Here is a 41,168-nt window from a genome sequence, read left to right on the forward strand (position 1 = left end):
CGCCAAGCGCACGTTCCAGGCGCTGCGCATCGAGGTCAACCACGAGCTGGACGCCTGGCAGGACGCACTACGGCGGGGGCCGGAGTCGGCGCCGTGGGCGCGCTCTCCGCGGCGGGCTGCGCCGTCGTCCGCGGGCCGGGGGTCGGAGCCGTCGAGGGCGGTGCCGACGGTGCCGACGGTGCCGACGGGGTGGACGCAGCCGGTGCGGCCGGCGTCTCGACGGGCTTGGCGCCCGGCTTCACATCGGTCGTCTCGGCCGGTGCGCTCTTCTTGGCTGCTGTCTTCTTCGCCGTCTTGGCTCCGGCGGGCTTCGCCGGAGGGTTCTCACGGATCTTGCGGACCACGGGCGGTTCGATGGTCGAGGATGCCGACCGCACGAACTCTCCCTGCTCCTTGAGGTGGGCGAGCAGCGTCTTGCTCTCGACCCCGAGCTCCTTCGCGAGCTCGTAAACCCGGACCTTAGCCACGTTTCTCCTTGTCCTGGCCCGGGCGGATAAGGCAGCGCGGGCCGTCGTTAGTGCTGGGGGGTGCTCATCGCTGAGTACTCATCGGGTGCTCATCAGCGTCAAACCCGCTTTCGGTTCCCTGTCGTTCCGCCGCCCCGGGAGGGACTGCGGTCGTGCTGTTCGTACCGGCACACCGTGCCGTTCACCACCCGGTCATGACGACCGGTTTTCAAACCACCGCCGCAACGGGCCGACGTCGAGGCCGGCCCCGACACGCAAGGCGCGACCGAACGCACGGCGGCGCACCGCAAGCTCGAGGCACTCCGTCTCCGGGTGGAGCCAGGCGCCACGGCCCGGAAGCCGGTGTCGCTCGTCCGGCAGCACCACGGTCGTCCCGTCGTCCACCACCCGCGCGACCACTCGCAACAGTGCCGACCGATCCTCGCGGCGACGGCACCCCACACACGTACGAACAGGAGCATGGGGAGACCGCTGACGTGCACGCCGCAGCGGATCGGTCGTCACTACTGTAACGCCTCACCGCCCCCGGGTGCGCCAGAGCCTGCTCCGGTGCCTCCGGCGGGACTCTCCTGCGGCGCCGTGTCCGGGCGGATGTCGATCCGCCAGCCGGTCAGCTTCGCGGCCAGCCGGGCGTTCTGTCCCTCCTTGCCGATGGCCAGCGAGAGCTGGTAGTCGGGCACCACGACTCGCGCCGAGCGCAGGGCCGGATCCACCACCTCGACCGACAGCACCCGGGAGGGCGAGAGGGCCGCCGCCACAAAGGTCTGTGGGTCCTCCGAGTAGTCGACGATGTCGATCTTCTCGCCCTGCAGCTCCGTCATGACGGCCCGGACCCGCGCTCCCATCGGCCCGATGCAGGCGCCCTTGGCATTCACGCCCGCCACCGTGGAGTGCACGGCGATCTTGGTGCGGTGTCCCGCCTCGCGGGCGAGCGCCGAGATCTTCACCGTGCCGTCGGCGATCTCCGGGACCTCGAGGGCGAACAGCTTGCGCACCAGACCCGGGTGGGTGCGGGACAGCCCGATCTGCGGGCCACGGGGCCCGCGCCGCACGCTGACCACGAAGCACCGCAGACGCTGGCCGTGGGCGTACTCCTCCCCCGGCACCTGCTCGGCGAGCGGCAGGACACCCTCGACCGTGCCGAAGTCGACCAGCACGTTGCGCGGGTCACTGCCCTGCTGGATGATCCCGGCGACGACGTCGCCCTCTCGGCCGGCGAAGTCGCCGAAGACCTGCTCGTCCTCGAGGTCGCGCAACCGCTGGACGATCACCTGCCGGGCCGTCGCGGCGGCCACCCGCCCGAAGCCCTTCGGCGTGTCGTCGTACTCCGGCCCCGGTTCGCCGCCCTCGACCGCAGGGTCCGGCTCCTCGCGGGCCCAGACCGTGACGTGTCCGGACGTGCGCTCGAGCTGGACCCGTGCCAGGCGCTGAGCGCCGTCGGTGCGGTGATAGGCCATCAGCAGGGCCTGCTCGATCGCGGGCACGATGACGTCCATCGGGATGTCCCGCTCCCGTTCCAGGGCCCGCAGTGCGGCCATGTCGATGTCCATCAGGCGTCCTCTCCCTTGGCGCCCCTGCCGAACTCGACCTGGACCTGGGCGCGTGAGATGTCGGCATACGGCAGCCGCACGGTGCGGGCCGGTGTCTTCTTGGTGGCGGGGGTTTCGAGGGCGACGTCGGCGTCCGTCGCGGTGGTGAGGCGCCCGGTGACCTCCCCGTCGGAGGTGGTGGCGCGCACCAGGCGCCCGACGTTGCGCCGGAAGTGGCGTGGCTCGGTCAGCGGTCGATCGACTCCCGGCGAGCTGACCTCGAGGACGTAGGGGGCGGGCCCCATCACGTCAGACTCATCCAGCGCCGTGCTGATCAGCCGGGTGGCGTCGGCGACCTCGTCGAGGTTCAACGGGTCGACCGGGGTGGTGGCGTCGGGCAGGGCGAGGGTCGCGAGGTCACGGTCGACGAGGACCCGCACCAGGCGGCGTCGCCCTGCCGGGGTCACGGTGACGTCCTCGACGGCAAGGCCGAGGTCGGTCACCGCCGACTGGGCCTCCTCGCGGATCTGACGGGACTGCGCCGTGCTGCTCATCCGCCGCCTCCGTTTCCAGCTCTTCTCGAATGCATGCACCGGCCGCGCACCCGACCTGTGCGCAAGACGGCATGCGGCGCACACCGGTGCGCGCCGTGATCGGCCACTGTATCCACGTCGGGCCCGATCCGCACACCCGCGGCGACGTGCGATGATCGCCGCGTGTCGGGGAGCAACCGGGTGCCGGGTGGCTGGTCGCGCCGCGGTGTTCTGGTCGCCGGCGGGCTGGGGGTCCTGGGCGCGCTCACCGGATGCGGGGTGCACCTCGAGGACGACGCGCCGCGGATCCCGTTCGTCCCGACCCGCCAGCCCATCGCCGACGAGGCGGCGCTGCTGCGGGCCCGGTCCCGTGCCCAGGAGCTGCGGGAAGACGCCGAGGCCGCCGACGGACCACCCACCGGGCTGCCGGCCCGGCTGGCCGGTCTGCACACCGAACAGGCCAGCACCATGACCGCGCTGCTGCAGGGTCTCGGGGTGCCACTGCCCCGTCATCCCACCACCCCTTCGTCGGGTGTTCCGTCCCCCCGCCATTCCACGAGCGCCGTCCAGGCACGCCCTTCCAAGGGCTCCACGAAGCGCAGGGCGCGGGTGTCGGTCCTGCAGGCACTGGCGCGCGCGGAGCGTCGAGACGCCACCGCGCAGGCGCTCGCACGGCTCTCCGACGTGAGCCCGACGAACGTCGCCCTGCTGGCCTCGCTCGCCGCCCAGCACCACGCGGCAGCACGGCTGCTCGGTGCCGAACCGCACCGGCCGCGCCTCGCCGGTCCCTCCCGCGACCTCGCGGCGCGGCTGCTCGACTCCGCGCGCGCCGCGGTCTACGGCTTCGAGGTCATCACCGCGCGGACACCGATCGATGGGCGGAAGGCTCCGGCGGCGACGCTGCAGGCGCTGCAGTCGCTGACGGACACCCTCGAGCGGCTGGCCGGCCGGTCCGCGTCGACACCGCCCATGGCCTACCGGCTCCCGATCCGGCCGCACGACGCGGCCACCCGCACGACGCTGGCCCGGCACGTCCTCGCCGGGCTGTCCAGCAGCACGGCCGGCCTCCTCCCGGGGGCGGCCGGCGACGCTGACGCCCTGACCGGACTGGTGCTGGTGCTGTCGGACTCGGTGGTGCTGGGCCGCGACTGGGGAGTGCCGCTGACCCCCTTCCCCGGCCTGCAGCAGCCGTGAGCTCACCCCACGGAGCCAGCCCACTCCGATACTTCGCGGGAAGCCCCCGTGGCTGAGCTGGTCATTCCCGACGCCTTCCGCCGCCTCGTGAACAACCACGAGCCGGAGGGCGGCGTCGAGGGCGCCGACTGGTTGCGCGAGCTGCCCGGCCTGATCCGCGACTGCCTCGACCAGTGGGGTCTCGAGGTGGTGGGCAGGGCCATGCACGGTATGGCGGCCCTCGTGTTGCCGGTGCACCGCGCCCGCGCTGCCGAGAGGAACCAGGCGGGCGGGGCCGAGGCCGTGCTCAAGATCGTCTGGCCGCACCCGGAGGCCGCCGGGGAGCACCTGGCGTTGCGCCGCTGGGACGGGCACGGTGCGGTGCGGCTCCTGGCCGCGGACCCCTCCCGGTGGGCCCTGCTGCTCGAGCGGCTCGACCCGACCCGCACCCTCCTGGACGAGCCGATCGACGAAGCCTGCACCGTCATCGGGCAGCTGCTGGGGCAGCTCGACGGACCGGCGCTGCCCCGCTCCCTGCGTCTGTCGGACCTGGCCTGCCGGTGGGCCTCGGAGCTGGACGACCTGGCCAGCCGGCCCTCGGGGGCACCGGTCCCACCCCGCTTTCTACGCCAGGCGAGCGGCCTCGCCCTCGACCTCGCCGCGTCGGACCTCGTCGACGCCCGGCTGGTCCATGCCGACCTGCACTACGAGAACGTCCTGGCCGGGGCGGAGCGTCAGCGCTGGCTCGCCATCGACCCCCAGCCTCTGGCGGCCGAACCGGCATACGCGGTGGCTCCGGCGCTGTGGAACCGGTGGGACGAGGCGGTGGCGACCGGCGACGTCAGACGCGCGCTGCGCCGCCGCCTGGAGCTCGTCTGCGACGCCGCGGGGATCGACCCGGAGCGCGCCCGCGCGTGGTCGATCGTGCGGGAAGCGGTCAACGCGATGTGGGAGGCCGCCCGCCCCGGGGAGAGCTCGGCGGCGGAGCTGTCCGCCAAGGTCGTCGCCCTCAAGGCCCTGCAAGCGAACTGAGCCTCCCTGCCCCGCGGGTCTCTGTCGTGCTCTGGTCGCCCACAACGACGCTCCTGCAACGAAGAGCCGCACGGGGGTCACTCGGCAGAGGGCTCGGGAGAGAGCGGGTGACGCAGGGCCAAGGCGGACAGCACGACCAGTGCACCGCAGGCGGCCATGGCGCCGCCCACCCCGACGGCGACGGCGAGCGCACCGGCCAGTGGCGGGCTCAGGCCCTGACCGCCCATCATCCCGGTCGAGGCGAGCCCGAAGGCCTGACCGCGCCGACCCTCCGGAAGGCTGTCGACGAAGATCCGCTGGATGCCGGTGCCGTAGCCGCAGCACAGGCCGGACGTCACGAGCAGCGCTCCAGCCACCGGCAGGTTGGGCCCCAGGGCGAAGACCAGCAACGGCAGTCCGAGCGCGATGGCCAGGGGGAGCGCCAGCCGCTCCCGGGTGCGGGGCCGGCAGAACCGGCCGAGCACCAGGGCACCGACGAGCATGCCGACCGGCAGGGAGGCGAGCAGGACGCCGGCGCCGGTCGCCGCCTCGCCGCGCGACCCGACATACGACACGATCAACGACTCGGCCCCGGTCACGAACCACGCGGGCACCCACTGGGCGAGCAGCAGACCGCGGACCCGCCCGTCGGCGAGCAGCTCCCCGTTGCCACGCAAGGAGCTGCGCAGGACACCGAGCTGCTCCGCGCTCGCCGGCAGGCGTCCGACGTGCCGCAGGCCCGACCCGGCGACCACCCCGGCGACAAGGAGCGAACCGCCGGCGACGAGCAGCAGGTCGGGTGCGGCGACGACGGCGAGCACCGCGCCGCCGAGCCCGAGACCCACGATCTGCGTGCCCGACCCGATCATCGACAGCATCGAGCGACCCAGGACGTAGCGATCGCCCTCGAGCAGCTGCGGCAGCAGGCCCCCCGAGGCGGCCGTGAAGACCGGCGCGACGGTCGCCGCGACTCCGACGAGCACCAGCATGGCCGCGACGGGCAGGCCCGGGGCCAGTCCGATGGCGATCCCCGGGGCGGCGCGCACCACGAGTCCCCAGGCGATCACGAGGTGCGGCGAGAACCGGTCGGCGAGTGAAGTCAGCAGGGCCCCACCGAAGACCTGCGGCCCGAAACCGACACCGAAGGTCACGGCGCTGAGCAGCGGAGAGCTGGTGCGGGCGTAGACCAGGACGGCGAGGCCGAGGATCTCGAACTGGAACCCGAGCACGTAGAGGAACACCGTGCCGAACAGCACCCGGACCGGCCGAGCCACGAGCACGGACCGGTAGGAGGTCCGTGCGCTCCGGTCGGTGGTGGTTCCCATGGGCGCACGGTGCACCCAGGGTGGTCGGTCGCACTATTCTTTCGTCAGACGACGAAAGGTGCCGCGGTGCTGCGCATCAGGGTCACCGGGGAGGACCTGGCCAGGAGCCGGTTCGCGATCTCGCCGCTGTGGGAGCTGGTCAAGGCGCTGCGCCTGCTGGCGACACCCACACGTCGGGACCCGGCCACTGACCCGTGGGTGGCACGCGCCCGGCAGCGGTTCGAGCAGGTCAGCGGCAACGTGGGCGTGCAGGCCGTGCTGGCCCTGCAGCCGCCGGGCTACGGGGCCGATTTCCTCTCGCCCGTCCCTCGGGGGGTGGCAGACACCATCGACGACCTGCTGGATGCGGTGCGCTCCTGCCCCACGGCACAGGCCCGCGCCGAGATCAGCACCGCCATGGCGCATCGACGCGCCAGCGAACAGGTGCGGGAGGTGCTCGCGCGCGATGACGTCACCGTGCTGCTCGCCGACGCCCTCGCCGGGTGCTGGGACACGGTGCTCGCCCCCGACTGGCCGTTGCTGCGTGCCGTCCTGGAGCGAGACGTCGTCCACCGGGCTGAGCGGCTCGTCTCGAGGGGGTGGGCGTCGGCCCTCGACGACCTGCATGCGCGGGTGCGCTGGGCCCACGGTCTGATCCGGGTCGACCGGTGGCGTGACCAGGACGTGGACCTCGACGGTCGCGGGCTGCTGTTCGTGCCGTCGGTCTTCGTCTGGCCGGGTCTCGCGGTGACCCTGGACCCGCCCTGGCCCCCGGCGCTCGTCTACCCGGCCCGGGGAGTGGGCGCCCTGTGGCGCAGCCCCGACGAGGGCGGTCCTGCCGGTCCCCCCGACGCCCTGGCGCAGCTGCTCGGTCGCACCAGAGCCGCGGTGCTGACCGCCCTCGACCAGCCCGCGAGCACCACCCAGCTGGCTCGGGTGCTCCGACAGAGCATCGGTGGTGTCGGTGACCACCTCGCGGTGCTGGGCCGCGCGGGACTCGTGGACCGTGCGCGGTCCGGCCGCTCGGTGCTCTACCACCGCAGCCCGGCGGGCGAGGCGCTGGTGGCGGCCCCGGGGGCCGCGGACCCGCTGCACGCCCGGTGACGCCACGGCATACGTGCTGTCGGGGGGCTGTCGCGGGTCAACGCCGCGCTGCGGCGTGCTTGACCTTCGCGGCCGCCACGATCATCTCGACACAGGTGTCGAGGTCGACGCGACCGGTGTTGACCACGAGGTCGTACTGGTCGAGCTCTCGCGGATCCCACTCGTAGAGGTCGAGCGACATCTGCGCCCGGACCTGGTCCTCACGCTTCTGACGCTTGGCCGCGCGGGCCTCCTCGATGCCACTGCGGGCGGCGGCACGCCGGACCCGCACGTCGACCGGCCCGTCGAGGCGGACATGGAGGGCACCGGGGTGGTCGGCGAGGATCAGGGCACCGTTGCGCCCCATGATCACGCCACCGGCCCTGGCCTCCCGAAGCACCATGTCGGTGTTCTGGGTGACGAGGTCGTGCTGGTCACGCTGCAGCGTGACGACGTCTCCGCCCTCGTAGCTGCTGTGCGCGGTCCCCATCGCGGTGAAGACCCGGGTGACCAGGCTCTCCTTCTCGCGCGCGCTCTCGGCGGCCTCGATCTGGTCCGAGGAGAAGGCCTGATCGTGGAACGGCACGTGGAGCTGCTCCGCGACGCGCGGTCCGACGTAGTCCGCCCCCGCGCCGTAGGACTCGAACAGCATGATGACCATCTTCGTTGTGGTCGCCGTGTCCTCGTCACGGTCGAGCCGAGGCGAACCGTCGTACTCCCCCTACGTCCTGCGCCGGCCGGTGTCGGCCGCTCTTGGCCAAAGCGACCATCCGGAGGCGGTTCGCCGATAGACTGGTCGGCAGCGTCATCGTCCTCACCCCACTCGAGTTGCCCAGGCACCCGCCGGGGCGCCTGGGGGGTCTTTGCGCGGGCGGGCGACTCCGGAGCGGCCAATGCACAAACCGGCGATCCTCACGGTCGACGACGACCCCATGGTGTCCGCGGCCATCACGCGTGACCTTCGTGCGCGCTACGGCGCGGACTACCAGGTGTTGCAGGCCTCCTCGGGTCCGGAGGCCCTGGCGCTGTTGTCCCGGCTGGCCTTGCGCGACCAGCCGGTCGCCATGATCGCGGCCGACCAGCGGATGCCGCAGATGACCGGCATCGAGATGCTCGGCCAGGCGCGCAGCTCTGCCCCGGACGCGAAGTTCCTCCTGCTGACGGCCTACGCCGACACCGACGTCGCGATCAAGGCGATCAACGACATCGGGCTGGACTACTACCTGCTCAAGCCGTGGGATCCACCGGGTGAGCGGCTCTACCCGGCGACCGATGACGTCCTGTCCGACTGGGCCAGGCAGCACCCCGACCGCACGGCAGAGGTGCGGGTGGTCGGGCACCGCTGGTCCGACCGCACCCACGAGATCAAGACCTTCCTCGCGCGCAACCACGTGCCCTACCACTGGTATGACGTCGAGGACCACGGCGACGCCCAACGCCTGAGCGAATTTGCGCGGGCCGCTCCGGAGGACCTGCCCCTCGTCCTCATCCCGGACCACGACGCGCTGCGGGCCCCCACGACGGTCGACCTGGCCGGAGCGCTCGGCCTGAGCACCAAGGCACAGCAACCGCTGTATGACGTGTGCATCGTCGGCGGCGGACCCGCGGGACTCGCGGCCGCGGTCTACGCGGCGTCGGAGGGCCTCACCACGGTCATCGTCGAGCGTGAGGCCCCAGGCGGCCAGGCCGGCCAGAGCGCAGCCATCGAGAACTACCTGGGGTTCCCGAAGGGCCTCACCGGCTCCGACCTCGCCCAGCGCGCGGTCTCCCAGGCCTCCCGGTTCGGAGCCGAGATGGTGCTGGCGCGCGACGTGGTTGGCTTCGAGGCTCGCGGGCCAGCGCGAGCCGTCCTGCTGGACCAGTCGGGAGAGATCGAGGCGAAGGCGCTGATCGTGGCCACCGGGGTCTCCTACCGACGGCTACCCGCACCCGGGATGGAGGAGCTCACCGGCCGGGGCGTCTACTACGGCGTCGACGCCAGCGAGGCGAGCCAGTGCCGCGGCGAGGAGGTCTACCTGGTGGGAGGCGCCAACTCGGCCGGGCAGGCGGCGCTGAACCTGTCGCGCTTCGCGAAACGGGTGGTCATGCTGGTGCGGGCCGCCGACCTGGGCGCCACCATGTCGCGCTACCTCGTGGAACGGATCTGGGCGGCGCCGAACATCGAGGTACGGATGCGCACCGAGGTGTCGGCGGCGCAGGGCGACGGGCACCTCGAGTCGCTCACCCTGTCCGATCGAGACACCGGAGTGGCCGAGGAGGCCCCGGCGAGCTGGTTGTTCGTCTTCATCGGCGCCGCGCCCCGCACCGAGTGGCTGGGCTCGGAGGTGGTGCGTGACGACCACGGATTCGTGGTCACGGGTCACGACCTGGTCGCCCCGGAACGCGCCCAGCTGTGGCCGCTGCCGCGGCCCCCCTTCGCGCTCGAGACGAGCGTCCCCGGCGTCTTCGCGGCGGGCGACGTGCGGCTGGACTCGATGAAGCGGGTGGCGTCCGCGGTGGGCGAGGGAGCCATGGCGGTCTACAACGTGCACCGCTACCTGGCCACCACATGATCCGCCTCGCCGAGCTCCGCTCGATCAGCCTGTTCGACGGCCTCTCCGACGTGCAGCTCGCGGAGCTGTTGGCCGCCGGGACGGAGGTGCCGTTCGAGCCGGGTGACGAGCTGTTCCAGGAGGGGGGGCACGCCGACTTCTGGTGGGTGGTCGTCGACGGGGCGCTCGACCTCTACCGCCGGGTCGGCCGGGAGGAGGCTCTCGTCGGGAAGATGGACGTGCCGGGACGGTGGTCCGGCGGCTTCCGCGCCTGGGACGACCAGGCGGTCTACCTCGCGACCGGACGGGCCGTCATACCGGGACGGTTGCTGCGCGTTCCCGCCGAGTCCCTGCGAGAGCGGTTCAACGCGTGGTTCCCCTTCGGGGTGCACCTGGTGGCCGGCCTCTACGGCACGGCCCGCCGGATCGAGTCCACCGTGCGGCAGCGACAGTCGCTCATCACCCTGGGGACGCTGGCGGCCGGCCTCGCGCACGAGATCAACAACCCGGCGGCCGCCGCCACCCGTGCCGTCAGCAGCCTGGAGGAGACCGCTGGGACGTTGCTCGAGTGCCTGGGCCAGTTGGCCCGCGGCCAGATCAGTGCCACCCAGTTCACCGAGCTGGACAACCTGCGCCGGGAGATCGAGAAGCCTCCGGCCACGGTCGACCGGCTCGAGCTCGCGGACAAGGAGGAGGAGCTGGGCTCGTGGATGGCCGGGCACCAGGTCGACCGTCCGTGGGAGCTCGCGGCGTCCCTCACCGCGGCTGGGGCCGACCGAGCCTGGTGCGAACGCGCCCAGGAGGCGCTCGGGGAGTCCTCGCTGGAGCCCGGGCTGCGCTGGGTGTCGAGCGCGCTGTCGATGACCGCCCTGCTCGGGGAGATGAAGGAGTCGACCCGCCGGGTGTCGGAGCTGGTCGCCGCCGTCCGGTCCTACTCGCAGATGGATCGCGCGTCCCGTCAGACCGTCGACGTCACCGAGGGCCTCGACAGCACGATCGTCATGCTGGGGCACAAGATCGGTGACAGCATCACCGTGGTCAAGGACTATGCCGTCGACCTGCCCCACATCGACGCGTTCCCCGGGGAGCTCAACCAGGTCTGGACCAACCTCATCGACAACGCGGTCGATGCGATGGAGGGCGCCGGCACGCTTCGCATCTCGGCCCGGGCCAACGGGCATGGCGTCATCGTCGAGATCGGCGACACCGGGCCGCCGATGCCACCCGACGTGGTGGCGAGGGCCTTCGAGGCGTTCTACACCACCAAGGACGTGGGCCAGGGCACCGGCCTCGGTCTCGACATCGCTCGCCGCATCGTCGTGGAGCGTCACGGGGGCTCGATCACCATCGACACCGGGCCGGCGGAGACGGTCATGCGGGTGCGGCTGCCGGCCGGACGCTAGGCCGCGGCCCGAACCGACCCCTTCCTCCTCCGTGCCAGCCGATGGAGGATGCGCCTACGGTGGGATCGTGACCAATCGACTTGCTGCCGCAACCTCTCCCTACCTCCTGCAGCACGCCGACAACCCCGTGGCGTGGCAGGAGTGGGACGAGGCGGCCTTCGCGGAGGCGCGGGAACGTGACGTCCCCGTGCTCTTGTCGGTCGGGTATGCCGCGTGCCACTGGTGCCACGTCATGGCCCACGAGTCCTTCGAGGACGCCACCGTCGCCGAGGCGATGAACCGGGGCTTCGTGCCGGTCAAGGTCGACCGGGAGGAACGACCGGACATCGACGCGATCTACATGCAGGCGACCACCGCCATGACCGGTGGCGGCGGCTGGCCGATGACCTGCTTCCTCACCCCCACCGGACAGCCGTTCTTCTGCGGCACCTACTACGCGAGACCACAGTTCCTGCAGCTGCTCGCCGCCGTCACCGACGCGTGGACCCAGCGACAGGACGAGGTCCTCGCAAGCGGCGCGCGCATCGCGGAGACCCTGCGGCAGGCCGTCACACCGGGGTCACCGCAGACCCTGGGCCCGACTGAGCTGGAGCGGGCCGAGGAGCAGCTTGCGGCCGGGTTTGACTCTCGACACGGCGGATTCGGGCATGCGCCGAAGTTTCCCCCGTCCATGGTGCTGGAGTTCCTGCTCCGCCACCACGCCCGCACAGGGTCACCGCGTGCGCTGGACATGGTGGACTCGACCTGTGAGGGCATGGCGAGGGGCGGGCTCTACGACCAGCTGGCCGGTGGGTTCGCCCGCTACTCCGTCGACGCGGGCTGGGTCGTGCCGCACTTCGAGAAGATGCTCTACGACAACGCGCTGCTGCTGCGGGTCTACCTCCACCTCTACCGCTCGACGGGTTCGGCACTGGCGCGACGAGTCGTCCGCGAGACCGCACAGTTCCTGCTGCGGGACCTGCGCACGCCCGAGGGCGGCTTCGCCTCGTCCCTCGACGCAGACACCGAGGGGGTCGAGGGGCTGACCTACGCCTGGTCGCCCGCCCAGCTGACCGACGTGCTCGGGGAGGAGGACGGCCGCCGAGCCGCCGAGCTGCTGGGCGTGACCGAGGCAGGCACCTTCGAACGTGGTCTGTCCACCCTGCAGCTGCGCGCCGACCCGGACGACGCGGACTGGTGGAGCGCCATCCGTGAGCGGCTACGGCTGGCTCGCGGGCAGCGACCTCAGCCGACCACGGACGACAAGGTGGTCACCGCCTGGAACGGCTTGACCATCGCCGCACTGGCGGAGGCCGGTGCCCTGCTCGAAGAGCACGACTGGGTGCGCGCTGCCGTCGACTGCGCCGAGTTCCTGCTCAGCGTCCATCAGGTCGACGGACGATGGCGCCGGTCGTCGCGGGGCGGGTCCGCGGGCCACGCGGCCGGTGTGGCCGACGACCACGGCGACCTGGCCGAGGGGCTGCTCGCGCTGCACCAGGCGACTTTCGACTCGCGGTGGCTGGTGGCCGCCGGCGGAGTGCTCGACACGGCGCTGGAGCACTTCCGCGACGGGTCGGGAGCCTTCCACGACACCGCGGACGACGCCGAGGAGCTGTTCACCCGACCGGCGAGCCAGGGAGACAACGCCGAACCCTGCGGCACCTCCGCGCTGGCTGGGGCCCTGCTCACCTACTCCGCGCTGACCGGGTCGACGCGTCACCGTGAGGCGGCGGACGACGCGATCGCGGCGGGCGGCGCCGTGGCGTCCCGGGATCCCCGGTTTGCCGGTTGGACACTCGCCGCGGCCGAGGCCGCGGCGACCGGCCCCCTGCAGGTGGCGATCTCCGGCACCGACGACCGCGCCGCAGACCTGCTGTCGGTCGCGCGCGTCAGTGGCTCTCCGGGCCTCGTCCTGGCGCTGGGCCGGCCCGACGAGCCCGGGCTTCCTCTCCTCGAGGGACGGCCCATGGTGGGCGAGTGCGGCACGGCATACGTGTGCCGGGGGTTCGTCTGTGACGCACCGGTGACCGACGTGGAGCAGCTGCAGCTGGCACTGAGCCGGACCACCTGAGCGGAGCAACCGGACCTGCCCTCGCAGCAGCCCGGCTCACCAGCGATCGACGATGTCCAGGACCTCGCCGAGCCGCTCGGCAACCGCGTCGGGGGTTGCGTCGACCGCGACACGCTGTTCCTCCGGCAGGTCCGAGTGGGGGATCCAGATGGCGCGCATCCCCACCTGCTGGGGGCCGTGGACGTCCTCGAAGAGGCGATCGCCGACGTAGACCGACTCCCGGGGCGGGATGCCCACCGCGTCGCACACGGCGCGAAAGGCCTCGGGATGCGGCTTCACATGGTCGATCTCGGAGGAGTAGACGTCGCCGTCGATGAGGTCCAGCACGCCGTCGCGTTCGAAGATCTCGCGGTGGTAGTCGCGGCTCCAGATGGTGTTGGACAGGACGCCGACACGAATTCCCCTGTCGTGCAACGCGGTCCACAGCGGGCGCACGTCGGGATCGGTGAAGGTGTGCGGCTCCCAGAACCTGCGGTAGGCCGCGAGCGCCAAGTGGTGCCGGTCGTGGGCCGGATCGATGCCCGCGGCATCGAGGACGCTCTCCAGCGTGGCGCTGGAGTGGGTCTCGCGACCGCCCCGCCACGCCGCCGACTCCACCTCGAGGATCTGCGCGGCCAGCCGCTCGGCCGCCGCGACGTCCTCCTCGGCAACGTCCGGCGAGTCGACCGGGACGCCGTGGACCTCTCGGGCGAAGACCCGCCACTGCTCGGGCAGATCGACCTCGTGCCACGGTGTCAGGGTGCCGCCCCAGTCGAAGATCACCGCACGCACGGGTGCGGACGCGCGGGTCCCCCGGACCGTCTCGGCTGACATCAGGACCCGTTCACCTCGGTGACCACCGCGTCGATGATGGCCTCGACCGGGACCTCGCGTCGGTCCCCCGAGCGCCGGTCCTTGATCTCGACGACACCGCTGGCGAGGCCCTTGCCGACGACCACGATGGTCGGCACCCCGATCAGCTCGGAGTCCTTGAACTTCACGCCGGGTGACACCTTCGGCCGGTCGTCGTAGATCACGTCGATGCCCTGCTCCACCAACGACCTCACGATCTCGTCGGCCTTGACGAAGACGGCGGGGTCCTTGCCCGTGGCCACCACGTGGACATCGGCCGGCGCCACCTCGCGGGGCCAGGCCAGGCCGAGCTCGTCGTGGTTGTCCTCGGCGACGACGCCGACGGCGCGCGTCACACCGACGCCGTAGGAGCCCATCGTCACCGTGACGAGCTTGCCGTGCTCGTCGAGGACCTTGAGCCCCAGGGCCTCGGCGTACTTCGTGCCGAGCTGGAAGATGTGGCCCATCTCGATGCCGCGCGCGAGGGTCAGGGTGCCGTTGCCGTCCGGTGAGATGTCGCCGTCGCGGATCTCCGCCGCCTGGATGGTGCCGTCGGCGGTGAAGTCGCGGCCGTGGACCAGGTCGAGCACGTGCTTGCCGTGCTCGTCGGCACCGGTGACCCACGCCGAGCCGTCGGCGATCGAGGGGTCGAGGAGATACCTGATGCCGCTGGCCCGCGACTCGCCGAGGACGCCCGGTCCGATGTATCCCTTGGCCAGCGCCGGGTTGGCCGCGAAGTCCTTCTCCTCGAACGGCTCCACCGTGGCCGGCGCGACCTTGACCTCGAGCCGCTTCGGGTCGACCTCGCGGTCGCCGGGCAGGCCGATCGCGAGGGGTTCGCGCGTTCCGTCCGGCTGGACGAGCATCACGATGACGTTCTTCAGCGTGTCGGCACTCGTCCATGAACGGCCGTCTACCCGTGGGTGATTCGCGTTCAGTGCCGCTACCAGCGTGTCGATGGTGGGTGTGTCGGGAGTGTCTTCCACGTGTGCCGGGCCGACAGTGACCTGCACCGGTTTGGCCTGCGGCACCTCCACCGCCTCCACGTTGGCGGCGTAACCGTGCTCGTCCCGGACGAAGGTGTCCTCGCCGTTGGCGTTGATCGCGAGGAACTCCTCCGACGCCGAGCCGCCCATGGCGCCGGAGTCGGCGTGCACGATGACGTACTCGAAGCCAAGTCGGTTGAAGATGCGGACATAGGCCTCGCGGTGCGCGTCATACGCCTTCTGCAGGCCGGCCTGGTCGACATCGAAGGAGTAGGAGTCCTTCATGATGAACTCGCGCCCGCGCAGGATGCCGGCACGGGGCCGCGCCTCGTCGCGGTACTTCTGCTGGATCTGGTAGAGCGCCAGCGGCAGGTCCTTGTACGAGGAGTAGAGGTCCTTGACGGCGAGGCAGAACATCTCCTCGTGGGTGGGACCGAGGAGCAGGTCGGAATCCTTGCGGTCCTTGAGCCGGAACAGGTTCGGGCCGTATTCGGTCCAGCGGCCAGTGGCCTCGTAGGGCTCCCGCGGCAACAGCGCCGGGAAACGCACCTCCTGGCTCCCGATCCGGTCCATCTCCTCCCGGATGATGCCCTCGACCTTGGCCAGCACCCGCATGCCGAGGGGCAGCCAGCTGTAGATGCCCGGCGCCACGCGGCGGATGTAACCGGCCCGCACCAGGAGCCGGTGGCCTGGCAGCTCGGCGTCGACCGGGTCCTCGCGCAGGGTTCGCAGGAACAGGGTCGACATGCGCAGGGCTGTCGCGGTCACGGGCTCTCCTTCGTCGGACGTCCGGGTGGGCACCGGACCCCCCGAGGATAACTGTCGCCCGGTGACCGGATCACCCGCATTCCCTCCGCCTCCGGCAAGCCATCCGGCGAGCCGGGTGGCACGGCACGACGGGAATCGCTCCCGGGCCGGTGTGCCGGGTCAACCGCCGCTCAGCGACGGGTCGCCTTGAGGGCGGCATGGATCAACGGCGCCTGCAGCGGGAGCCCACCGAAGGCCATGAGCTTGCGGGAGGTTCGGCGGCTGCGCCTTGGGCACGATCGGCTCGAAGGTCGGTGGACGAAGGAGGTGGAGGGCACCGGACCCGGCGAGGAGGGTGAGCAGCACCTTCAGATCTGTGGGGAGCGACGGCATACCGTCGATCCAAGCGGACGACACACCGGCGTCCCGCTCGGGTCGGTGTCAGGTCACAACAGGACGGTCGCGAACCGGCCCTTGTGCACGAACCCCACCCGTCGGTAGGTGGCACGCGCGGCAGCGTTGTAGTTGTTGACGTAGAGCGTGACCTCGCGCGCGATCTCGTCCTGCACCTGCTGCACGACCGCTGCCATCGCGGGGACCGCGAGGCCGCGGCCCCGGTGGCTGGGCGCCACCCAGACGCCCTGGATCTGCGCGACACCCTGGCCGACCGAGCCGACGTCCGCCTTGAAGATGACCCGCCCATCCTCGGTGCGCACGAAGGTGTGCCCACGGGCGATCAGGGACGAGACGCCTGCACGGTAGGGCGCGTCCGAGCCGGAGTAGGGCGGGTAGCCGATCTCCTCGGTGAACATCGCGGCCGCGGCAGGGACGACGGCGTCGACCTCCTCGGCCCGGGCGCGCCGGACGAGGCGGTCCAACGGCACCCCCAGGTCACGGGGGTGGCGGTCGATGGACAGCATCGGCTGGTCGTCACGGACCGCGATGGCACGCCCCCAGTAGCGGGAGAGCCGCTGCCACAACGGCAGCACCGCCTCAGCCGGACCGAACAGCGAGGAGCACTCGCGTCGGCGCCGGCGCAGCCGACCGGTGAACGCCGACAACGACTCCTCGTCGACCGCGACCGGCACCACGTTGGCCGACACCCAGCACAACGAGCGCAGTCCGCCACCGTCAGCGAAGCCCAGCAGCTCGCCCTGATGGCTCCCGAGAGCCCCCTCGAGGATCCGTGCCGACACGAAGACGTTGGCCGCCGGATCGGTCGCACACACCGCCAGGGCCTCGTCGCGGTCGGCCACCGTGAGCGCACGGACCGGGCTGTGGGTGCGCAGCATGGCCCCAGCCTGCCTTGCCGAGGCCTGCTGTGTCGACGCCTCGGACATTCTCGTGTGTCGATCGTTGCCGCCACCGTGCCTCAGTCGGCGGGCGAGCCTGCGACAGCCCGGGAGCCGGGTCGCCCACGGGCACATGCGGGGCGGTGGCATACCCTCCCCGGATGGGAGTCGCGCTCGGGCTGCTGGCGGCGATCGCCTACGGCACGTCCGACTTCATTGGCGGCCTGGGCGGTCGCCGCTCCAGCGTCGGTGCCCTCGCCATCTGGTCCCAGTTGATGAGCCTGCTATCGGCGCTGGTGGCCGTGCTCCTGCTACGGCACGGTGGGCCGGACCCCTCGGCGCTGGCCTGGGGCGCGGTCAGTGGCCTCGGAGCAGGCATCGGCACGGTGGCGCTCTACCGGGGCCTGGCGGAGGCCCGGATGGGAGTCGTCTCACCGCTGTCCGCGGTGATCGCCGCCCTGCTCCCGGCGCTGGTCGGGATCGCCAGCGGGGACCGGCCCTCGACCCTGGCGCTCGTCGGCATGGCGGCAGCGCTTCCGGCCATCGTGCTGGTCTCCTGGCACGGTGAGGCGCAGGACGCCGGACGCAGCAACGGCATCGGCTACGGCTTGGTGGCGGGGCTCGGGTTCGGCTCGCTGTTCGCGGCCCTCGGCCAGGCCGGGACCGGCTCGGGGGCCTGGCCGCTCGTGCCGGGGCAGCTGGTGGCCATGGCGGTGATCCTCCCGGTGGGCCTGAGCTGGGCTCCGCGGCCGGTGCCGTGGCGTCCGGCCGCCCGATTCGGGCTTCTGGCGGGCGGGCTCGGCGGCTGCGCCAACCTGATCTTCCTCACAGCGACCGGCGCCGGCCAGCTCGCCGTCGTCGCCGTGCTGACCTCGCTCTACCCGGCCATCACGGTGCTGCTGGCGCGTGCCGTGCTCGACGAGCGGTGGCGCCGCGTGCAGATCCTCGGATTGGTGGCCTCCGCCGCAGCGGTCGTGTTGATCACGGTCGGCTGAGCCACCGGTCGCACGTATGCCGGGTCGCTGCCTCTCGTGGTCGGGCGGCGGTCAGCCGACGGTCACCGTGGGGCTCGCGGCGCCGGCCCCCTCCGCCTCGTCACCGGACTCGCCCATCTCCTCGGCGATCCGCATCGCCTCCTCGATGAGGGTCTCCACGATCTGCGACTCGGGGACGGTCTTGATGACCTCGCCCTTGACGAAGATCTGCCCCTTGCCGTTGCCGGAGGCGACGCCGAGGTCGGCCTCCCGGGCCTCCCCCGGACCGTTGACGACGCAGCCCATGACGGCGACCCGCAGCGGCACCTCGAGACCCTCGAGGCCGGCCGTCACCTCGTCGGCGAGCGTGTAGACGTCGACCTGCGCACGCCCGCAGGAGGGGCAGGAGACGATCTCGAGCTTGCGGGGCCGCAGACCGAGGGACTGCAGGATCTGCGTGCCGACCTTGACCTCCTCCACGGGGGGCGCGGACAGGGACACCCGGATCGTGTCGCCGATGCCCCTCGACAGCAGCGCGCCGAAGGCGGTCGCCGACTTGATCGTGCCCTGGAAGGCGGGGCCGGCCTCGGTGACGCCCAGGTGCAGGGGCCAGTCACCGCGCTCGGCCAGCAGCTCATAGGCCCGCACCATGACCACCGGGTCGTTGTGCTTGACCGAGATCTTGAAGTCGTGGAAGTCGTGCTCCTCGAAGAGGCTGGCCTCCCAGACCGCGGACTCGACCAGGGCCTCGGCCGTCGGCTTGCCGTACTTCTCCAGCAGCCGCTTGTCGAGCGATCCGGCGTTGACCCCGATGCGCAGCGAGACCCCGGCGTCCCCCGCCGCCTGGGCGATCTGCTTGACCTGGTCGTCGAACTTGCGGATGTTGCCGGGGTTGACCCGCACCGCGGCGCAGCCGGCGTCGATGGCCGCGTAGACGTACTTGGGCTGGAAGTGGATGTCCGCGATCACCGGGATCTGCGACTTGTGCGCGATCGCCTGAAGGGCCTCCGCGTCGTCGGCGCTCGGCACGGCCACCCGCACGATGTCGCATCCGGCGGCGGTCAGCTCGGCGATCTGCTGCAGCGTGGAGTTGATGTCGGTCGTCGGTGTCGTGCACATCGACTGCACGGAGATCGGTGCGTCCCCCCCGACCTCGACCTTGCCGACCCGGATCTTGCGCGACCGGCGACGGGGCGCCAGGACGGGCGGGGGCGCGGACGGCATACCGAGAGAAACACTCATGCAGCCAGTATCTCGCACGATCCGGCTCGGCACGAACGCAGCACGGTCACCCGGCCACCCGGACAGGGTTGACCAGGTCGGCATAGATCAGCAGCGCTGACATGACGATGAGCACCGTCGACATGGCGTAGGCGACCGGAAGCGCCTTGGCGACGTCGACGTAACCGGGATCGGGCTTGCGCCGCAGCCGCGCCCACCCGCGCTTGATGGCCTCCCAGATCGCGCCCGCGACGTGGCCCCCGTCGAGGGGCAGCAGCGGGATCAGGTTGAAGACGAACAGGGCGAGGTTGAGCGAGGCGACGAGGCTGACCAGGAAGGCGAACTTGGCACCGATGGTGTCCAGGGCGCCGCCCGCACCGCCCTCGGTGACCTCGCCCGCGATCCGGCCGACGCCCACCACGGAGATCGGGCCATTGGGATCACGCTGGTCGGAGGAGAATGCCGCCTGGGCGACGCCGACCATCTTCTGCGGGATGTGCACGAAGACGCTGGCGGTCTGGGACAGCCCGTCCCAGACGAAGCCGGGTGCCTCCGACACCGGGCCGGGGACGTTCTCGACCGATCCCGTGGCGCCGAGGAAGCCGACCGATGCCGTGACCGGGTTGCCCTGCGCGTCGACGATCGGCTTGCCGTCGGCGGTGTAGGTGGGCATGTCGCGGACCACGGGCGTCACGGTCACCGGCCGCCGCGTGCCATCGCGCTCGACCACCAGGTGCAACGGGGTGCCGCCGCTGGACTTGATCGCCTTGGTGGTCTCGCTCCACGTCGACACGGGGTTGCCGTTGATCCGCACGACGGTGTCGCCCGGCTGCAGACCGGCCTTCTTCGCCGGTGACTCGAGCGCCGGTCCGCAGGTCTTGTCCTGCGCCACCGTGGTCATGTCGTGCGGTGCGCAGGGGGAGATGGCACTCAGCGTGGGAGTGCCGGTCGGCAGACCGTAGAGCGTGAAGATGCCGGCGAGCAGGACCGCGGCGATGACCAGGTTGGTCACGGTGCCGCTCGCCATGACGATGACCTTCTTCCACACCGGCAGCTTGTAGAAGACGCGGTCCTCGTCGCCGGGCTCGATCTCCTCCATCGCCTCGGCCCGTGCCTGGTCGGCCAGCTGGCTGAACCGTCCGGTGGAGGAGGCGCGCAGCTGCCGCTCGTCTTCGCCCGGCTTGGGTGGGAACATGCCGATCATCCGGACGTACCCGCCAAGGGGGATCGCCTTGATGCCGCACTCGGTCTCACCGATCCGGCGGGACCACAGGGTCGGGCCGAATCCGACCATGTACTGCTTGACCTTGACGCCGAACAGCTTGGCCGGCAGCAGGTGCCCGAGCTCGTGCAGGGCGATGGACAGGCCGACGCCGATCGCGACGACGAGCACGCCGAGCAGGTACATCAGCACGAACGCGTCCCCCGTCCTGCGCCCGGCGCGGCGCTTCGTGGCTCCAGGCCCAGCGCCTGCCGAGCCCGCTCGCGGGCCCACGCGTCGGCCGCCAGCACCGTCTCAACGTCCAACGTGTCCGAATGGTTCACGCCGGGGCAGCTGCCCTCTCCGGCCCCTTGGACGACCCTCGCGACCGTGTCGACGATGTCGGTGAACCGGATCCGCCCGTCGTGGAAGGCCAGGACGCAGACCTCGTTGGCCGCGTTGAAGACCGCCGGGAAGGTGGCGCCCGCCGCGCCGACCTGACGCGCCAGCGCCACCGACGGGAAGGCCTCGGTGTCGAGCGGGTAGAACTCCCAGGTGGCCGCGGAGGTCCAGTCGCAACCGGCGGCCGCGTCGGGCAGCCGCTCGGGCCAGGCCAGGCCGAGGGCGATGGGCAGCCGCATGTCGGGTGGAGACGCCTGGACCAACGTGGCGCCGTCCACGAACTCGACCATCGAGTGGACGATCGACTGGGGGTGGACCACCACCTCGATCCGCTCGAACGGCAGGTCGAACAGCAGGTGCGCCTCGATCACCTCGAGTCCCTTGTTGACCAGGGTCGCCGAGTTGGTCGTGACCATCAGGCCCATGTCCCAGGTCGGGTGCGCGAGCGCCTGCTGAGGCGTCACCTCGGCCAGCTCCGCCCGCGTGCGACCGCGGAACGGGCCGCCGCTCGCGGTGACGACCAGCCGGCGCACCTCCTGCTCGGTGCCGCCCCGCAGGCACTGCGCAATTGCGCTGTGTTCGCTGTCGACCGGCACGATCTGACCCGGTTTGGCCGCCGCCTTGACCAGCGGTCCGCCGACGATGAGCGACTCCTTGTTGGCCAGTGCCAGGGTGCTGCCGGCCTCCAGCGCGGCCAGGGTGGGTCGCAGGCCGATCGAGCCGGTGATGCCGTTGAGGACGACGTCGGCGCCGGAGCCGGCCACCTGGGTGCTCGCGTCCGGACCGACCAGCAGCTCCGGCTCGTATGCCGGGTCGCCGGCGTGCGTCGCCGCCTGCCGGATCGCGGTGCGCAGCTGCTCGGCGTCGCCGGACGCCACTGCGACGGCCTCCACGGCGAGCGCCACCGCCTGCTCGGCGAGCAGGTCCAGGTGGGCGCCGCCGGCGCTCAGCGCGGTGACCCGGAACCGGTCCGGGTTGCGGGTGATCACGTCGATCGCCTGGGTGCCGATCGAGCCGGTCGAGCCGAGGATGACGACGCTGCGCTGGGTGTCCACGGCTCCATTGTCGATCACGGCGCGCCGGAGACCGGAGCACGGTCGCCGGACCCGGTTGTCCCGGCGATCAAGATAAGGGTAGCCTCCCCTTACTTCCCGACACCTCGACCTCACAGGGAGCCACGTGCCGTCGAAACTCGCCACCGCCACGGTGCCGGCCTACCGCGACTTCGATGCCACGGTCGCCGCCGTGGCCGTCCTCAGCCCGCACTTCGTCCGGGTGACGTTCACCGGCCACGACCTCGAGCGGTTCGGCGACACGTGCCTCGACCAGCGGATCAAGGTGGTGCTGCCGCTGCGTGATGCTGGCGGCACCGATCCGTTCGCCGACCTGCCCCGGGGCGAGGACTGGTATGCCGCGTGGCGTGCCCTGCCCCGCGAGCGGCAGAACCCCTTCCGCACCTACACCGTGCGTGCGGTGCGTCCCGGTCGTCGCGAGGTCGACGTCGACTTCGTCCGGCACGGCGACGGCGGCCCCGCCTCGGCCTGGGCCGCTCGGGTCGAGGTGGGCCACCGGTGCGTCCTCATCGGTCCGGACCGGCGCGGCGACTCGGCACTCGTCGGGGTCGAGTGGCGGCCGGGAGCCGCGACGGAGGTCCTGCTGGCGGGCGATGAGACGGCAGTGCCCGCGATCGGCTCCATCCTCGAGTCCCTGCCGGCCGACACCCGCGGTCAGGCCTTCCTCGAGGTCCCGACAGCCGAGGACGTGCTCCCGCTCGAGGCGCCGGACGGCATCGAGGTCAGGTGGCTCCCCCGCGTAGCTGGCGTGGACGCCGCCGCCTCGCCGCACGGTGCCCGGCTCGCGCAGGTGCTGAGGTCCGAGCTCACGGTCGGGCCGGCGCACCCTGGCGTGGCGGACCCGGAGCCGGTCGACGTCGACGGGGAGCCGCTGTGGGAGACGCCGGTGGAGGAGCCCGAAGGAGCAGCATTCGCCTGGCTCGCCGGGGAAGCCACGGTGATCCGCAGCCTGCGCCGCCACCTCGTCCGAGACCGCGGCTGGGACCGCCGCAACGTCGCCTTCATGGGCTATTGGCGCCTTGGTCGCGCCGAGGTCTGAACCGCAGCACCCGATACACGCCATTCCCGACACACCGCGCCGCCGGCCGGTAGTGCTCCCCCGAAAGGAAACCCATGTCCCTGTTCATCCGAGAGGGCGGTCGGCGCTCCAGCGTCGCGATCACGGGCCTCGCACTGGCGCTGGTCGCCCTCACCGCCTGCGGCTCGGTGAAGGACGCCCGCGATGCGGCCGCCCCCGCCGATGGCGCGAAACCGACCGCCACCACGGGCAACGCCGACGCCGGACCCTTCCCCGTGAGGATCAAGAGCGCGCTCGGGACCGCGGAGATCCCTGAACGGCCGGAGCGGGTCGTGACATTGGGCCAGGGGTCGACCGAGACCGCGATCGCGCTCGGCGTCATCCCGGTCGGGATCGAGAAGTACCCCTGGGGCAGCGACAAGTCCGGCTACCTGCCGTGGGTGCACGAGGCGGTGACCAAGGCGGGAGGCAAGCTGCCCGAGCAGTTCACCGGCGGCACCGAGCTGGACATCGAGGCTGTCCTGAGGCTGCACCCGGACGTCATCCTGGCGCCCTGGTCCGGCATCACCCAGGAGCAGTTCGACCTGCTGGGCGACATCGCACCGACGGTCGCCTACCCCGACAAGGCGTGGAGCACCAACTGGGACCAGCAGATCCGGACCATCGGCACGGCACTGGGCAAGGAGCAGGGGGCGACGCAGCAGATCGCCAAGATCAACGAGCGTTTCTCGCAGGTCCGCGCAGCACACCCCGAGTTCGCGAAGCACACCTTCGCCTACATCTACAACACCGGCCCCGGCACGCTCGGCGTCTTCCTGCCCGATGAGCAGCGGGTGGCGATGCTGCGCAAGATGGGTCTGCAGGTCGACCCGGTCGTGAACACCCTGCCCGAGTCGGAGGGCACCGACTCCTCCGTGCTCGGCCTGGAGAACGCCGACAAGCTGAAGAACGCGGACCTTCTGTTCACGTTCTACATGGACGTCAAGTCCCGCAAGCAGATCGAGTCCCAGCCGCTCTATGCGGGCATCCCTGCCATCAAGCGCGGCAGCCTGGTCACGAGCAACGACCGGCCGTTCGTCACAGCCTCCTCGATGATCAACCCGTTGACCGTCCCCTGGTCGATCGAGCGCTACGTCCCCATGATCAGCAAGGCGCTGCGCACCGTTGAGCGGTGACCTGCTCCTGCGGGCCCGCACCGGGTCCGCAGGACGGCAGACACGGCAACGCTCGCCCAGCCCGGGGGCGTTGCCGCTGGCGGCGTGCCTCGGGCTGCTCGGACTGGCGGTCCTGGCGAGCCTGGCCCTCGGCAGCAAGGCGGTCTCGCTGCCCGACGTCCTCGATGCCCTGCGGGGACAAGGCGATCCCTACCTGCGCAGCGTCGTCGACAGCCGCGTCCCGCGCACGGCCATCGGCATCCTGGCCGGGGCCTGCCTGGCGGTGTCGGGCGTGATCATGCAGGGCATCACCCGCAACCCGCTCGGCGATCCCGGGCTGCTCGGGGTCAACGTCGGTGCCGCCGCGAGCGTGGTCACCGCGTCCGCCTTCCTCGGCGTCGGCGGGGGCGCGAGCACGGTGTGGGTGGCCCTGGCCGGTGCCTTCCTCGCCATGCTGCTCGTCCACGTCGTCGGGTCCGGCCGCCACGGCGCGGCCCCGGTGCGGCTCGTCCTCGCGGGAGCGGTCCTGACTGCGGTGCTGAGCGCCTACGTCCAGGCGGTCACCCTGAGCCTCCCGGCGGTCTTCGACAACTACCGGTTCTGGGTGGTCGGCTCGCTCGCCGGCGCCAACGCCGACACGTCGCTGCAGGTCCTGCCGTTCGTGGTTGCCGGGCTGGTGGTGGCGGCAGTGCTCGCCGGGCCGCTCAATGTGCTCGCCCTGGGTGACGCCACCGCCACGGCCCTCGGCGCCCACCCCTCGCGCACCCGCCTCGCGGGAGTCGTCGCCGCCACGCTGCTCTGCGCCGCCTCGACCGCCGCGGTGGGGCCGATCGCCTTCGTCGGCCTGGCCGTGCCGCACATCGTGCGCTCGGTCGCGGGCAGCGACCACCGCTGGCAGCTGCCGCTCAGTCTGCTGCTCGGTCCGGCCCTGCTGCTGGCCGCGGACGTCGTCGGCCGGGTCGTCATCCGGCCGCAGGAGCTGATGGTCGGCGTCGTCACGGCCTTCATCGGAGCACCGGTGCTGCTGGTCGTGGTCCGGCGGATGCGGATGGCCACCTGATGTCGGCCACCGCGCCACGTCTGCTCCGCCTGGGCAACGCGGTAGCCGTGCCGGTCACGAGGCGGGGGATGACCTATGCCTGGTCCGTCACCGCCGTGGTGACGGTCCTCGCGGTCGCCACCCTCTCCCTCGGCGACCTGGGCGTGCCGCTGGACCACCTCCCCCGGGCCCTGACCGGTGGGGCGGACGGCGCCGAGGCGTTCGTCCTGGAGCGGCTGCGGGGACCACGACTGGTCGTGGCGGTCACCGCCGGGGCGGCGTTGGCCGTCTCGGGATCGCTCTTCCAGACCGTGACCCGCAACCCGCTGGCCAGTCCGGATGTCATCGGCCTCACGGCGGGGGCGGGTGCGGGGGCCACCGCGGCGAGCCTGTTCTGGTCCGGCGCGGTCCCGGTGCCGGTCGGAGCCGTGGCCGGGGCCGTGTCCGCGGCGATGCTGGTCCACCTCTCGACCGGTCGCGGGTTCTCCTCACCGAGCCACGTGATCATCGCCGGGATCGGCGTGGCCGCCATGGCGCTGGCCCTGATCCAGTACGTCGTGCTCGTCGGGATGCGCGACCAGTCCGCCGCCCTGGCCGGCTACCTGGCGGGAAGCCTGTCGGCCCGTTCGTGGCAGCACGCGGCGCTGGTCGGGGCGGCCCTGCTCCTGCTGCTTCCCGCAGCAGCGCTGATGGGCCAGCGCCTGCGGCTGATCGAGATGGGAGACGAGCTCGCCGACGCCCTCGGCGGCGAGGCCCACCGCACCCGGTTCTGGTCACTCGTCGTGGCGATCGCCCTGGCGGCGGCAGCCGTCGCGGTGGCCGGTCCGATCTCCTTCGTCTCGCTCACCGCGCCCCAGGTCGCCAAACGGATCACGCGCGCCCCGGGTGCCGCGGTGTTCAGCACCGCCCTCACCGGATCGCTCATCCTCGTGGTCGCCGACCTGGCGGGACAGCAGGCGCCGGTGGTCCGGGACCTCCCGGTCGGCATCCTGACCGCCGGAGTCGGCGGTCTCTACCTCGGTTTCCTGCTCGTGCGGGAGTGGAAGAAGGGAACGTTGTGAACAGTGGTCTGGAGGCGCGCGACCTCACGCTCTGCTACGACGACCGCGTCGTGTGTCACGAGCTGTCGCTGCAGATCCCCGACGACCGCTTCACCGCCATCATCGGACCCAATGGCTGCGGCAAGTCGACGCTGCTCAAGGCTCTCGCGCGGACCCTGAGGCCGTCCTCCGGGCAGGTGCTGCTGGACGACCGGCCCATCGGCGCCCGAGGGAGCAGGGAGGTCGCCCGCCGGGTGGCACTGCTGCCGCAGAACCCGGTGGTGCCGGACGCCATCCGGGTCCGCGACCTGGTCGCGCGGGGACGTTATCCCTACCACTCGCTGTGGCGCCAGTGGAGCCCGGGCGACCGGGCAGCGATCGACGAGGCCGTCGAGCTGACCGGGGTCGGCGACCTGTTGGAGCGACCGGTCGCGGAGCTGTCGGGGGGCCAGCGCCAGCGCGTCTGGCTCGCGATGGTGCTGGCACAGCAGACCCGGACGCTGCTGCTCGACGAACCCACGACGTTCCTCGACATCGCCCACCAGTTCGACCTGCTCGAGCTGTTCGCCCGGCTGCAGCGAGACGGCCGGACGGTGGTCGCGGTGCTGCACGACCTGGGCCAGGCGGCCCGGTTCGCCGACCACCTCGTCCTGATGAAGGGCGGGGCCGTCGTGGCCGAGGGTGAGCCCGAGGAGGTGCTCACCCCCGACCTGCTGGCCGACGTCTTCGGGTTGCGTTCCGTGGTGGTGCCGGATCCGCTCACCCGCACCCCGATGGTGGTGCCGGTGCCGTCGAGCGTTCCCGTCGGCACCGCGTGAGGCCCTGGTCTAGCCCGGCGTCATCGCCTCCTCGACGGCGAGCGCCCGGTTGACGAGGCCCTCCGCCTCGACCACCAGTGCCTCGACCAGCCGGCCCACCTGCGTGGGCTCCACCGGCTCGAGAATGACCGCCCCGCCCGCACCGAACTGGTTGCGGCTGAGCCAACTGCCCGCATGGCCGAGGAAGAAGCCCAGGAGCTCGCCCGGCCCCTCATCGAGCAGGTGACGGACCGTGGCGTCGATGTTGACGGACGCCTGCTCGAGGACGGCCGGCACCGCGGGTGGTTCGTCGTCCGGCCCCGGTCCCTGCTCACCCGCCCAGCCCGAGGTCAGCGCGACCGGTTCGCCCGAGCCGGCGACCGCGCCGTCCGGCACGAGGAACTCCTGGAGACAGGCCCGCAGCCGATCCCGCTCCAGCCAGCCGAATCGGTGCAGCCCACCCTCGAGGACGTCCTCGACGAGGACGAACCGGTCGACCACGTGGGCATACCGCAGCACACACTCGTCGTCGACGGTGCGCTGCAGACACAGCAGCACCGGAGCGCCGTCGCGGATGTCGGCCAAAAAGGCCAGTCCTGCGGCCATCTCCACCTCCGGCCGGCCGTCCTCCCGCGGCTCGCGCGTCGGTGGCGCTGCCACGATCACCCCCCGAGCGAGCAGGGACCGGTATGCCGTGTGCAGGACCGTCGTTCGCTCGTCGTCGGGCACCTGGTCGAGGTAGGGGCTGGCCACGAGGCCCTCGAGGTTGCCGAAGAGCACGGCCGTCTCCTCGTCGGTCAGCTCGATCAGCGTCTCGGGCGCAGCGGAACCGGCCTCACCGCCGCGCGCTGCACCGCTGCCGTCGGCACCGGTGTGCGGGCTCTCCTCGGCGTCGGTCATCCGCCGGCTCCGAAGGAGGCCCGGCAGACCAGCGGATAGACAGGTTTGAGCAATGGCGATGGGGCCCAGCTCGGCCAGAAGCGCGCGCCCGGACACGTCTCCCGGTCCTTCCAGAACTCCGTCAACCGGTCCACCGGCCCTGGACGGACCGCCACGGGTCCCAAGGTCTTCGGGACGCCGCTCAGCTCCTGCCGCCAACGAGCGCCGGACTCCCCAGCTCGACGCAGGGCCCCGAGTGCATCGGGGCTGATGGTGGCGACCCCCTGGAGCAGGACTCCGCTCTTGCGCACGCCCGCCTTCCACACCTCCTGGTGCAGGTGCGCGAACGACCTGGCCAGCGACACCCCTCGTCGGAACGCGGCCACCTGCGTTCGGACGATCTGCTCACCCACCCGCCTCGCGGCCCGGTACGTCTTCACCGCGGCGGAACGGAGCTGCGCCCTGTGGTCATGGGCCCAGTTGCCGGCCTTCCACGCGTTGTGGGCGAGCAGGATGCCTCCGACCGTGAGTCCCACCGGTGGGTAGGCGACGATCGGCGTCACTCCGACGATCGCCGCTCCAGCCGCCAGCCCACCCAGCACGCGCGTCGTGGTGCCGCGCCAGCCCGTGTAGCCGGCCCCGGTGGCCGCGTCGCTCACTCCGCGGTAGAAGGTCAGGGCAGGCGTCAGCTTGGCCAGCAGCCTGGCGGCCCGGGACAACCGACGGGCCGGGCCCGCGAGGTGCGAGAACGGACCGTGGGTGATCTTCCTCAGCTGCTCCCCAGCACCCCTCAGGTGCCGGACCTGACGCCACAGGTCGCGGACCTCCAGCGCCTGTCGAGCCCCGGCCAGGTGCCGCAGGAAGGAGGCGTAGGTGTCAACCTGCCGGATGACCTTGACCGCCTTGCCGATGGCCCGCGCCGGAGCCGTGGCGTCGTCCACCCACGACAGGATGTCCGGAACGAGGCGGGACCTGTCGAGGACAGAGCGGAATCGCCGCGCCGCCGCGACCTGCTCGTGCACCACGTCCTCCCCCGCACTGGTGAGGGCGCGCACCAGAGCCGCCGCCACCGCGACCGGATCGGGATCGCGCCGGCCGGTGCCTGAACCCCTTCCCTCGGGCACGCACCGGGCGACCCGCAAGTCCTGTTCTGCCGCGTCCCGTCGGCGAGCGAGCTCGCCGGCTCGGCGCTGCGCCGAGTCCAGTTCGGAGGCATACCGCTGCGTGGCAGCGGCGATCTCGGACAGTCCGTCCCCGGCTGCGCCGAGTGCGCGCACCGCCCGTCCCGACGCCGCCACGAAGCGCACCGACGCGGTGCCCTGCCAGGCAGAGTCCGTCCTCCGCGCGTGACGCCGAACGGTCCGGGCCGCCTCATGCAGGTGCGCAGAGCGGTCGGAGAGCGTGCGGGCCGAGACCCGCAACGCCTGGGGATCGCCGGCGACCGCGGTCACTCCCGCCCTCTTCCGAGAACTCCGGCGACCTCTGCCTCGGCGAACCGGTATCCGCGGGCAGCAGCGACCGCCGCGACGCCGAGCCCGGACGTGCCCGCGCCGAGCCCGTCCAGATCATGGCCCCAGCGCCGGGACGCGGCCGTCGCGGACTGCGCGACGGCCGCGTCGCCCCCCGCCCCCGCCACGGACGTCAGCGCCCTGGCCACTTCTGCGGCCACCCGTGCGACATGGCTGCCCACTGCCTGCACGCCGTTCCCACCGGCACGAACTTCGGCCGGGTCGACCGCCCACCTGCTCACGGTGATCCCCTTTCGACGCGGCCAACCTAGGCCGATCACGCGTCTCCCCGCTGGGGTTGTCCACAGGCGATCGTCCTACGCCGCCCAGCGCAATATTCACGGCCTGAAAGGTGATAAATTGGGCGGCAGAGTCGCCACACCGTGCAACCAGGAGAAGCCCGCCCCATGTCCGCAGCACTACAGGCCGTGTTGGTCGGCCTCCTCGTCCTCGCCGCGTCCGTCTGGATCGGCGGCTTCGTCATGCTCATGGTGGTCAGCCGGGCCTCCCGCGCTTCCCTGGAGGAGGCGCCACGGGTTGCGCTCTTCCGCCAGGTGGGCCGCACCTTCCTGCCGATCGCCATCGTCGCCATGGTCGTGGCCCTGATCACCGGCGGCGTGCTGCTCGGCGCCAGGACCTGGGACGGTCTCGCGACCGCGTTGGTGATCCTCGTCGCAGCGGTGATCGTGGCGACAGGCCTGGGGGTGCGGCAGGCCCGGGCCATGACGAAGCTGCGTCGGCAGGCCCTCGTCGGCGAGGGCGCGCTCGCCACCCGGGTCGAGACCGGCGCTCGCCACGCCACAGCCTTGCGCACCGTGATCGGTCTGCTCGTCCTTGCTCTTTACGTGGTCGCCGTGGTGACCGCAACCCACTGACTCCGCTTCCCGGCACCGCGCGCCACGCCTTACGAGCCTTCGTTTGCTCGGTTCAGTAGTTGTATCCGCCCGCACCGCTTCCGGTGGCCGGGCTCGACGCGCCGGCCGGCCGCACGGCGTGCCAGGTGAACCGCCTGCCGCCGAAGCTGTCCTTCGCCCCGTCACCGGCCACCTGCCCCGCGCCCTTGTCGAACGCGAAGGAGTAGACGGGTATGCCGTCGTAGGTCACCTGGTGTCGGCCGTCCGGTCGGTCGACCGTGCCGAGGGTGCCGGTCACGCCCGCCCCGGCCTTCGGCCGGCCGGTCACCACCAGCGGCATCCAGACCTTGAGGCAGGAGCCGGTGCACCGCAGTGCGCCGGCCGACTCACGGTTTGCCTCGTAGAGCGTGAGCCCCTGGTCGTCGACCAGCACGCCTCCCTTGACCGACACCGTCGACGCGGTGGGTGCGTTCGCCGCGGGGCTTCCCATCGAGGTGTTCGCCGCCCCTGTCGCACCTGCGCCGTTCGTGCCACACGCCGCTGCGCCGAGCACGAGCGCGCCGCCCACCATCACCTGCCAGATCCTTTGACTCCGCAACGGATCCACCTCCTTCGACACCGTGGACACGAACGCGGGCGAAGTCCGGTTCACGCCGATCGCCGAACCGCCGATCACCGGTGCACGGGGGTCCACCCGGCCCGTCAATCCCTGACATCCGTCATGGCCGAATCGGGACAAAAACGTGTGTGCCCAGCAGGCGCCCTCGCCTACGCTTGCCGACAAGCCAACTGACTCGGGAGAACACGCATGACCACGATCGCAGCACGCGCGACCGCCCTCACGAAGGTCTACGGAAAGGGCGACGCGGAGGTTCGAGCACTCGACGGCGTCTCGCTGGAGATCGGCTCCGGCGAGTTCACTGCCGTGATGGGCCCGTCCGGCTCCGGCAAGTCCACCCTGATGCACTGCCTGGCCGCGCTCGACACGGTCAGCTCCGGGGAGATCCACATCGGCGACACGAACATCGCGGGTCTCTCTGACAAGAAGCTGACCGAGCTGCGCCGTGACGACATCGGTTTCGTCTTCCAGTCGTTCAACCTGGTGCCGACGCTCAGCGCGCAGGAGAACATCCTGCTGCCGCTGTCGATCGCCGGACGCCAGCCGGAAGCAGAGTGGTTCGACACCGTGATCGAGGCGGTCGGCCTGCGCGACCGGTTGGGCCACCGGCCGAGTGAGATGTCGGGTGGACAGCAGCAGCGGGTCGCCTGCGCCCGGGCCCTGATGAGCCGGCCCTCGATCGTCTTCGCGGACGAGCCCACGGGCAACCTCGACTCCACCTCGGGTGCCGAGGTGCTCGGCTTCCTGCAACGTAGCGTGCGTGACTTCGGGCAGACGATCGTGATGGTGACGCACGACCCGGTCGCGGCGTCATACACCGACCGCGTCGTGTTCCTCGCCGACGGCAGGCTGGTGGACGAGCTCCACGCACCGACCGCCGACTCGGTGCTGGAACGCATGTCCCAGATCCAGCTGCGGCACAACCGACAGGGCCCCGTCGAGTTCCAGGACGCGGCGCTCGCGGGCGAGCCGGAGTCCTGAACCGTGCTCAAAGTCACGTGGCGCAACCTCTTTGCGCGCAAAATCCGTCTGGTCCTCAGTGGTTTCGCCATCGTCATCGGCGTCGCGTTCGTCGCCGGCTCGCTGGTCTTCACCGACACGATGTCCAAGAGTTTCGACGACATCATCAAGGGAGGGACCTCCGACGTCACCGTCCGTCCCGCGGGGCAGGACAACTGGAGCGGTGACAGTGCACTGATCGACACCCGGGCCATCCCTGCCCGGACGTTGCAGTCCCTCGAGTCGGTGCCCGGTGCGGCCCGTGTGGACGGCACGGTCAGCAGCCAGAGCCTCTTCGTCATCGGCACCAACGGCAAGGTGGTGGGGGGCACCGGCGCCCCCACGCTGAGCTTCAACTACAACGACGCACCCTCGATCACCGGAAAGCCATCGGTGCTCATCTCACAGGGGCACGCACCACACGGCGCGCACCAGGTGGCGCTCGACCCCACCACCGTCGACAAGGCGGGATACGCGCTCGGGGACACGGTGCAGATGATCAGCTCCGGCGACCGACCGCACGTCACGGCGAAGCTCGTCGGCATCGGCCAGTTCGGAGGCGGAGGTCTCGCCGGGGCGTCCCTCGTGCTCTTCGACACCCACACCGCCCAGCAGCTCTTCTTCGGTGGCCGCGACGTCTATTCATCCGTGGCGTTGACCGCCCAGGACGGAGTGAGCCAGCAGCAGCTGGCCCACGAAGCCTCAGAGAAGCTGCCGTCCGGACTGGAGGCCGTGACCGGTGACGTGGTCGCAAAGGAGACCCAGGACCAGATCGCCACGGTGCTGAACTTCCTGAACATCTTCCTGCTCGTCTTTGCCGCGATCGCCCTCGTCGTGGGCACCTTCCTGATCATCAACACCTTCTCGATCCTCGTGGCACAGCGCAGCCGCGAGCTGGCCCTCCTACGCGCACTCGGTGCTGCCCGTCGGCAGGTCACCCGGTCTGTGCTCCTGGAGGCCCTGGTCGTCGGTTTCATCGGCTCGACCCTCGGCCTGCTGGGTGGATTCGGGCTGGCCGCAGCTCTCAAGGCCGTGTTCGCGACCTTCGGGCTCGACCTGTCCGCGACAGCGCTGGTGTTCTCGGCGCGCACGGTCGTCGTCTCCTACCTGGTCGGCCTGCTCGTCACGATGTTCGCCGCCTACCTGCCTGCGCGCCGCGCGGCCAGCATCGCCCCCGTCGCGGCGATGCGTGACGACATCGCCCTGCCCGAGTCGTCGATCCGCCGTCGGTTGGTGGTCGCCGGTGTGCTCGGCGTCATCGGGATCGGCCTGATGGCAGGCGGCCTCGCCGGCAGCGGGGGCAGCGGCGCCGCGCTCGTGGGAGTGGGCGTCTTCGCCATACTGATCAGCGTCGCGCTGATGAGCCCGGTGCTGGGCAGGCCCGTGCTGCGCGCTCTGGGCGTGGTCTACCGGCGTGCCTACGGGACCGTCGGCAGTCTCGCCACCGAGAACTCCCTGCGCAACCCCCGGCGCACGGCCGCCACGGCCTCCGCACTCATGATCGGGATGGCGCTCGTCACCACGATGTCCGTGCTCGGTGCGTCGGTCAACAAGTCCATCGACGTCAGCGTCAAGAAGGAGTTCACCGCCGACTACCTGGTGTCCAACGCGATCGGCCAGCCGTTCTCGACCAAGATCGCCGAGCAGGTGCGTGACACCGACGGCGTCGCCAAGGTGGCGCAGCTGCAGTGGCTGTCGGCCAAGGTCGATGGTCAGTCGCTCAATCTCACCGCCTCGGACCCCGGTGAGCTCCGGTCGATCTTCGATGTGCCGGCCCGCAGCGGAACGATGGACGTGCGGGACGGGCAGATCGCCCTCTCGGGGGATGCCGCGAAGAAGTTGCACGCCGGGGTCGGCGACACCATCTCCATGGCGTTCCCGACCGGCACCCAGAAGGCACAGGTCGTCGGCGTGTTCACCTCCTCGAACGTGTTGGGCAGCTCCCTGGTCCCGTTCTCCACCGTCGAGCGGGCCAGGTTGCCACGTTTCGACAGCTCCGTCGCGGTGAACGCCGACTCACCAGCCGACGTCGCCGCTGTCGGCAACCGGCTCGACGCCCTGACGCAGGATGTCCCGACCGTGACGGTCCAGTCGCAGCAGGAGTTCTCCGACGCCCAGCGTGCTGGCGTCGACCAGCTGCTCTACCTGATCTACGCCCTCCTCGGGCTGGCCATCATCATCGCCGTGCTGGGCATCATCAACACGTTGGCGCTGAGCGTGATCGAGCGCACGCGAGAAGTTGGCCTGCTGCGGGCCGTCGGCCTCAGCCGGCGTCAGCTGCGTCGCATGGTGCGGTTGGAGTCGATCGCGATCGCCGTCCTGGGCGCGGTGCTCGGAGTCGTGATGGGGCTGGTCTTCGGCGTCGTCCTGCAACGAGCCGTCGCCGATCAAGGCATCACCGAACTCGCCGTTCCCGGGCTGCAACTGGTGGTCTTCATCGTGCTTGCCGCCGTGGTGGGCGTCCTGGCCGCGGTGCTGCCGGCCCGGCGGGCCGCCAAGCTCAACGTCCTGCGAGCCATCACCACCGAGTAGCACCGGCCGCAGTGATACTGCCGCAGCTCCTCCGCGGCAGGGTCGCTTCCCTGCATCATCGCCGCTGGTCGTTGCTGCCGCCGAGCGACTCAGGACCCGGGGATCGGCCGGTTCGCGAGCAGGGGCTGTGCAGGGTCCCACCGGGTGCCGTCGCGCTCGTCCTGACGCCTGCGCGCGATCGCCGAGAGTGCTTCGAGCACCACGCGGTTGGCCAGCGCAGCCGTGATGTCGGCGTGGTCGTAGGGAGGGCTCACCTCCACGACGTCCATACCGACCACGGGCAGCTCCAGGCAGATCCGGCGGACCGAGTCGAGCAGCTGGCGGGCGGAGAAACCGCCCGGCTCCGGCGTGCCGGTCCCGGGGGCGTGGCCCGGGTCGCAGACGTCGATGTCGACCGACAGGAAGACGCCCTCGCACTCGTCGGTCGCGATCTCGAACACCTCGGTGAGGCACGCCTCGAGCCCCCGGTGGCCGATCTCTGTCATCTCGTAGGACCGCATCCGCTGCCCGGCCATCCAGCCCAGAGTCTCCGGCTCGGGCCAGTAGCCACGCAGTCCGATCTGCAGGAAACGGTCGCCGCGCAACGCCCCGGACTCGATCAGGCGACGCATCGGCTGACCGTGCCCCCACAGGGAGCCGAACGTGATGTCGCCGGTGTCGGCGTGGGCATCAAAGTGGATCATCGAGATCCGGCCGTGGCCCAGCACGTTGGCCACGCCCTTGGCGTCGGGGAAGGCGATGGAGTGGTCACCCCCGAGCACCACCGGGATCGCGCCCGCCCGGGTCACCCGCTCGATCACCGCCTCGAGGGCGGGCAGCGCCACCTCGATGTCGCCGGGGGTCATCTCCACGTCGCCCGCATCGACGACGCGCAGGTCCTGCAACGCGTCCGTGCGCAGCGCCAGACTCGGTCGCGAGCCGTCGTGGGGCAGGTAGTCGGTCCCCCGGATGGCCATCGGCCCGAAGCGCGTCCCCGGGCGGTGTGAGGTGCCCCCGTCGAACGGTGCACCGACGATCACGACGTCCGCATCGGCATACGACTCGGGGTCCTCGAGGTCGCAGCGTGGAACCCCCAGGAAGGTGAAGTCCGGCCCGAACTGCTGCCCGTAGCGACTCATCGGCTCGTCCCTGCTCTCATTGGAAGGGGTGCTCTCTGACCACGATCGACCCTACTGGGTGGTCACCGCCCCCGGCGCGAAGCCTGACCCCCCACCCGGGAGGAGTCAGGAGTCGAAGCCGAGGCCGAGGCGGTCGAGGGTACGCAACCAGACGTCGCGCCGTCCCTCGTGTGCATCGGCGCGCGCGATGCTGCGACGAGTGAGCTGGATCCCGGCCCATCGCACCGGTTCCGGCGGCCACGGCACCGGTTTGCGACGCACCATCGCGAGGCCGGTCCGTTCGTTGTCACGGCCGGCCAGCAGGTCCAGGGAGACCTGGGCCCCGAACCGCGTCGCCCCGACTCCCAGCCCGGTGTAGCCGAGCACGGAGGCCACTTTGCCGCCGCAGGCCCGGTGCCACGAGGCGCTGAACCGGGTTGAGGTGTCGATCGCCCCGCCCCACGTGTGTCCGATGCGCACCCCCTCGAGCGCAGGGAAGGTCTCGACGAGGTGCCTGTAGAGCATCCGTTCGGTCTCGGGGCGGCGCTCCCGGCGCGGCGACAGGTCGGAGCGGAAGTAGTAGAGCGCGTCGTAGCCGCCGAAGACCAGCCGGTCGTCGGCGGTCAACCGGTAGTAGTGGAACTGGTTGCCGGCGTCGCCGACGCCCTCCCGGCCCTCCCAGCCCAGCGACGAACGCTGCTGCGCGCTCAGCGGTTCCGTGGCGATCAGGTGATCCCACACGGGCACGACGAAGGCCCGGTGGCGGCGCACCGGCGACGGGAAGACATTGGTGCCGAGGACGGCCTGGCGTGCGCGCACCGTCCCGTGCGGCGTCGCCAGCTCCACCCGGTCGCCGGCATCGCGCACGCCGGTCACGCGGGTGCCCTCGTGCAGGGACGCCCCCCGCTCTTCGACGGCTGCCGCCAGTCCCCACGCCAGCCGGGCGGGGTGCACCATGGCGACGCCCCTGCCGTCGAACAAGCCCCCGCGGTAGGTCGGTGAGCTCACCCGGGCACGGGTCTCCTCGGGCCCGAGGAGCTCGGGTTGCTCGCCGAGTCGGCGCAGGGCCTCCGCGTCCTCACGCAGTCCCTGCAGCTGCCAGTCGGCCACGGCGACGTCGAGTTCGCCCGTCCGCTCGAAATCGCAGTCGATCCCGAGCTCGTCGACCGCCTGCGCGATGGCGTCGAGGTTCTCCAGGCCGAGTCGGTGCAGCAACGGCATCTCGTCGGGCCAGCGGGCCATTCCGTTGCCGACGCCGTGGGTCAGGCTGGCGGCACAGAACCCACCGTTGCGTCCGGTCGCTGCTGCCCCGATCCGTCCCGCCTCGAGCAGCACCACCGAACGGTGGGGTTCCTCGTCGAGGGCGAGCAGCGCGGTCCACAGACCGGTGAAGCCACCACCGACCACCGCGAGGTCGGCGGTCGTGTCCCCGATGAGCGGGGGACGCGCTGCCGGCCGCGCCGGGTCGTCCAACCACAACGGGGTCGACGACGCACCGTCGAGCTCACTCATCGCGTCACGCGGCCGACCGGCGACGGCGTGCGCCGATAACCTGCCCGACCGCGACGGCGATCAGTGCGACAAGGAACATGATCGTCCCGATCACGTTGATCTGCACGGGAGTTCCACGCTGGGCCGCGCCCCAGATGTACATCGGGAAGGTCACGTCGGAGCCGGCGTTGAAGTTGGTGATGATGTAGTCGTCGAAGGACAGCGAGAAGGCAAGCAGCGCGCCGGCCGCGATGCCCGGCGCCACCAGCGGCAGAGTCACCCGCAGGAAGGTCTGCCGCTCGTTGGAGTAGAGGTCGGCCGCCGCCTCCTCCAGGTTGGGGTCGAGGCCCGCTACCCGTGCCTTCACGGTGACGATCACAAACGACACGCAGAACATCACGTGCGCGATGATGATCGTCCACGCGCCGAGCGGGAACCGCAGCCCGATGAAGAGGGTCAGCAGGCTGGAGCCCATGACGACCTCGGGGGTGGCCATCGGCATGAAGATCAGCAGGTTGATCAACGCGCGGCCCCGGAACCGGTGCCGGGTCAGCGCGAAGGCCGCGAGCGTCCCGAGGATGGTGGCCAGGATCGTGGCGGTGACCCCGATCTTGAGGCTGAGCCCCAGGGCCGAGCACATCCCCGGTGCCCCGCAGGGATGCAGCCACGCGTCGAGCGAGAACGCCGACCACGAGTAGTTGAACCGGCCCGTGGGGTTGTTGAACGAGAAGATCACCACGATGAGGTTGGGCAGCAGCAGGTAGATGAACGCCAGCGTGCCGAGCACCACGATGATGTTGCGGCGCAGCCAGGCCAGGGGGCCACGCTGCGAACGGCCCGTCGTCCGCATCCGGGTCGGGGCGGCGGGGGAACGCGTCGAGACGGACATCAGACCAGCTCCTCGGTGCCGGATCTCCGGACGTAGGTCATGACGATGGCGAGGATGATGATGAGCAGGATGAACGACATCGTCGCCGCCTGCGGATAGTCGAGCACGCGCAGGAACTGCCCGTCGATGACCTGGCCGATCATGGTCGAGCGGGTGTTGCCCAGCAGCACCGAGTTGATGTAGTCGCCGGCCGCCGGGATGAAGGTCAGCAGGGTGCCGGCCACGACGCCCGGCATCGACAGCGGCAGGGTGACTCGCCGGAACGCGGTGAAGGGCCGGGAGTAGAGGTCGCCGGCGGCCTCGAGCAGCCGGTGGTCGAGCCGGTCGAGGCTGGCGTAGAGCGGAAGCACCATGAACGGCAGGAAGTTGTAGGTCAGCCCCGCGATCACGGCAAACGGTGTCGCGAGCAGCGTGTCCTTGTCGGTGAGGTGCAGCCACTGCAGCAGGTCGGTCAGGTGGGTCTGCTGGAAGAACCACACGACCGGCCCACCGCTGGACAGGATCGTCTTCCACGCCAGCGTGCGGATCAGGAAGCTGGTGAAGAAGGGGGCGATGACCAGCACGAGCAGGATGTTCTTCCAGCGCCCGGACTTGTGCGCGATCATGTAGGCGAGCGGGTAGCCGATCAGCAGCGCCGCGATGGTCGCCAGCGCCGCGAAGCCGATCGACCGCGCGTAGTGCGGCCAGTAACCCCGCAGCGTCTCCCAGTAGATGCTGAAGTTCCACGTCAGCTTCGTGCCGTCCTCGAACGAGCCGGTCTGCAACGACTGGGAACCCAGGAAGACCATCGGCACGACGAAGAAGATCAGCAGCCACGCCATGCCAGGCACCAGCAGCCAGTATGGCGTGAGCCGCCGCTTCTCCGGCCGGTCCGGCGCGGTCTTGGTGCGGCCCCCGGCGCCACCCAGGGAGCCGATGGCACTCATCGGGCGCCGCCGAGTGCCGGCACGGGGGTGTCGTCGTCGCCGACCCGCTGGGCTCCGGCGAAGGCGTCCTGGGCGGCGTCCAGCGCGAACCCGTGCTGCGGCACCCACGAGACCTGCACCTGGTCGCCGTCGCGCAGCAGCGCGCTGCCGTCGTTCTGGGCCACCACGGTGATCGCCTGCCCCCAGGCCAGGCGGACCAGGTACTGCGTCGAGACCCCGGTGAAGGACGCGTCGAGGACCACACCGTCCAGGTGGTTGCGGCCCGCCCCGTCCGCACCGCCCGCCAGCCCGATCCGCAGCTTCTCCGGCCGGACCCCGAGCCACACCTTGCCGTCCTGACGGGTGGACCGGTCTCCGGGCAGGGCGAGCTTGTGCCCACCGACCTGGACCACGAGGTCGCCACCGACCCGATCCGAGATCTCGCCGGCGAGCAGGTTGGACTGGCCGAGGAAGTTGGCCACGAAGGTCGATGCCGGACGTTCGTACAACTCTGTGGGGTGGCCGAGCTGCTCGATGACCCCGGCGTTCATGACCGCGATGGTGTCGGCCATCGTCATGGCCTCCTCCTGGTCGTGCGTGACGTGCACGAAGGTGAGACCCACCTCCTCCTGGATCTTCTTCAGCTCCAGCTGCATCTGGCGGCGCAGCTTGAGGTCGAGCGCACCCAGCGGCTCGTCGAGCAGGAGCACCGCCGGGTGGTTCACCAGGGCCCTGGCCAGGGCCACGCGCTGCTGCTGACCGCCGGAGAGCTGGGCCGGCTTGCGACCGGCCAGGTGGCCGAGCTCAACCAGCTCCAACCCCTCCTTCGCCGTCTTCGTCGCGTCGGCGACCTTGCGCCGCTTGAGGCCGAAGGCGACGTTGTCGAGGACCGTCATGTGCGGGAACAGGGCATAGTTCTGGAAGACCGTGTTGACCGGCCGCGCATACGGCTTGGCCTCGGTGATGTCCTCCTCCCCGATCGAGATCGTGCCCGCGGTGGGCCGTTCGAGGCCGGCCACCATCCGCAGCGTCGTGGTCTTGCCGCAACCCGACGCGCCCAGCAGGGCGAAGAACGACCCCTGCGGGATGGTGAGCGACAGGTCGTCGACGGCCGTGAAGTCACCGAACCGCTTGGTGACGTTGGTGAGGCACAGGTCGCCCTGGCCCTCGGACGTGGGCGTTGGCATGTCAGCCTCCGATCAGGGCCTGGAAGGCCCGGTTGAACTCGGTGTCCTGCTGGGCGGAGACGCCCTGGAAGACGTGCGACGTGGATCGCACCTTGGCGTCCGGGAAGATCAGCGGGTTCTTCGCGACGTCCGGGTCCTCCTTGACCAGGATGTCCTGCACGCCGACGACCGTGGGGATGTAGTTGACGTAGTCCTCGACCTCGGCGGCGATCTTCGGCTGGTAGTACCAGTTGATGAGCTTCTCCGCGTTGGTCTTGTGAGCCGCCTGGTTGGGGATGAAGAAGTTGTCGGACCACAGCATGTGCCCCGCCTTCGGCAGCACGTAGCCCAGGTGCGGGTTGTCGGCCTGGAGCTGGACGACGTCGCCGGTCCACGCCATACAGGCGGCTATGTCACCTGCAGCGAGGCCCTGGCCGTACTCGTTGCCGGTGAAGCCCTGGATCTGCCCGGCGGCCTTCGCATCTCGCAGCACGTCGATCGCGTCGTAGAACTCGGACTCCTGGAAGTCGGAGGGGTCCTTGCCCATCGCCAGCATGGTCAGGCCGACCGTGTCGCGCAGCTCGGTGAGCAGCGTGACCTTGCCCTTGAGCCGCTTGTCGTGCAGCAGCTGGTCGACGCTGGTGACCTTGACCCCGTCGGTGGCCTTGGGGTTGTAGGCAACTCCCGTGAAGCCGCTCTGCCAGGGGATGGAGAACTTGCGGCCCTTGTCGAACGAGACGTTCAGCAGCGTGGGCTCGAGGTTCTTGAGGTTGGGGATGTTGCCGTGGTCGATCTCCTGCGCCCAGGTCAGGCGGATCATCCGCTCGATCATCCAGTCGGTGACCACCACGAGGTCGCGCCCGGTGTCACGCCCGGCTGCCAGCGCCGGCTTGAGCTTGGCGAAGATGACGTCGTTGTCCGTGACGTCCTCGGTGTAGCGGACGGTGATCCCCGTCGCCTTCTTGAACTGGTCGAGGCTGGGGTGCCGCTGCGTCTTGTCGTTGACGTCGACGTACTCGGGCCAGTTGGACCAGTCGACGACCTTCTGGCCCGAGGACAAGTCGGTTGCGGCGCGCGCGTCGAGCCCGTACTTCTCCAGCCCCGGGGTCGAGCAGGCCGACAGCGCGGCCGCAGACCCGAGCCCGAGGACGCCGCCGAGGAAGCGGCGGCGGGTGAGGCCCCGCAGGAGTGGCGCCGAGGGGGCGCTATCAGGAGTGCCCATGGACCAGCCTCCACTTCATCGGCATTGCAGGTGCCCCACGACGGCGCGCCGAACCCACGGCGGGTGCGATGACCATGTCAGGACTCGATGTTGGCCATGACGTGCTTGATCCGGGTGTAGTCCTCGAAGCCGTACATGGACAGGTCCT

At 71.0% G+C, this 41,168-nt stretch carries 37 protein-coding genes; 15 read left to right on the plus strand and 22 right to left on the minus strand.

Annotation, left to right across the window (positions count from 1 at the left end):
• Nucleotides 1–35 precede the first annotated feature (35 nt).
• The 4 genes from FCN22_RS22740 to rimP all read right to left on the minus strand — a co-directional run bounded on the left by FCN22_RS22740 (nt 36) and on the right by rimP (nt 2,550).
• Nucleotides 36–467: a translation initiation factor IF-2 N-terminal domain-containing protein gene (locus FCN22_RS22740; RefSeq protein WP_137122916.1), complete on the minus strand. Its 432-nt coding sequence runs from the start codon at nt 465–467 to the stop codon at nt 36–38.
• Nucleotides 468–659: 192 nt separating this feature from the next.
• Complete coding sequence (locus FCN22_RS17835) at nt 660–971, minus strand: YlxR family protein (RefSeq protein WP_338016664.1); 312 nt, start codon at nt 969–971, stop codon at nt 660–662.
• The gene (gene nusA / locus FCN22_RS17840; RefSeq protein ID WP_137122917.1) at nt 971–2,017 is read right to left on the minus strand and encodes a transcription termination factor NusA; all 1,047 of its coding nucleotides are present in this window, start codon (nt 2,015–2,017) and stop codon (nt 971–973) included. Before nusA ends, FCN22_RS17835 begins: the two co-directional genes overlap by 1 nt.
• Nucleotides 2,017–2,550 carry a ribosome maturation factor RimP gene (rimP, locus tag FCN22_RS17845; RefSeq protein ID WP_137122918.1) on the minus strand — a complete coding sequence of 178 codons (534 nt, stop codon included), beginning with the start codon at nt 2,548–2,550 and terminating at the stop codon, nt 2,017–2,019. The genes nusA and rimP overlap by 1 nt, the downstream gene beginning before the upstream one ends.
• 162 nt (nt 2,551–2,712) lie before the next feature.
• Between rimP and FCN22_RS17850 the strand changes: the two genes are divergently transcribed.
• Nucleotides 2,713–3,723, plus strand: a complete 1,011-nt coding sequence (locus FCN22_RS17850; protein WP_137122919.1) for a DUF4439 domain-containing protein — start codon at nt 2,713–2,715, stop codon at nt 3,721–3,723.
• Nucleotides 3,724–3,771: 48 nt separating this feature from the next.
• Complete coding sequence (locus FCN22_RS17855; RefSeq protein WP_238384819.1) at nt 3,772–4,734, plus strand: aminoglycoside phosphotransferase family protein; 963 nt, start codon at nt 3,772–3,774, stop codon at nt 4,732–4,734.
• 77 nt (nt 4,735–4,811) lie between these two features.
• On the opposite strand, the gene FCN22_RS17860 is transcribed toward FCN22_RS17855, so the two are convergent.
• Nucleotides 4,812–6,038, minus strand: a complete 1,227-nt coding sequence (locus FCN22_RS17860) for an MFS transporter (protein ID WP_137122920.1) — start codon at nt 6,036–6,038, stop codon at nt 4,812–4,814.
• Nucleotides 6,039–6,104: 66 nt separating this feature from the next.
• Here FCN22_RS17860 and FCN22_RS17865 point away from each other — a divergent pair, with 66 nt between their 5' ends.
• Entirely contained in the window at nt 6,105–7,121 is a 1,017-nt protein-coding gene (locus FCN22_RS17865; protein ID WP_137122921.1) for a DUF5937 family protein, read from the plus strand.
• Nucleotides 7,122–7,158: 37 nt separating this feature from the next.
• Here FCN22_RS17865 and FCN22_RS17870 read toward each other — a convergent pair whose 3' ends face one another.
• Entirely contained in the window at nt 7,159–7,752 is a 594-nt protein-coding gene (locus FCN22_RS17870) for a cytidylate kinase-like family protein (RefSeq protein WP_162308254.1), read from the minus strand.
• A 241-nt stretch (nt 7,753–7,993) separates the two neighbouring features.
• Here FCN22_RS17870 and FCN22_RS17875 point away from each other — a divergent pair, with 241 nt between their 5' ends.
• The 3 genes from FCN22_RS17875 (at nt 7,994) to FCN22_RS17885 (ending at nt 13,084) form a co-directional block, all read left to right on the plus strand.
• Nucleotides 7,994–9,652 (plus strand): NAD(P)/FAD-dependent oxidoreductase, encoded by a 1,659-nt coding sequence (locus tag FCN22_RS17875; protein WP_137122923.1) that lies wholly within the window; start codon nt 7,994–7,996, stop codon nt 9,650–9,652.
• Nucleotides 9,649–11,034: an ATP-binding protein gene (locus FCN22_RS17880; protein WP_137122924.1), complete on the plus strand. Its 1,386-nt coding sequence runs from the start codon at nt 9,649–9,651 to the stop codon at nt 11,032–11,034. Before FCN22_RS17875 ends, FCN22_RS17880 begins: the two co-directional genes overlap by 4 nt.
• Before the next feature lie 67 nt (nt 11,035–11,101).
• Nucleotides 11,102–13,084 carry a thioredoxin domain-containing protein gene (locus FCN22_RS17885; protein ID WP_137122925.1) on the plus strand — a complete coding sequence of 661 codons (1,983 nt, stop codon included), beginning with the start codon at nt 11,102–11,104 and terminating at the stop codon, nt 13,082–13,084.
• Between the two features lie 36 nt (nt 13,085–13,120).
• Here the strand turns inward: FCN22_RS17885 and FCN22_RS17890 are convergent, their stop codons facing one another.
• From FCN22_RS17890 to FCN22_RS17900, 3 genes are all read right to left on the minus strand, one after another.
• The gene (locus FCN22_RS17890; RefSeq protein WP_137122926.1) at nt 13,121–13,897 is read right to left on the minus strand and encodes an HAD family hydrolase; all 777 of its coding nucleotides are present in this window, start codon (nt 13,895–13,897) and stop codon (nt 13,121–13,123) included.
• Complete coding sequence (locus FCN22_RS17895) at nt 13,897–15,648, minus strand: proline--tRNA ligase (protein WP_137122947.1); 1,752 nt, start codon at nt 15,646–15,648, stop codon at nt 13,897–13,899. Before FCN22_RS17895 ends, FCN22_RS17890 begins: the two co-directional genes overlap by 1 nt.
• Before the next feature lie 446 nt (nt 15,649–16,094).
• Entirely contained in the window at nt 16,095–16,940 is an 846-nt protein-coding gene (locus tag FCN22_RS17900; RefSeq protein ID WP_137122927.1) for a GNAT family N-acetyltransferase, read from the minus strand.
• Nucleotides 16,941–17,101: 161 nt separating this feature from the next.
• Here FCN22_RS17900 and FCN22_RS17905 point away from each other — a divergent pair, with 161 nt between their 5' ends.
• Nucleotides 17,102–17,935, plus strand: a complete 834-nt coding sequence (locus tag FCN22_RS17905) for an EamA family transporter (protein ID WP_137122928.1) — start codon at nt 17,102–17,104, stop codon at nt 17,933–17,935.
• Between the two features lie 51 nt (nt 17,936–17,986).
• Here the strand turns inward: FCN22_RS17905 and ispG are convergent, their stop codons facing one another.
• Genes ispG through dxr form a run of 3 tightly spaced genes read right to left on the minus strand, consistent with a single transcriptional unit; the run spans nt 17,987 to nt 21,793 of the window.
• Nucleotides 17,987–19,156 (minus strand): flavodoxin-dependent (E)-4-hydroxy-3-methylbut-2-enyl-diphosphate synthase, encoded by a 1,170-nt coding sequence (ispG, locus tag FCN22_RS17910; protein WP_137122929.1) that lies wholly within the window; start codon nt 19,154–19,156, stop codon nt 17,987–17,989.
• Nucleotides 19,157–19,202: 46 nt separating this feature from the next.
• On the minus strand, nt 19,203–20,543 hold the full coding sequence (locus FCN22_RS17915; protein ID WP_137122948.1) for a M50 family metallopeptidase: 1,341 nt from the start codon (nt 20,541–20,543) through the stop codon (nt 19,203–19,205).
• Nucleotides 20,543–21,793, minus strand: a complete 1,251-nt coding sequence (dxr, locus tag FCN22_RS17920; protein ID WP_137122930.1) for a 1-deoxy-D-xylulose-5-phosphate reductoisomerase — start codon at nt 21,791–21,793, stop codon at nt 20,543–20,545. The genes FCN22_RS17915 and dxr overlap by 1 nt, the downstream gene beginning before the upstream one ends.
• Before the next feature lie 124 nt (nt 21,794–21,917).
• Between dxr and FCN22_RS17925 the strand changes: the two genes are divergently transcribed.
• The 5 genes from FCN22_RS17925 to FCN22_RS17945 all read left to right on the plus strand — a co-directional run bounded on the left by FCN22_RS17925 (nt 21,918) and on the right by FCN22_RS17945 (nt 26,880).
• Nucleotides 21,918–22,850 (plus strand): siderophore-interacting protein, encoded by a 933-nt coding sequence (locus FCN22_RS17925; RefSeq protein WP_202911661.1) that lies wholly within the window; start codon nt 21,918–21,920, stop codon nt 22,848–22,850.
• A gap of 74 nt (nt 22,851–22,924) precedes the next feature.
• Entirely contained in the window at nt 22,925–24,004 is a 1,080-nt protein-coding gene (locus FCN22_RS17930) for an iron-siderophore ABC transporter substrate-binding protein (RefSeq protein WP_137122931.1), read from the plus strand.
• A complete protein-coding gene (locus tag FCN22_RS17935; protein WP_238384820.1) occupies nt 23,994–25,043 on the plus strand; it encodes a FecCD family ABC transporter permease in 1,050 nt (349 codons plus the stop codon). The genes FCN22_RS17930 and FCN22_RS17935 overlap by 11 nt, the downstream gene beginning before the upstream one ends.
• Nucleotides 25,043–26,083: a FecCD family ABC transporter permease gene (locus FCN22_RS17940; protein ID WP_137122932.1), complete on the plus strand. Its 1,041-nt coding sequence runs from the start codon at nt 25,043–25,045 to the stop codon at nt 26,081–26,083. Before FCN22_RS17935 ends, FCN22_RS17940 begins: the two co-directional genes overlap by 1 nt.
• Nucleotides 26,080–26,880 carry an ABC transporter ATP-binding protein gene (locus FCN22_RS17945; RefSeq protein ID WP_137122933.1) on the plus strand — a complete coding sequence of 267 codons (801 nt, stop codon included), beginning with the start codon at nt 26,080–26,082 and terminating at the stop codon, nt 26,878–26,880. Before FCN22_RS17940 ends, FCN22_RS17945 begins: the two co-directional genes overlap by 4 nt.
• Before the next feature lie 9 nt (nt 26,881–26,889).
• Here the strand turns inward: FCN22_RS17945 and FCN22_RS17950 are convergent, their stop codons facing one another.
• From FCN22_RS17950 to FCN22_RS17960, 3 genes are read right to left on the minus strand one after another with little or no spacing between them, the layout of a single operon-like run.
• On the minus strand, nt 26,890–27,759 hold the full coding sequence (locus FCN22_RS17950; protein ID WP_137122934.1) for a hypothetical protein: 870 nt from the start codon (nt 27,757–27,759) through the stop codon (nt 26,890–26,892).
• Nucleotides 27,756–29,189, minus strand: a complete 1,434-nt coding sequence (locus tag FCN22_RS17955; RefSeq protein WP_137122935.1) for a WXG100 family type VII secretion target — start codon at nt 29,187–29,189, stop codon at nt 27,756–27,758. Before FCN22_RS17955 ends, FCN22_RS17950 begins: the two co-directional genes overlap by 4 nt.
• Nucleotides 29,186–29,488 carry a hypothetical protein gene (locus FCN22_RS17960; RefSeq protein ID WP_137122936.1) on the minus strand — a complete coding sequence of 101 codons (303 nt, stop codon included), beginning with the start codon at nt 29,486–29,488 and terminating at the stop codon, nt 29,186–29,188. Before FCN22_RS17960 ends, FCN22_RS17955 begins: the two co-directional genes overlap by 4 nt.
• A 165-nt stretch (nt 29,489–29,653) precedes the next feature.
• On the opposite strand from FCN22_RS17960, the gene FCN22_RS17965 reads away from it, so the two are divergent.
• Nucleotides 29,654–30,121, plus strand: coding sequence for a hypothetical protein (locus tag FCN22_RS17965; RefSeq protein WP_137122937.1), 468 nt, complete (start codon nt 29,654–29,656; stop codon nt 30,119–30,121).
• A gap of 52 nt (nt 30,122–30,173) precedes the next feature.
• On the opposite strand, the gene FCN22_RS17970 is transcribed toward FCN22_RS17965, so the two are convergent.
• Nucleotides 30,174–30,698 carry a COG4315 family predicted lipoprotein gene (locus tag FCN22_RS17970; RefSeq protein ID WP_238384821.1) on the minus strand — a complete coding sequence of 175 codons (525 nt, stop codon included), beginning with the start codon at nt 30,696–30,698 and terminating at the stop codon, nt 30,174–30,176.
• A 210-nt stretch (nt 30,699–30,908) separates the two neighbouring features.
• On the opposite strand from FCN22_RS17970, the gene FCN22_RS17975 reads away from it, so the two are divergent.
• Both FCN22_RS17975 and FCN22_RS17980 read left to right on the plus strand, forming a co-directional pair.
• Complete coding sequence (locus tag FCN22_RS17975; RefSeq protein ID WP_137122938.1) at nt 30,909–31,700, plus strand: ABC transporter ATP-binding protein; 792 nt, start codon at nt 30,909–30,911, stop codon at nt 31,698–31,700.
• Nucleotides 31,701–31,703: 3 nt separating this feature from the next.
• The gene (locus tag FCN22_RS17980; RefSeq protein WP_137122939.1) at nt 31,704–34,250 is read left to right on the plus strand and encodes an ABC transporter permease; all 2,547 of its coding nucleotides are present in this window, start codon (nt 31,704–31,706) and stop codon (nt 34,248–34,250) included.
• 89 nt (nt 34,251–34,339) lie between these two features.
• On the opposite strand, the gene speB is transcribed toward FCN22_RS17980, so the two are convergent.
• From speB to FCN22_RS18010, 6 genes are all read right to left on the minus strand, one after another.
• A complete protein-coding gene (gene speB, locus FCN22_RS17985; protein ID WP_137122940.1) occupies nt 34,340–35,368 on the minus strand; it encodes an agmatinase in 1,029 nt (342 codons plus the stop codon).
• A 105-nt stretch (nt 35,369–35,473) separates the two neighbouring features.
• A complete protein-coding gene (locus FCN22_RS17990) occupies nt 35,474–36,859 on the minus strand; it encodes an NAD(P)/FAD-dependent oxidoreductase (protein WP_137122941.1) in 1,386 nt (461 codons plus the stop codon).
• A gap of 4 nt (nt 36,860–36,863) precedes the next feature.
• Nucleotides 36,864–37,727, minus strand: a complete 864-nt coding sequence (locus FCN22_RS17995; protein ID WP_238384822.1) for an ABC transporter permease — start codon at nt 37,725–37,727, stop codon at nt 36,864–36,866.
• Nucleotides 37,727–38,653, minus strand: coding sequence for an ABC transporter permease (locus tag FCN22_RS18000; protein WP_137122942.1), 927 nt, complete (start codon nt 38,651–38,653; stop codon nt 37,727–37,729). Before FCN22_RS18000 ends, FCN22_RS17995 begins: the two co-directional genes overlap by 1 nt.
• The gene (locus tag FCN22_RS18005; RefSeq protein WP_137122943.1) at nt 38,650–39,819 is read right to left on the minus strand and encodes an ABC transporter ATP-binding protein; all 1,170 of its coding nucleotides are present in this window, start codon (nt 39,817–39,819) and stop codon (nt 38,650–38,652) included. Before FCN22_RS18005 ends, FCN22_RS18000 begins: the two co-directional genes overlap by 4 nt.
• Nucleotide 39,820: 1 nt before the next feature.
• Nucleotides 39,821–41,020: a polyamine ABC transporter substrate-binding protein gene (locus FCN22_RS18010; protein ID WP_137122944.1), complete on the minus strand. Its 1,200-nt coding sequence runs from the start codon at nt 41,018–41,020 to the stop codon at nt 39,821–39,823.
• Nucleotides 41,021–41,168: the final 148 nt, after the last annotated feature.

It is taken from the genome of Segeticoccus rhizosphaerae, from assembly GCF_005222685.1.
Lineage (GTDB): Bacteria > Actinomycetota > Actinomycetes > Actinomycetales > Dermatophilaceae > Segeticoccus > Segeticoccus rhizosphaerae.

Excerpts from the sequence above, each read along its gene's own strand:
- nusA (WP_137122917.1), bottom strand. The coding sequence starts at position 2,017 with ATGGACATCGACATGGCCGCACTGCGGGCCCTGGAACGGGAGCGGGAC.
- rimP (WP_137122918.1), bottom strand. The coding sequence starts at position 2,550 with ATGAGCAGCACGGCGCAGTCCCGTCAGATCCGCGAGGAGGCCCAGTCG.
- FCN22_RS17860 (WP_137122920.1), bottom strand. The coding sequence starts at position 6,038 with ATGGGAACCACCACCGACCGGAGCGCACGGACCTCCTACCGGTCCGTG.
- FCN22_RS17870 (WP_162308254.1), bottom strand. The coding sequence starts at position 7,752 with ATGCTGTTCGAGTCCTACGGCGCGGGGGCGGACTACGTCGGACCGCGC.
- FCN22_RS17875 (WP_137122923.1), top strand. The coding sequence starts at position 7,994 with ATGCACAAACCGGCGATCCTCACGGTCGACGACGACCCCATGGTGTCC.
- FCN22_RS17880 (WP_137122924.1), top strand. The coding sequence starts at position 9,649 with ATGATCCGCCTCGCCGAGCTCCGCTCGATCAGCCTGTTCGACGGCCTC.
- FCN22_RS17890 (WP_137122926.1), bottom strand. The coding sequence starts at position 13,897 with ATGTCAGCCGAGACGGTCCGGGGGACCCGCGCGTCCGCACCCGTGCGT.
- FCN22_RS17895 (WP_137122947.1), bottom strand. The coding sequence starts at position 15,648 with ATGTCGACCCTGTTCCTGCGAACCCTGCGCGAGGACCCGGTCGACGCC.
- FCN22_RS17900 (WP_137122927.1), bottom strand. The coding sequence starts at position 16,940 with ATGCTGCGCACCCACAGCCCGGTCCGTGCGCTCACGGTGGCCGACCGC.
- FCN22_RS17905 (WP_137122928.1), top strand. The coding sequence starts at position 17,102 with ATGGGAGTCGCGCTCGGGCTGCTGGCGGCGATCGCCTACGGCACGTCC.
- ispG (WP_137122929.1), bottom strand. The coding sequence starts at position 19,156 with ATGAGTGTTTCTCTCGGTATGCCGTCCGCGCCCCCGCCCGTCCTGGCG.
- FCN22_RS17915 (WP_137122948.1), bottom strand. The coding sequence starts at position 20,543 with ATGTACCTGCTCGGCGTGCTCGTCGTCGCGATCGGCGTCGGCCTGTCC.
- FCN22_RS17930 (WP_137122931.1), top strand. The coding sequence starts at position 22,925 with ATGTCCCTGTTCATCCGAGAGGGCGGTCGGCGCTCCAGCGTCGCGATC.
- FCN22_RS17940 (WP_137122932.1), top strand. The coding sequence starts at position 25,043 with ATGTCGGCCACCGCGCCACGTCTGCTCCGCCTGGGCAACGCGGTAGCC.
- FCN22_RS17950 (WP_137122934.1), bottom strand. The coding sequence starts at position 27,759 with ATGACCGACGCCGAGGAGAGCCCGCACACCGGTGCCGACGGCAGCGGT.
- FCN22_RS17965 (WP_137122937.1), top strand. The coding sequence starts at position 29,654 with ATGTCCGCAGCACTACAGGCCGTGTTGGTCGGCCTCCTCGTCCTCGCC.
- FCN22_RS17975 (WP_137122938.1), top strand. The coding sequence starts at position 30,909 with ATGACCACGATCGCAGCACGCGCGACCGCCCTCACGAAGGTCTACGGA.
- speB (WP_137122940.1), bottom strand. The coding sequence starts at position 35,368 with ATGAGTCGCTACGGGCAGCAGTTCGGGCCGGACTTCACCTTCCTGGGG.
- FCN22_RS17990 (WP_137122941.1), bottom strand. The coding sequence starts at position 36,859 with ATGAGTGAGCTCGACGGTGCGTCGTCGACCCCGTTGTGGTTGGACGAC.
- FCN22_RS17995 (WP_238384822.1), bottom strand. The coding sequence starts at position 37,727 with ATGTCCGTCTCGACGCGTTCCCCCGCCGCCCCGACCCGGATGCGGACG.
- FCN22_RS18000 (WP_137122942.1), bottom strand. The coding sequence starts at position 38,653 with ATGAGTGCCATCGGCTCCCTGGGTGGCGCCGGGGGCCGCACCAAGACC.
- FCN22_RS18005 (WP_137122943.1), bottom strand. The coding sequence starts at position 39,819 with ATGCCAACGCCCACGTCCGAGGGCCAGGGCGACCTGTGCCTCACCAAC.
- FCN22_RS18010 (WP_137122944.1), bottom strand. The coding sequence starts at position 41,020 with ATGGGCACTCCTGATAGCGCCCCCTCGGCGCCACTCCTGCGGGGCCTC.